The organism is Parazoarcus sp. PS-13 R2A (assembly GCF_057621855.1).
On the sequence record NZ_JBYEXN010000028.1, the window covers coordinates 1 to 53584 of the forward strand.

Sequence of the window (53584 nt, forward strand, 5' to 3'; positions counted from 1 at the left end):
GCAAACCCTCAGCGGGGTTTCTGCTGTCTACGGCACCCAGCGCTGCAACTCGAGAAACGAGTCCCTTGGATTGAGTAGACGGTCCTGCATTGCGACACCGTACCGCTGTTCAAACGCCACTGACGAGCATTGATCGGAAACCGTGTAGGCGCGGAGAATTGGAGAAAAGCGGGCTGTAATAGAAGGCATACCTCGTCCCCCGCATTCGCGCTGGGGCCTGCAGATCCGACGGTTGATGGCGCTCCCGCGTTAGCAACAGAAAGAAGCGCTCGGCGGCGACGTCGTGCAGCTGCGATGTCTGCTCGGTGCGTGAGCCGAAGTTCCTCCAGGCCTTGATTTGCGAAGAAGCGGCATTCCCGGTCCGACTGATACCTCTCTCTAAGATCGAACCAAAAAAATGGCGACCCGCAGGCCGCCATTCTCTGTTTCACCGTTACTTACTGTCCGACGCGGTCACTTCTTGCGCATCGGTGGCAGGTCGGTGCAGCTTCCGTGCGCCACTTCGGCTGCCATTCCCACCGTTTCCCCCAGGGTCGGGTGAGGGTGGATGGTCTTGCCGATGTCGACCGCGTCGGCGCCCATTTCGATTGCCAGACACACTTCGCCGATCATGTCGCCGGCGCTTGGGCCGACGATCGTGCCGCCGATCACGCGATGGGATTCAGCGTCGAAGATCAGCTTGGTGAAGCCGTAGTCGGCACCGTTGGCGATCGCGCGGCCGCTCGCTGCCCACGGGAACTTGGCGGTTTCGACCTTCTTGCCTTCGGCCTTGGCCTGGGCTTCGGTGTATCCGACCCATGCGACTTCAGGATGGGTGTACGCGACGCCGGGAATCACGGTGGCGTCAAAGGCTGACTTGTGACCTGCCGCGACTTCTGCGGCGACGTGAGCCTCATGTACTGCCTTGTGAGCAAGCATGGGCTGACCGACGATGTCGCCGATGGCGAAGATATGCGGCACGTTGGTCCGCATCTGTGCATCGACCGAAATGAATCCGCGTTCGCCAACGATCACGCCCGCCTTGTCAGCAGCAATCTTCTTGCCGTTGGGTGAGCGGCCGGCCGACTGCAGGATCATGTCGTACTTGACCGGCTCAGTCGGTGCGCCTTCACCTTCAAAGGTGACATACAGGCCGTCATCCTTCGCTTCTACGCCGACCGTCTTGGTCTTCAGCATGACCTTGTCGAAGCGATGGGCGTTCTGCTTTTCCCATACCTTGACTGCGTCGCGATCCGGCCCCTGCATCAGGCCGTCGAGCATCTCGACCACATCGATGCGACTACCGAGCGAGGAGTACACCGTGGCCATTTCAAGGCCAATGATGCCGCCCCCGATGACCAGCATCTTCTCGGGCACCTGACGGAGTTCCAGCGCGCCGGTAGAGTCGACGATGCGCGGGTCGCGCGGGATGAAGGGCAGATGCACTGCAGCCGAGCCTGCTGCAATGATGCACTGCTTGAAACGGATGACCTTCTTGTCGCCGGTCTTGTCCTGAGCCGTGCCGGAGGTGACTTCGACTTCGACGTGATTGGGGTCGAGGAAGCTGCCGTAGCCGCGCACGATCTCGACCTTGCGCGCCTTGGCCATGCCGGCGAGACCGCCGGTCAGCTTGCCGATCACGCCATCCTTGTGCTTGCGCAGCGCGTCGACGTCGACCGTGGGCTTGGCAAAGCTGATGCCAGCGGTGCTGACATGAGAGGCCTCATCCATGACTTCGGCAACATGCAGCAGTGCCTTGGAGGGGATGCAGCCGACGTTCAGGCACACTCCGCCCAGACTCGGGTAGCGCTCGACGATGACCGTCTTCAGACCGAGGTCCGCCGCGCGGAATGCGGCGGAGTAACCGCCGGGGCCGGCGCCGAGGACGAGCATGTCGCACTCGATGTCGGCCGTGCCGCCATGACTGGCGGCGGCCGGCGCGGCGGACGGTGCTGCCGCAGGTGCGGCGGCCGGGGCCGGTGCTGCAGGAGCCTGTGCTGCAGTCGGTGCAGCGGCGCTTGCGCCGGCCGTCTCGACTTTCAGCAGCACTGCGCCTTCGCCGACCTTGTCGCCGAGGGCGACGAGAACTTCCTTCACTACGCCAGCCACCTCGGACGGTACATCCATCGTGGCCTTGTCGGACTCAAGCGTGCAGATGGCCTCGTCGACCTGGATGCTGTCGCCGACCTTAACGAACAGTTCGATGATCGGAACGGTATCGAAGTCGCCAATGTCCGGGACCTTTACTTCAACGATTTGACTCATGACGTGGCCCCCTTACAGCATGACCCGACGGAAGTCGGCCAGCATTTGAGCAAGATAGACGTTGAAACGGGTTGCCAGTGCGCCGTCGATGACACGGTGGTCGGCCGTCAGCGACATCGGCAGCGTGAGGCGCGGCACGAACTGCTTGCCGTCCCACACCGGCTTCATCGCCGACTTGTTCACGCCGAGAATGGCGACTTCAGGCGCATTGACGATGGGTGCGAAGTAGGTGCCACCAATGCCGCCCAGCGACGAGATGGTGAAGCAGGCACCGGACATGTCTGCCGGGCCGAGCTTGCCATCACGTGCCTTCTTGGCCAGCGCGCCGGTTTCGGCAGCGATCTCGAACACGCTCTTCTTGTCGGCTTCCTTCACAACCGGCACGACCAGACCGTTCGGGGTATCTGCCGCGAAGGCGATGTTGAAGTACTTCTTGTACACCAGGTTGTCGCCGTCGAGACTGGTGTTGAACTCCGGGAACTCCTGCAGCGCACGCACCGAGGCCTTGATGATGAAGGCGAGCATGGTGAGCTTCTTGCCGGACTTCTCGTATTCCTTGTTCATCTGCACACGGAATGCTTCGAGGTCGGTGATGTCGGCATCTTCGTGATAGGTGACCGCAGGAATCATGGCCCAGTTGCGGGCGAGGTTCTGACCGGAGATCTTCTTGATGCGCGACATCGGCTTGACTTCAACTTCGCCGAACTTGGCGAAATCGACCTTCGGCCACGGCAGCAGGTCGAGGCCGCCACCCAGGCTGCCGCCGGCCGCTGCAGGCGGCGTCTTGCCCGGAACCACGCCGCTGCTCATCGCGCCCTTGATGAAGGCGGTGACGTCTTCTTTCAGGATGCGGTTCTTCGGGCCTGAACCCTTTACGGTCGACAGGTCTACGCCCAGTTCCCGGCTATATGCGCGTACCGAAGGGCTGGCGTGCACTTTTCCGCCAAGCTTGACTGCGCTTGGTGCGGAGGCCGCAGCAGCTGGTGCCGGCGCTGCTACCGGGGCGGGCGCAGCGGCGGGTGCAGGTGCGGCAGCGGGGGCGGGGGCGGGCGCACTGGCCGCCGGTGCCGGCGCGCTTGCGGCAGCGGCACCGGCCGCTTCCACCTTGATCAGCACGGAGCCTTCGGACACCTTGTCGCCGAGATTGACCAGAACCTCCTTGATCACGCCGGCAACCGACGAAGGCACGTCCATCGTTGCCTTGTCAGACTCGAGGGTGGCGATGGCGTCGTCGACCTTGATCGTGTCGCCAGCCTTCACGTAGAGCTCGATTACGGGCACTTCGTCGAAATCGCCGATGTCCGGCACCTTGACTTCGACAATGCCGCCACCGGCAGCAGGCGGCGCTGCCGGCGCTGCTGCTGCAGCTGGCGCCGGCGCGGCGGCCGGTGCGGGTGCAGCAGCAGGGGCTGCCGCTGCAGAATCACCTGCGGCTTCGACCTTGATCATCAGCGTGCCTTGGGAGACCTTGTCACCGAGGTTGATCAGCACTTCCTTGACCACGCCGGCCGCCGACGACGGCACATCCATCGTTGCCTTGTCGGATTCCAGCGTTGCGATCGAGTCGTCCACCTTGATGGTGTCGCCGACCTTCACAAACAGTTCAATCACCGGTACATCGGAGAAATCGCCGATATCCGGAACCTTGACTTCAATCAGTTGGCTCATCTTCTTGTCTCCTTCGGCGCTCAGACGGACATCGGGTTCGGCTTGGACGGGTCAAGGTTGTACTTGACCAGTGCGGCCGCAACCTTCTCGCGTTCGATGCTGCCTTCGTCTGCCAGTGCCTTCAATGCAGCCAGCGTGACCCAGCGACGATCCACTTCGAAGAAGTGACGCAGCTTCTCGCGGGTGTCGGAGCGGCCAAAGCCGTCGGTGCCCAGCGTGATGTAGCTGCTCTTCACGAAGGGACGGATCTGCTCGGCGAACAGTTTGATGTAGTCGGTTGCGGCAACGACCGGGCCCTTGGCGTCGGCAAGTTTCTGTTCGACGTGCGAGAGCTTCGGTGCCTCCAGTGGGTGGAGCAGGTTCCAGCGCGCAGCGGCCTGACCGTCGCGGGCCAGTTCGTTGAAGCTCGGGCAGCCCCAGATGTCCGCATCCACGCCCCAGTCGTTCTTGAGCAGATCGGCTGCGGCAATGACTTCGTTGAAGATGGTGCCGGAGCCCAGCAGTTGCACACGCGGGCCATTGCCTTCGGCGCCCTTCCTGAATGCGTACATCCCCTTGATGATGTCGGCTTCGGAGCCCGCCGGCAGTTCCGGGTGCTCGTAGTTCTCGTTCATCACCGTGATGTAGTAGTACACATCTTCCTGCTCGGCGAACATGCGGCGCATGCCGTCCTGCACGATGACTGCAAGCTCGTACTGGAAGGTCGGGTCGTAGCTGACGCAGTTGGGGATGACATTGGCAAGAATCTGGCTGTGGCCGTCTTCGTGCTGCAGGCCTTCGCCGTTCAGCGTGGTGCGACCGGCGGTGCCGCCGATCAGGAAGCCGCGCGAACGCTGGTCGGCAGCCGCCCAGCACATGTCCATGGTGCGCTGCAGGCCGAACATCGAGTAGCAGATGTAGAACGGAACCATCTGCACGCCATGCACCGAGTAGGCGGTGGCTGCGGCGATCCAGTCAGCCATCGAGCCGGCCTCGTTGATGCCTTCCTGCAGCACCTGGCCAGTGACCGATTCCTTGTAGAACATCAGCTGGTCATGGTCTTCCGGAACGTACTTCTGACCTTCCTGGTTCCAGATGCCGTACTGGCGGAACATGCCTTCCATACCGAAGGTGCGGCTCTCGTCGGGCACGATCGGCACGATGTTCTTGCCGATCTGCTTGTCCTTGAGCAGGGTGTTCATGATGCGCACCATGATCATGGTGGTCGACAGTTCGCGACCTTCACCGGATGGCTTGAGCAGCGCGGCAAAAGCGTCGAGGCTGGGGACCTGCAGGGCTTCGGCCTTGGTCCGGCGGCTGGGCAGGAAGCCGCCCAGTTCCATGCGGCGTTCGCGCATGTACTTGTACTCGGCCGAGTCCTCGTCGAACTTCAGATAGGGCAGGTCGGCAACCTTGTCGTCGGACACCGGCAGGCCGAAGCGGTCGCGGAAGCGCTTGATCGATTCTACGTCGAGCTTCTTGGTGTTGTGGGCGATGTTCATCGCCTCGCCGGACTGGCCCAGACCAAAGCCCTTGATGGTCTTCGCCAGGATCAGGGTCGGCTGGCCCTTGTGCTTTACGGCTGCATCGTAGGCGGCAAAGATCTTGAACAGGTCGTGACCGCCGCGATTCAGCTGCCACACGTCGTCGTCTGTCCAGTCGGCAACCAGTGCCTTCAGCTCAGGCGTGTTGAAGAAGTGCTCGCGCACATAGGCGCCGTCCTTGGCCTTGAAGGTCTGATATTCGCCGTCGCACAGCTCCATCATGCGCTTCTTGAGGATGCCGGTCTTGTCGCGCTCGAACAGGGTATCCCAGTGGGTGCCCCACACCAGCTTGATGACGTTCCAGCCAGCGCCGCGGAACTCGCCTTCGAGTTCCTGGATGATCTTGCCGTTGCCGCGCACCGGGCCGTCCAGACGCTGCAGGTTGCAGTTGATGACGAAGATCAGGTTGTCGAGCTTCTCGCGCGCGGCCATGCCGATGGCGCCGAGGGATTCGACTTCGTCAGTCTCACCGTCGCCGAGGAATGCCCACACCTTGCGCTCTTCGGCCTTCTTGGCGTCGATCAGGCCACGGCTGGCCATGTACTTCGTGAAGCGTGCGGCGTAGATGGCGCACAGGGGGCCGAGGCCCATCGAGACCGTCGGGAACTGCCAGAAATCCGGCATCAGCCACGGGTGCGGATAGGACGAAATGCCGGTGCCGTCGACTTCCTGACGATAGCCGTCGAGCTGGCTGTCGGTCAGGCGGCCGAGCATGTAGGCACGGGCGTAGACGCCGGGGACCGAGTGGCCCTGGAAGAAAATCATGTCGCCGCCGGATTCGTGGTCCGTCGCTTTCCAGAAATGCGAAAAGCCCACGTCGTAGAGGGCAGCGGATGAAGCGAATGAGGAGATGTGGCCACCGACGTTGGTGTGCTTGTTGGCACGCACCACCATCGCCATGGCGTTCCAGCGGATGTAGGAGTGAAGCTTGATCTCCATGTCCGGATCGCCCGGATACTTGGGCTGCTGATCGGCCGGAATCGTGTTGATGTACTGGGTGGTTGCGGAGTAGGGCAGGTTGATGCCTTCCTCACGTGCGCTGTCGATGAGCTTTTCGATCAGGTAATGGGCGCGTTCGGGGCCTTCGTTCTCAATGACTGCGGCAATTGCCTCGAGCCATTCCTGCGTTTCCTGAGTGTCCGGGTCGGGCTGCAGAAGGACGTTGTTTGTTCCCATGGCTTGTCTCCTCATGACTGCTGTTTGGCAGATTCCGCCCATTACGAGCGGTTGCGTTCGTAAATCGTGCGCGCACGAACCGTGGCTCGCTTGCTCAACGTTTCGAACTATAAAACGTTGTTTCGCATCGTGCAATATCTATCTTGAAAACCTCATACGCATTTTTCGCCGCTCAGATCAAAAGCTGGTCCCTCCATGCCAGGCGTCGGCCGCGCGAAACACTGCGTTTCGCGAACGCCGGCGCGCAAATGAAACAGGGCTCGCGCACTGCAGCGCGAGCCCTGTCGACTGGAACTTACGGAAAAAAATCGGCCGGGGGTGAGGGAGGGAGGGAGAGATCCCCCGGCCGATCGGGAAAGCGTTTGCCAACTGCGTCATCTGCGAACCGCTCGCAAACGGTCTTCTTCGTATGCAAAGACCACCTTGCCACCGCGCACTTCGCCCATGAAGATCTGACCGGTCGCGGCGATGGTTTCGTGGTTGTTCCTGGAGAACGGTCGTTCATAGTCCATGATCACGCCCTCCACCCGGGTCTGGAGGTTCTCCAGTGCGTCCCGGATACGGTCACCTTCGGTTGTGCCTGCCTGACGAATGGCGGCAGCGAGCAGCAGGGCGGAATCATAACCCTGTGCGGCCGCAGGTGGAACGGGAATTCGCTCGGTTCCGGTCAGTGCCTGCCACGCATCGAGAAAGCTCTTGCGCCGAGGTGAGTTCGGCTCCTGGATGAAGGTCTGCGGCATGCGTGCGCCTTCGGCGTTGGGGCCGGCGTTGTCTATGAAGTTGGACATGGCCAGCGTCCAGCTGCCGATCAGGGGCACTTTCCACTGCAGGCGCGCCATGCCGTTTGCAATCTGCGCCAGCTCGGGGCCGATGCCATAGGTGAGGATCGCATCCACGCCTGCCTGCCGGGCTCGCACCAGGGCCTGGGTCATGTCGGCCTGACGCAGCTGAAAGCGCTCGACCAGCTGTGGACGCATCCCGCGCCGGTCGAGTGCAGCCTCGAGGTCTTCGCGACCGAGCACACCGTAGTTCGTGGCGTCGTGAAAGATGGCCACGCGCCGGAAGCCGCGGCGATCGACGGCTTCTTCCACGATCATGGCGGCCTGCAGGGTGTCGTTGGCCGATACCCTGAAGACGTAGTTGTCGACGAACTCGGGTGGGTGAAACTGCTTCGTGACCAGGGAGCCGGTTGCCACCGAGGTGATAACCGGAACGCGCGCGAGCTGGTAGTAGCGCTGGCTCGCAAGGGCGACGCCAGTGTTGACGATGCCGAGGCCGGCGACCACGCCTTCCTTGTTGAGCAGTTCCTGCACGACATTCGCGCCGCGCTCGTTGCGTGCCTCGTCGTCGCGCTCGACCAGTTCAATCGGGCGGCCAAGCAGACCACCCGCTGCGTTGATCTCCGCGGCTGCGATCCGGATGCCTTCGCGCATCGAGATCCCCATCGGGGCCGACCCGCCAGTGAACGGGCCGGAGACACCAATCTTGATCGGGTTGTTCGAGACGGCAGACTGCTGTGCCCCGGCAGTGAGCGTCATGATCATGGCGGCGACTGCGACGAGCAGTGGTTTGAAAATCGTGCATAGGGGCATTCACGCATTGTGTGTCGATGCGCAATGACAAAAAATTGGCGGAAACCCCAAGCAGCAGTTATTTAATGCTTCGTTGCTAGGGGTAATACCCGATGCCACATGCCCGGGCCGCGCAGCAACAATGGGTCAGCCGGCAGTTTCCGGGTGCCATGCTATTCCTCCATCCTCAGCCAAGCGGTACCCTTCGCCCGCATCATGACCGAAACCGACGATCCCTCTCAGTTCGAACCAAGTCGTTGGTATTGGACCGCGCCCTATATCGCGATGGTCGTATTCGCCCTGTCGATGCTGGCGCTGGTTGGCCTGTTGCAGACGCGCGAACTCGAGACCCAGCGCAACGCAGTGGCGCGCGACGTGCAGTGGGCCGAGCAGACGATGCGCCTGCACATGCAGGGTACGGAAGAGTTTCTGGGGCAGCTTGCGCGAGACCTGTCGGCGGAGGCGCTCGACTCCGACGCGTTCCAGCTCAGGGCCAACCAGCACATTGCCAATAATGGCGAGCTGGTCAACATCGTCTGGGTGGGCGATGACAGCGTTGTGCGCTGGTCCGCCCCTTTTGATACGACTGACTGGCTGTCGGGCGAGTCGCTGTCGGTGCTTCAGTCCGGCGTATTCCATCGTGCCCGCGACGAAGGCCGCATCACCTACGGCGAGGCCTACATGACGCCGCGCGGGGTGACGGTGCTTGAGGTGTACGTGCCGATCCGGAGGGGGCGCGAGTTTCGTGGCGTCATCGTCGGTGTGTACTCGATCGAGCGCATCGTCCGCCACCTGGTGCCCGGCTGGTTTGCCGAGAAGTACCGCCTCGCGCTGCAGAACGTGCGCGGCGAAACCCTCGCGGTCAATTCCATGCTCAAGGATCTCGATGAAAGCGTCGCCTTCGAGATTCCGCTCGATCCGCCCGGGAACGGCCTGGTCCTGCGCGCAACGGCCTTTCGCACCACTGGCGAACTGCCCCAGTCGCTGCCGACAATCCTGATCGTCGGGCTGTCGATCACCGTGTTCTGGAGCCTGTGGATGCTGCGTACTCATGTGCAGCGTCGGGTTCAGGTCGAGAAGGAGCGCGACCGCCTGTTCAATCTGTCGCTCGACATGCTGTGCGTGGTCGGCCTTGACGGTACGTTCAAGCGCTGCAATCCGGCCTTCGAGCGCATTCTTGGTTATCCGCCGGCCGAGCTGCCCGGTACGCCGATGCTCGACATCGTCCACCGCGAGGAGGTTGCGGCCACCCTTGAGCAATTGCGCCTGCTTGCGTCCGGACAGACGGTGAAATACGAGAATCGCTGTCTGTGCGCCGATGGCAGTTACAAGTGGCTGGTGTGGAGCATCAACCCGGTCCGGACCGAGAAGCTGGTGTACGCGGTGGCGCACGACATTACCGGGCGCAAGGCCGCAGAAGAGGCGCTGCGCGCCGAGTCCGCCTTCCGCAAGGCGATGGAGGATTCGGTCATCACCGGCCTGCGGGCCATCGATCTCACCGGACGCATCATGTATGTGAACTCCGCCTTCTGTCGCATGGTGGGGTTCGAAGAGGGTGAGCTGATCGGGGCCAAGGCGCCGTTCCCGTACTGGCCGTCGGAGGAAATCGAAACCTGCTCACGCAACCTTGAGCTGACCCTTGCCGGGCGTGCGCCGGCAAGCGGCTTCGAGATGCGGATCAGGCGCAAGAATGGCGAGCGCCTCGATGCCCGCTTCTATCTGTCGCCGCTGATCGATCTGGCTGGACACCAGACCGGCTGGATGGCCTCGGTGACCGACATCACCGAGCCCAAGCGGGTGCGTGCCGCGCTGGAGGCGGCGCATGAACGTTTCGAGGCCGTGCTCGACGGTCTGGACGCTGCGGTGTTCGTGTCCGATGCACGCACCGACGAAATCCTTTTTGCCAATCGTGCCTTCAAGGCCATTCACGGCTTCGATGCGGTCGGGCGCACCGTGCGCGGTGTGGCGGTGCCGCAGCCGGAGCGCGGCGATTACCGTGTCGACCCGCGCAGCCTGACCGTTGGCGACCTGCCGCGCGAACTCTTCGATGGCGAGTTGCAGCACCCTCTGTCGGGGCGCTGGTATCACGTGCGCGAGCACGCTACGCGCTGGGTGGACGGTCGTGTGGTGCGCATGGGGATCGCCACCGACATCACCGACCGCAAACAGACGGCCGAGATCTCGCGGCAGCAGGAAGAGCGCCTCGAACGCACTGCGCGCCTCATCACCATGGGCGAAATGGCTTCAACCCTGGCGCACGAGCTCAATCAGCCGCTGGCCGCGATTGCCAACTACTGCGCGGGCTGCGTCACCCGCATGCAATCAGGCAGCAGCAAGCCCGAGGACCTGCTGGCGGCAATGCAGAAGGCGAGCTTCCAGGCCGAGCGCGCGGGCAAGATCATCCGCCGCATCCGCGAGTTCGTGCGCAAGAGCGAGCCGCGCCGCAGCGCGGTGCAGATCTCGGATGTGCTCGACGATGCGATCGGTTTTGCCGAAATCGACTCGCGTCGCCTCGGCATCCGGCTCGAGGTCGAGGTCGCCCCGGATCTGCCGGCGGTGTTCGCCGACCGCATCATGATCGAGCAGGTGGTGCTGAACCTGGTGCGCAACGGGCTCGAGGCCATGAAGGACGTGCTGCCCGAAGAGCGCACCCTGGTCGTCCGGGCGCGCGATTTCGGCCCGCATTCGGTCGAGGTCGCGGTCATTGATCGTGGCCACGGCATCAGCGAAGAGGACCGGGCGAAGCTGTTTACACCGTTCTATACAACCAAGGCCGAAGGCATGGGCATGGGGCTCAATATCTGTCGCTCCATCATCGAGTTTCATGATGGTCGCCTGATTGTCGACGTGAACCCGGAAGGAGGTACCATATTCTCCTTTACCCTGCCCACGGAGGCCGCAAGTGAGCGAGTCGCACGCCGCGCCTGATCAACAGATTTACATCGTCGACGACGACGACGCCTTGCGCGACTCCCTTGTCTGGATGCTTGAGTCCAGCGGTTACGCGGTATCGGCGTTCGAGTCGGCGGAAGAGTTTCTCTCCGCCTATGGCGAACAGATGTCGGGCTGTCTCGTGCTTGACGTGCGCATGCCGGGCATGAGTGGGCTGGAGCTGTTCGAAGAGCTCGGCCGCCGGCGCTGCACGCTGCCGGTCATCTTCATCACCGGTCATGGCGATGTGCCGATGGCGGTATCCGTGCTCAAGAAGGGCGCGGTCGATTTCATCGAGAAACCCTTCGGCGACCAGGACATGCTGCGACTCATCGAGCAGTGTCTGGAGCAGGAGCGGTCGAGCCGCTCGCAGCGCAGGCAGGAAGCGGATACCGCGCGGCGCCTTGAGCACCTCACCCAGCGTGAGCGCGAGGTCCTCGATCTCATCATCGTCGGCAAACTCAACAAGCAGATCGCCGATGTCCTCGGCATCAGCATCAAGACGGTGGAAGTGCACCGCGCCCGTGTCATGGAAAAAATGGGCGCGCATTCGCTGGCCGAACTGGTGCAGAACGTCGTGACCGTGGAGCCGGGCGGCACCTCGCGCTGAACCGTTTGGCACGGGAACGGACGAAGCAGTGTCAGGTGCATATACTGTGCACCGCCTGCCACCCGCATTTCGTCCATGACCGCCCTCAACGCACTCTTTCTTCTCGCAGGCGTCCTGCTATTCATTAGTGTGCTGGCCAGCACCGTGTCTGCACGTCTTGGCCTGCCGCTGCTGTTGCTGTTTCTTGTTGTCGGCATGCTTGCCGGGGAGGACGGGCCGGGCGGCATTCGCTTCGACGACTTCAGCATGGCCACGCTGGTCGGACACCTTGCCCTCGCCGTGATCCTGCTCGACGGCGGACTGCGCACCCGCATCTCGAGCTTTCGGGTCGCGCTGTGGCCGGCGGCGGTGCTTGCGACCTGGGGGGTTGTCGGCACAGCATTGCTGCTGGGCCTGTTTGCCACCTGGCTGCTCGATGTCGACTGGCGGCTCGGCATGTTGCTGGCCGCGATTGTGGGCTCCACCGACGCTGCAGCCGTGTTTGCGCTGTTGCGCAACAGTGGCGTGCGCCTCAACGAGCGGGTCAAGGCCACGCTCGAGATCGAGTCCGGCGCCAACGATCCGATGGCCATCCTGCTGGTGACTGCGCTGGTGGAAATGTTGCTGATGCCCGAGCAGGCCAGCGCCGGACGGTTTGCCCTCATGCTGGTGTCGCAGCTTGTCATCGGGGGCGTGCTCGGCCTCGTCGGCGGACTCGTGCTGGCGCGCCTGCTGGTCAAGCTGAAGCTGGCCGAAGGGCTCTATGCACTGCTGATCGTATCCGGCGGGCTGATGATCTTTGCCGCCTGCAATCTCATCGACGGCAGCGGCTTCCTCGCGGTGTACATTGCCGGCCTCGTCGTGGGCAACCGCCGCTGTCATGCCACCGAACACGTGCTGCGCGTCATGGACGGGCTGGCGTGGCTGGCTCAGGCCGGCATGTTCCTCGTGCTGGGGCTGCTGGTGACGCCGTCGCAGCTGCTCACGCACGGGCCGCAGGCGCTGCTGATGGCCGTGTTTCTGATGCTCGTTGCCCGTCCGCTGGCCGTGCTGACCGGGCTCTTGCCCTTTCGTTACCGGCCGCGCGAACTCGCGTACATCTCCTGGGTCGGGCTGCGGGGTGCGGTGCCGATCGTGCTGGCCATCGTGCCGGTGATGATGGGCATCCCCGACTCGCGCCTGCTGTTCGATGTGGCTTTCGCGGTGGTGCTGGTGTCCTTGCTGGTGCAGGGTGCGACCGTGCCGATCGCGGCGCGCTGGCTGAAGGTTGAGGTGCCGGCGCGCGACGAGCCTTTCGATCGGCGTGAGGTCTGGGTCGGCGACAAGGCCTCGCTCGATCTGCTGGAATACCGCGTTGCGGCGGGCTCCCGTGCGGAGGGCGTGCATCCGGACGATATCGCGGCAGCGCATGGCGAGCTGTCGGTACGCTGCGTGTCGCTGGTGCGCCGTGGCCGTTTGCAGGCCTTGCAGCGCGATACGCGCTTGCAGGCGGGCGATGCCGTCTGGTTCGCGGCGGCCGACGCCTACGCCGAGCCTCTTGCCAGCACGTTCAATGCGGGCGCATCCAACGAACTGTCTGCCAACGCGCGCTTTTTCGGAGAGTTCGTGGTCGATCCCGACTGCCCGGCGGTCGACCTTGCCCAGGCCTATGGTTTCGAGATCGAGGCGGGAGAAGCCTCGCTTGCGCTTCGCGACCTGATGCTGCATCGGCTCGGACGACGCGTCGTCGTTGGCGACCGTGTTCGTATCGGCAGTTTTCTGCTTACCGTGCGCGACATGGACGACGCCGGACGTGTCACCCGGATCGGTCTTAAGTGCCCGGATCTGTCTGAGCCCGACTGAGCACCGGCGGGGCGCTTCAGCGCGTCTGCGGGATCGGAATCGGAGCAGATTTCGCCTCGCGTCTCGCAGCACGCGTCGATGCTGCTAAAATTACGAGCTTTTTCGAGGCTCCAGCGATGACCGCTCGCATTATTGATGGCAACGCCCTTTCGGCCCGGGTACGCGGCGAAATTGCCGAACGCGCTGCTGCACTGACCGCGCGCGGTGTGCAACCCTGTCTGGCGGTCATCCTGGTGGGTGAGAACCCCGCTTCCGCAGTGTATGTGCGCAACAAGGTGTCGGCCTGCGAGAAAGCCGGCATCCGCTCGCTGCGGCTCGATTACGCGGCCGATGTCGCGCCGGCCGAGGTCATGGCCAAGCTTGCCGAGCTCAACGCCGACCCCGCTGTGCATGGCATCCTGGTGCAGCTGCCGCTGCCGCCGCAGTTCGACGAAGCCGCCGTGCTCGAAGCGATCAGCGTGACCAAGGACGTCGATGGCTTTCACGCCGAGAACGTCGGCCGCCTGTCGCAGAACCAGGAAGCCTTCCTGCCCTGTACGCCGCACGGCGTGATGAAGATGTTCGAAGCCGAGGGCGTGGCGCTTGCAGGCGCCGAGGCCGTGGTCATTGGTCGTTCCAATATCGTCGGCAAGCCGATGGCGATGCTGCTGACCAACGCCGGTGCAACGGTCACCGTGTGCCACTCGAAAACGCGCGATCTGCTCTTCCATACCCGCCGCGCCGACATCCTGGTGGCGGCCATCGGCAAGCCACGTTTCGTTACCGGCGACATGATCAAGCCGGGTGCAACGGTGATCGACGTCGGCATCAACCGTCTGCCGGACGGCAAGCTGTGCGGTGACGTCGACTTCGAATCGTCGAAGGATGTTGCCGGTCTCATCACCCCGGTGCCCGGCGGTGTGGGGCCGATGACCATCACCATGCTGCTCGAAAACACCGTGATTTCCGCGGACCGCGCCGCTCGCGCCGCGGGCAAGTAAGTTTCAAGGACAAGATAATGAGTGATATGCAGCCGGTCGTCGGCATCATCATGGGCTCCAACTCCGATTGGCCCACCATGCAGGCTGCTGCACGGATGCTGGAAGAGTTCGGTGTGCCCTACGAGGCACGGGTTGTCTCCGCCCACCGCACGCCCGATCTCATGTTCGAGTATGCCGAAAGCGCGCGCGGTCGTGGCCTGAAGGCGATCATCGCCGGGGCCGGCGGCGCAGCCCATCTGCCGGGCATGGTTGCTGCCAAGACCACGCTGCCGGTGCTCGGTGTGCCGGTGCAGTCGAAGGCGCTGTCAGGCAAGGACTCGCTGCTCTCCATCGTGCAGATGCCCAAGGGCATTCCGGTCGCGACCTTCGCCATTGGTGAAGCAGGCGCAGCCAACGCCGGCCTGTTCGCCATTGCGCTGCTGGCCAACAACGACGCCGCCCTGGCCGAAAAACTCGACGCCTTCCGCGCCCGTCAGACGCAGTCGGTGCTGGACATGAAGCTGGACTGAAAGGCGCACATCATGATTCTTCCGCCCGCCACCCTAGGCATGCTCGGCGGCGGCCAGCTTGGCCGCTTTTTCGTTTCGGCTGCCCATGAAATGGGCTACAAGGTCTGGGTGCTCGACCCGGATCCGCACAGCCCTGCGGGTTTGCTCGCCGATCATCACCTGGTGGCTGCCTACGACGACTATGTGGCACTCGATGCGATGGCCGCCGAATGCGCGGCCGTGACCACCGAGTTCGAGAACGTCCCTGCGGATACGCTGGATTACCTCGCAAAGTTCATCCCCGTACATCCGTCTGCAAGTGCAGTGGCGGTGTGTCAGAACCGTATCGCCGAGAAGTCGTTTCTGGCGGAGAATGAAGTGCCGCACGGCCCCTTCGCCATCATCCGCTGCGAGGACGATCTTCGCGGCGCCGCAGACGAGCTGTTTCCGGCGGTGCTCAAGATTGCCCGCTTCGGTTACGACGGCAAGGGCCAGGCGCGCGTTGCCAGCCGGGACGAGGCGCTTGCCGCATTTCAGCACTTCAAGGGCGAGCCCTGTGTGCTGGAGAAGATGCTCAAGCTCGATTACGAAGTGTCGGTGGTGCTCGCTCGCGACGAGGCCGGCACAGTGTGCTGTTTTGCAGCGGGCGAGAACCGCCATCGCAACGGCATCCTCGACATCACCGTTGCCCCGGCTCAGGCTTCGCCCTTTGTCACCGAGGCCGTACAGTTGCGCGCGCAGGACATCGCCGAGCGTCTGGCGGGCAAACTGGGCTATATCGGCACCCTCGGGGTCGAGTTCTTCGTCTGCGGCGGCGAACTGTTTGTAAACGAGATGGCGCCGCGCCCGCACAACAGCGGTCACCACACCATCGACGCCTGTGACGCCAGCCAGTACGAACAGCAGGTGAGGGCGCTGTGCGGTCTGCCGCTCGCCCGTCCGCGCCAGCATTCGATTGCGGTGATGGTCAATCTGCTTGGCGAACTCTGGTACGAGGACTTCAAAGGTCACGGCAGCTATCGCGAGCCCGACTGGTCTGTGCTGCATGCCGTGCCCGGCCTGCGCCTGCATCTGTACGGCAAGCACCACGCGCGTCCCGGTCGCAAGATGGGGCACTTCACCGTGACCGGCGACAATGGCGATCAGGTGCTCGAGCTCGCGTTGCAGGCCCGTGCAGCCATCGGCATCAGCGACGAATGAGCGCACCGAACGCCGCGCCTGCCCCGGCGCGTGGCCTCATCGAGCCGCCCACGCTCACTGCCATTCAGCGCGCGGCCGATTTGCTGCGTGCAGGCGACATCGTCGGCATGCCGACCGAAACCGTCTACGGGCTGGGGGCGGATGCGCTCAACCCTGAAGCGGTCGCAAGAATTTTTGCGGCAAAGGGGCGCCCGGCCGATCATCCGCTGATCGTTCATCTGCCCGATGCCAGCCACATGACGCGTTGGGCCTCGAGCATTCCGAAAGAAGCGATTGCGCTGGCCCGCGCCTTCTGGCCCGGCCCGCTCACCCTCATCCTGAAACGCGAAGCAGGCGTGCCGGACGAAGTGACGGGTGGTCAGGATACGGTCGGCCTGCGTGTGCCCTCGCATTCAATTGCGCTTGCGCTGCTGCAGGTGTTCGACTCCGGCATTGCGGCGCCAAGCGCCAACCGTTTCGGCCGCATCAGTCCGACCACGGCCGCCCATGTTCAGGAAGAGCTCGGCGACAAGGTGGCGATGGTGCTCGACGGCGGCGCCTGTGCAGTGGGCATTGAGTCCACCATTCTCGACTTCTCGCGCGACACACCCGAGATCCTGCGCCCCGGCGCAATCACCGCAGACGACATTGCGCGCATCATTGGCCGTCGGCCGCGCGTGCGTGGTGAGGCCGATGCAGGCAGTTCCGCTGCGCAGAAGGCCGGGCCCGATGTGAATACGCCGCGCGTGTCAGGTGCCCTCGCTGCACACTACGCACCCGCAACCCCGCTCAAAATGCTGGCCGCCGCGCAACTCGTTGAAGAGGCCGCAACCCTGGCGGGGGAGGGCAGTCGCGTAGCCGTGCTGGCCCGCACCGTCGCTGATCCGCATGATGCCCGTTTCATCTGGCATGCAGCGTCGGCTGATGCGGCCGCCTACGGGCACGATCTCTATGCCAGTCTGCGCGAACTCGACGCCAGCGGTGCAGACTTCATCCTGCTCGAAGCGCTGCCGGCGGACGACGCCTGGCGAGCCATCGCCGACCGCCTCGGCCGCGCCGTCGTCGGCTCGGGTGCTGACCAGGATGAAACCTGACGCCGAGGCTTCCATTCAAGCGGGTGAGTTCATATAATATTCGCTCGATGGGCCGATAGCTCAGCTGGGAGAGCGCCGCGTTCGCAATGCGGAGGTCGTGAGTTCGATCCTCATTCGGTCCACCACGAACAAGTCCGGAATGATCCGGAGAAAGCCGGGAAAGCTACTGAAAGCAGTGCTTCCCGGCTTTTTTCGTTCACGGCAGCCTGACTGTCGCTAGGTATTGCTGCGTTCTGCTCGCGCTGTCGCTGTGCTCCCGTGATACTTCGGTATGCAGCAGTCTTTCAGCAGGATCGGGCCTTAGTCCGCAGTCGCGCTGAGCAGCAGGGCGCGGACGCTTTCATACTCCTTCAGTCTTGCAAAGTCCTTTTCAGTCGGGTTCTCGATCCGGCTCAGATCCATGTTCTCTGCGTTGTCGGCGAGCTTGACTGTGCGAGCGACAGAATCAACCGCGACCCTCGACGCCGCCTCCAGACGAGTTTCTCCGGGTAGCTTGGTCAGTGCCGCAACGGCGGTCAGAATGGCTTGTGAAAAGCCTTCCTGCGCGAGTGCTCCAAGGGTGACGTGCGTGTCTTCGACAACGTCATGAAGCATTGCAGCGATCCGCTCTTCGTCGGTGCGGACCCTGAGCATGACCCGCAAGGGGTGGAGGATGTAAGGCTGTCCTGCCTTATCGACCTGTCCAGCGTGAGCTTCAGCAGCAAGGGTGATTGCGCGTTCAAGTGTTGCCATTATTTTACGGGTGCCTTGTTATCGAGTTTATTGAATATGAATAGGCGTATTGGCGGACATGTGTCGGCACGACTTGTGCAGGATCGTGATTTCATGACGTTCAATCACGCAGGTCCTGTGGCGCATGGTTTGGCTATGTTCCCATTGGTCGGTGCGAATCGGCAGACTCCATGATCATTTCCCGATAGCGGCGTTCAAGATCACCGTCGGCAAAGGCGTCATCGAAGAATGAGTCAATCATGACCGCCCGAAATGCCTCAAAGCTGAGGCTTGCCGCAGGAATGTCTGCTATTGCATCTGCGATCCTGTTGTATTCGTCCTCCATGTCCTCGCAAACATTGCATCCGGTATGCGCGGGATCGTGCCGGTACAGAATTTCGCTGATGAGTCTGGCGTTCATGTGGTTTCCGGGGCGGTGTCGTCAGATCCTGATGAATGGCGAATACATGGCCATTAACGAGGCTCACTGGTTGGTGTCAGGGTAGGGCGGGTGGTATCCCGGTAGAAGTAGATCGAATCCTCCATGGGGACCATGTGGGTTCTGTAGTTGCTCTCCTGAAGGCAGCAGGCCACCGGGTAGCCGTCGGGCGCAACCCAGATGTAATGCCAGCCATCAACATGGAAATCGACCCCCTTGCACATCATTTCCCCTTGCGAACAACGAAGGTATGCCAAAAATGTATGATTTCAGGGTGGTTCGACGGGCGTCGCGGGAAGCCGTTACGAGTGTCTGACGGAACGCAGTCCGTCGCTCATTCAAATCCCCGCCCTTCACCGGCTTCCTCGTGGGTGACGCCGTCGCGGATGTGGTAGATGCGCTTGAACGTGGGGATGATCTTTTCGTCATGGGTGACGACGATGATGGCTGTCTCGAACTTCCGGGCCATGTCGTTGAGGATGCGGATTACTGCCATCGCGCGCTCGGAGTCCAGCGGGGCGGTGGGTTCATCGGCGAGGATCACCGGGGGGCGGTTGACCAGGCCGCGCGCGATCGCAACCCGCTGTTGCTCGCCTCCGGAGAGTTGCGAGGGCATGGCGTGCGCCCGGTGTTGCACATCGAGCGCCGTCAGCAGTTCAAGGGCTTTCTCCCGCGACGCGCCGTTATTGACGCCGGCGAGCATCGGCAGCAGTGCGACGTTGTCCGTGACGTCGAGAAACGGAATCAGGTAGGGCGCCTGGAATACGAAACCGATCCTGTCGCGACGCAAGGCACGCAGATCGCGGACTTTCCAGCGTTCGTCGTAGATCACTTCATCACCCAGCGTCATGCGACCTGCAGTCGGGTCGATCACCGCACCGAGGCACTTGAGCAGGGTGCTCTTGCCGGAGCCCGAGGGGCCGATCAGCCCCACCACCTCACCCGGTGCCACCTGCATGTCCACACCCTTGAGGGCGTCGACTGCGGTGTCGCCTTGGCCATATCGTTTTCTCAAGCCTTCGATGCGGATACCTTTGCCGCTCATCTCATCCTCCAATGGCCTCGGCCGGATCGACCTTCAGCGCCGTGCGAATGGCGACGATGCTGGCCAGTACGCAGATTGCGAGTACGGCGAAGAAGCCTGCGATGGAGTCGAGCGGCATCAGCAGAACGTATTTGGGGAACAGGGGTGCAGAGAACGTGGCTGCGATCTTGCCGACCACGAAGCCAATCACGCCCAAGGCGAGCGCCTGCTGCATGATCATTGCGGCGATCGTTCTGTTGCGTGTACCGATGAGCTTCAACACCGCGATCTCGCGGATCTTGTCCATCGTCAGCGAGTAGATGATGAAGGCCACGATCGCAGCGCTGACAATGGCCAGAATCACCAGGAACATGCCGATCTGCTTGGCCGAGGTTGCGATCAGCTTGCCGACGAGGATGCCTTCCATCTGCGCCCGGGTATAGACCGTCAGACGCTTCCAGCGCCGGATGGATTCGGCGACCTCGTCTGGCGCATGGCCTGGCTTCAGCGTGACGAGCACCGCGTTGACGAATGCGTTGGTGCTCTGCGACGCGATGACCGCATCCAGCAAACCCGGAACGCCGGGCTGGTTGAAGGCCGGGTTGGCTTCGGTGCGACGCCGGCTCTGCCAGATGGCGTCGTTGTCCTTGAGGAACTGGGCTTCCTGCGCATCCTTGAGCGGAATGAATACCATGGGGTCGCCGGCGGAAGACACCATCCGCCGTGTCAGCCCCACGACCGTGTACTGGTTGCGGCGGATTTTCAGTACGTCGTCGAGCTGGAAGCCGGTGGCGATATCGGCTACTGCTTCGTAGTGACCCCGCGTGATCTGGCGCCCGGCGACGAGATAGGGCGGCCAGCCCGGCGTGCCCCCCACTGCACCGGGTGCAATGCCGACCACCATGGTACGGACATCGCGCCCACCCTTTCGTGCCTGCATGGTCAGGTAGGTGACGTTCGCAGCGCGGGCCACCCCTGGCATGGCAAGGAGGGTGCGATACACGTCGTCGTTGAGGCTGGACGACTCTGCGTAAGGGCCGAGCGTGTCCTTCTGCACCACCCAGAGGTCTGCGCCGCTGTTGTCGAGCAGGGCTCTGCCGTCATCGACCATGCCCCGGTACACCCCGGCCATGACGAGGGTCACGCCGATCAGCAGACCCAGGCCGATGCCGGTGAAAACGAACTTTCCCCAGGCGTGGAGAATGTCGCGGCCGGCAAGGCTGATCATTTCGGGACTCCCTGGATGCGGTCGACGACATGGAAGCGGCTGTTCTCCGTCAGCGCCTTTTCGCTATAGGTCACAACCTGGTCCCCATCCTTGAGCCCTTCACGTACCTGCACATCGCCATCAAGGTCTGCGGCACCGAGTTTCACGGGGGTGAAATGCAGATCGCCATCCGCGATTGTCCACACCCCCACGCTGTCGCCGTTACGGTGAATCGCCGCGTTCGAGACCACCGGGGCCGCAGCGAGCGTCGGCAACTCGACGGTGACTTCGGCCAGCTCACCCAGGGGCGGCAGTGGCTGGGGGATGCTGTTGAAAATCACTTTCGCGAGTATCTCCTCGGTCACGGCGTCAGCCCTGGGTTCCACCCGCAGCACACGCCCTTCCAGCATCGTGCCGCTGCGCGAACGCAGGACGATATGGGCGGGCAGTCCTCCAGCGAGTCCGGATGCACTCACCTGGTCGAAACGTACGCTGACCCAGAAGCTCGTGGGGTCGATCACCTCTACAACGGACTGCCCGGCAACGATGGTTGTCCCGGGGTCGGCGTCGCGCGTGGCGACGATGCCATCGACGGGCGCGATCAGGCGCAGATTGCTCCTTTGTGCGACGAGTCCTTCGCGGTTGGCGCGGGCACGGCCGAGCTCTTCCCGGGCAGCGGAGAGTGCAGCCTCGGCGATCTGCAGTTCCTGTCGCTTGGTGCTTGCGAGTTCCTCGCTGGCAGAGCGCAAGGTGCGCAATCGCTCATAGCGGCGAGCCTGGGTTTCCGCGTATGCCTGCCGTGCTTGTGCCTCGCGCACGACCGCCTGCGCACTTTTCAGCGCCGACTCCTGAGAGCGAACCCGGTCGTCGAGATCGACCGGATCCATTTCGCCGAGCAGCTGCCCGGCCTTGACCTGATCACCCACATGCACGTCGAGGTGCTTGATGCGTCCTGCAAACGTCGGTCCGATTTTGTACGTGTAGCGGGTCTCAACCGTGCCGATACCGAAAAGCGCAGGGGTGACCGCCCGCGGCTCCACGCTTGCAAGCGTTACTGCGACCGGTGCGAGTGGGCCCGAACGCAGGCCGACATAGATGAACAGCGCCAGCAGCGGAAGGATGACGGCAAGCAGCGCGAGGGTGCGGCCTTGCAAGGGAAATGTTTTCATTGCGCACTCCTGATGCCGCGGCAGTAGATCGCGAAGACCAGCGGTGCATCGCGGCGCATGCGTCCCACATCGCCTGCCAGCATTGACTGCATGACGAGCCCCTGAACCGTGCCGATGAACAGCGTCGCCGCCGCAGCGTTATCAAGCGAGGCGGGAATCTCGCCGCGGGCCTTGCCGGTGTCGATGAGACGATGCAGGCGTTCGCCATAGCGCTCGATCAGGGTCTGCACCATGCGCTTGGCGGGTGTCGATTCGGCGCGCTGAAGTTCGCCAAACATCATTCTGGGTACGCCAGGGTGCTCGATCACGAAATCGACATGCGACATGAACATTGCTTCCATGGCTGCCAGGGGGGATTCGATTCCCTGCGCAGCCCGGTCGATTCGGGCCAGCAGGCGCTCTGCGACCCACTCCATGACCGCCTGCCAGATGGCCTCCTTGTTCGGGAAGTGCCTGAACAGCGCGCCCTGCGTCAGGTTCATGTGTTTGGCGATCGCAGCAGTGGTGATTTCGCTCGGGTTCTGCGAACCGGCAAGTGCGACGACGGACTCGACCGTGAAGGCACGACGCTCGTCGGCAGGGAGGTGCTTCGGCGGAGTATCCACGACAGCCTCTTGTGTAAAGTAAGTAATTAATTACTATCTTAGTGCGAAAGGCCATTTGTGCAAGGAAGAATGCGTCCGCCGGCACGCCCGTCAATATCCGGTATCGGCAAGGGGCTGTTCGAACAACGCCACGAATTGCAGGGAAGGCCATCGTTCCGGGAGCGTGACTGACGGCATCGGATGAACTCATCGCGGTTGACGCGGCGGCGGGGAAAGACGGCGCCGCGTAGAATGACGCCGAATGCAGGGCGTGCCGCAAGGCTTGAAACAGTGCGGTCTTGTTCCGCTTTTTTCTCGGGCATTTCAGATCTGGAGAGCACATGAAGATATCGCGCCGGGCTGCAAGAATCGCAGTTGCGCTGCTCGTGAGCGGATGTTCCGGCAGCGTCGTTCTCGCCAGCGATGCTCCTGCGGCCGTTGGTCTCGAGCCGTGTCCGCCATCACCGAACTGCGTGTCGTCGCAGGCAGCAGACGAAGGCCGCCGAGTGGCGCCGCTGCGTTACGCGGGCGACGCGGCCGATGCGCGCAAGCGCCTGCTTGCGGTGCTTCGTGGCATGGACGGCGCGCAGGTCAAACAGGACGCGGGCAATGAGATTCACGCCGAATTTCGCTCGGCGGTGTTCGGATTCGTCGATGACGTGGTCTTCCGCTTCGGCCCGGCAGGCGAGATTCAGCTGCGGTCGGCGTCGCGTACCGGGTACTACGATTTTGGTGCGAACCGGCGCCGGGTCGAGGCCATCAGAAGCGGTTTTGACAGCCAGACCGAGGCGCCGCGCTGAACCCTTGCCAGCGGGCTGCCCGGATCACGTCGGGTGGCTTGGGATTTCGTCTGCGCGTTCGTCCAGCCACTCCAGTGTCTGCGTGGTAAGGGTGGAGATCCGGATCAGCGGGTCTGCGGCATCCCATCCCTGGTCCTTGAGCGGGCCGTTCATCTGGAAGCCGTCGTCGTTGAAGATGGTCAGTGGCGGCATGAGGTCTGCCAGAGCGACGCGCCGTTCGCCCCCCGAACTGCGGCCCGGGTGCATGACCCGTTGCAGATAGGCTTCGGGGTCGGTTTCCTGCTCCAGCACATCGAAGTAATCGCCGAGCAGGGCATGAATGGCATGATCGCGCACCGCGGGAATGCGTACCCGCATCGAACGTGCGAGTCCGGCCGGGGCTGCCCCGAAGGCATCGCAGATCTCGCACGCACTCATCTTCTCCAGGGGGCTCACGTCGGTGTCGCCGAGTGAGAGCAGGGCCTGGGTAAAGGACTTGCCCGGGTCGGGCGTGTGCAGCGCGAGCCAGCACAGCTTGGGAACGACGTTGAACGTGAAGCTGAAGCCGAAGCCGGCCAGCAGGCGGCCGATGGCTTCTGCATAGTCGGATTCAATTCCGTGCGCGATCTGTACGGTTTTTGCCAGGCCCAGCTCCGAGTATCGGGAAAAGGCGCCACGAAAGCCTTCGATCACGGCCTGGGTTTCGAGGACCTGAAGCGTCGAGAATCCAGGTCCGGACGCGGCAAAACGGCTTCGGGTTGCGCGGTAGTCCGTGAGCAGACCGGCCAGCCAGTCCTTTTCGGGCGTCCCGGCCTTCAGGTGCTGCTGGGTTCGGGCGCACAGGTTGGCATACTCGATCGCGATGTCGAGCACGAAGCGGGTCGACAGCAACTGCACCATATGGACGGCTTCGTGCGACACACCGTAAACACAGCGGATGAAGCGGTTATCGACCTCTGCCTCGAATCCACTGACCGTTTTCGCATAGGCGTAGCTTTCATTGATGACGACGACCCCGCAGGTCAGCACCAGCAGTGCTTCCCCGCTTTCCGGCAGGCGCGAAATCAGTTCGCGGCTGGAGCCCCGCAGGCGAGCGATCGCCTCACTGCGCTCATCGGGGCGTGGCATCTGCCCTGGCCTGGATACGGCTTGGCGTTCCGGTCGATTTCAGGCAGTCGCGCAGCAGGCTTTCGGGCACGATGCCTGCATTCTCGATGCGCAATTCCCGGGTGCCGTCAGGACCTTCGATGGTGCAGGTGATTGCGCTTTGCACCGCGGGCCTGTCGCCTGTCGCAATCGCGAGCTGGGCGCTGGCGACGGCCAGCGAAAGGGCCGACAGCACGATGCCAACAAGCTTGATCGTGCCATCGGCACCGTCGCTGCCAGCAGCGCCCCTCACCTTGATCGCGCTGCTGCGGCGGGCGCCCAGCGTGCCCGCGCTGCGGACGGGGGCGAGGGCGAGCGCCTTGGCGTCGGGCTCGGCCAGCAGGGTGGTGCGAAAGGCCTGCTCCCACTGCGGGAGCGCCAGCCCTGCAACAGAGATCGAGAGATTGAGTTCGCTCATCGCCATCCCCATACGCGAAACATCACTGCTGCTCGGCAAACGCTGCGGCGCTCAATCCTCCAGGCGGAAGCCCACTTTCACCTTCACCTGGAAGTGGGCGATCTGCCCGTCAGAAATATGGCCTCGAATCTCGGTGGCCTCAAACCAGTCCATGTGGCGAATGCTCTGGCCCGCCTTGGCGATGGCGTTGCGGATGGCTTCGTCGCTGCTGACTGGCGATGAACCGACGAGCTCGACAATTTTGTATACGTGATCCGACATGGTGGTCTCCTCCGCTGAGTCTGGTGTTGTTCCTGCAGTATAGAGGACCGTTTCCACGGCGGTCGGGCGACCCCGGTGCGGCGGGGTCAGCCCTTCTTGCCTGTCATCCTGGCCTTCAGGTCTGCAAACGGTGAATGTGTGGCCACGGTTCCGTTGTCGGTCATGGTGCTGCCACCGGCCTGAGCTTCGAGCTGGCGCTGGTGTTCGTTGTCGTGGCAGTAGATGCACAACAGCTCCCAGTTGCTGCCATCGGACGGGTTGTTGTCGTGGTTGTGGTCGCGGTGATGGACGGTGAGTTCGCGCAGGTTGGCGTGGGTGAAGGTGCGTGCGCACCGACCGCAGATCCATGGGTAGATTTTCAGGGCGCGCTCACGGTAGCCGTCGCTGCGGGCATCGGCGTTGCGGCGGGCATCAGCGACGATCTGGTCGAGTTTGCTGTGATCGATTTTCTTCATGGCTCTGGTCCGGTTGGCGTCGTGCATGGTAGCGCAAGCCCGTTCAGACTGCTTCTGCCCGGTTCACTGGCGTACGGCCTCCAGCTCGAAGCGCATCTCGACCTGGTCCGACACTATGTCGTCCTTCACCGCGTAGGTCATGCCCCATTCGCTTCTGAGCAGTGTGGTCCGGGCCGAGATGCCGAGCGTGTGCTTGCGATGCCCGAAGGGATAGCTGGCAGCCTTGTTCAGGGTCACGTCGAGGACCACTGGCCGCGTTTCGCCGCGCAGCGTCAACATGCCTTCGAGCTTGCCGGTATTGTTCTCGCCCGGCGTGAATTTGCCGGCTTCGAAGACGATCTCGGGATAGCGCTTGGCCTGCAGAAAATCGCGGTCGCGCAGGTGACCGTCGCGCTTCTTGTGATTGGTGAAGACGCTGTCGGCGGCAACCACGACGCGGCCCGAACTGAGCTGGCGGGTGTCCTCGTCGTACACGAACTGCCCGCCGGCCTCGAGGAAGAGGCCGATCACACTGGCGTAGCCGACATGCTGCACCTGGAAGCCGATAGAGAAATGCTCCGGGTCGATCTCGTAGGTTTGCGGTGCGGCCAGTGCAGCGGGCATACCGGCTGCGGACAGCAGCAGTGCGAACATAAGCTTGGAGGAGAAACGCAGGGTATTCATGACCGGACTCCTTTTCAGGACTGGGGACTGGCACCCGACCTGCGGGTGTGCTGAAAAAGCCAGCCGATGTCGAGTGCAAACGATATGCTCAGTGTAGTCAGTGAAACGAGCAGTATTGCAGTGGCGGCGGTCGCGGAGACTGCAGGCAGCAGGCACACGAGCAGGCTGCCCACCTGCCACACGCACACCACCTTGCGCCGGAAGCTGTCAGGCAAAGCCGCGCCGAGCCAGGGCAAGAGGTGCATGGCGAGCACGAAGACATAGCGCATTGCGCCGATTGCCAGCACCCACGCACCGGCCTTGTCGAGTTGCCACACTGAGAAAGACAGCGCGAGGATGAAGAAGGCGTCGAGCTCCATGTCGAAGCGGGCGCCGAATGCACTTGTGCTGTTGCTGCGCCGCGCAACCCAGCCATCGAGCCCGTCGAGCGCGAGCGCCGCGGTGCTGAGGATCGCAAGCGGGAGCGCATTCGCCGCCAGTGCGTCGGGGAACCACGCCGCTCCGGCGATGATGGCAACCAGACAGGCGCGCAGCAGTGTGACCCGGTTCGCTGCACCCAGCGACTGCCGCAGGCGCGGCCAGGCGCGCAGGATGAGGCCGGCCATTCCGAGATAGACCAGTACTGCTGCGAACTGCACGCCAGCAGGCAGGCCGAGCACTGCTGCGGCGCCCGCGGCACAGGCCCAGGTCAGCAGCAGGCCGGCCGCGAGTTCGTAAGCGGCGAGCGGTGCGTGTGAAGGCGGGGCGGGACGACTCTGCATTGTGTTTCCATTCCGGGGTGATGCCGGGCCATGATGACAGTTGCTTCGGCGCTGCGTGCACCGCGTCGTGGCGGGAACCTCGCACCTGCAAGCCGACTCGGATGCTGACAGCGTACAGACGCGCACACGACCTTGATTCGCTTCGGCATACTCTAGGCCCTGTGTCGGTTTAGTCCCTCTTTGTCGAGATGGAGTTCATGGCCTTATGCGTACCCATGCTTTCTGGACTGTTGCGCCGGGTCGTGGCGAGATTCGCGATACCGAGCTGGAGCCGCCGGCAACAGGGGCGCTGAGGGTTCGTGCCCTCTACAGCGGCATCAGCCGTGGCACCGAGCGTCTGGTGTTCGATGGTGAGGTGCCGGAGAGCGAGTACGCGCGCATGCGGGCGCCGTTCCAGGAGGGCGAGTTTCCTGCGCCGGTCAAGTATGGCTACGCCAGTGTCGGTGTCGTCGAGGCAGCCGGCAGTGATGAGGCGGCCCGGGCCCTGCTCGGCAAGACCGTGTTCTGCCTCTACCCCCATCAGTGTGATTACGTGGTGCCGCTGTCTGCGGTGACCGTGCTGCCCGAGGGCCTGCCGGCGGCGCGCGCAGTGCTTGCCGCCAACATGGAGACGGCGGTCAATGCACTGTGGGATGCGGCGCCTGCGGTGGGCGACCGGATCGCAGTCATCGGTGCCGGCGTGGTCGGCTGTCTGGTGGCCTGGCTGTGCAGCCGGCTGCCCGGCTGCCGGGTGGAACTGATCGATATCGACGCGTCGCGCGCCCAGCTTGCCTCCGCGCTCGGGCTCACGTTCCGGTCGCCGTCAGCGGCGGCGCCGGAATGCGATCTGGTGATTCACGCCAGCGGGCAGGCTGCGGGCTTGCGCGATGCGCTCCGCCTTGCCGGGCAGGAGGCGATGGTGCTGGAGATGAGCTGGTTCGGGCGGCAGGCCGTGTCTCTGCCGCTGGGCGAGGCATTTCACGTGCGCCGGCTGACGCTGCGTTCGAGCCAGGTAGGCAGCATTCCGCCCGGCAGGCTGCCGCGCTGGGACTACCGGCGTCGGCTGGAACTCGCGCTGTCCTTGCTCACCGACCCGGTGCTCGATGCACTGATCAGCGGCGAGAGCAGCTTCTTCGATCTGCCGACCGTCATGGCAAGCGTGCTCGACCGCGATGCAAACACCTTGTGCCATCGCATTCGCTACCCGTCGCCCGCCGGATGAGCGCTTGATCCGGCCATGGCCCGTGCGCGACTCCTTTTCTTCTTGATGCTTGCAACAGGACCCTTCCATGTACAGCCTGAATGTTCGTGACCACATCATGATTGCCCACAGTTTTCGGGGTGAGATCTTCGGCCCGGCGCAACGCATGCACGGCGCGACCTATGTGATCGATGCCTGCTTTCAGCGCGAGGAACTCGACGCCGATGGCCTTGTGGTCGACATCGGTCTTGCCAGCACCGTGCTGCATGCCAAGCTGGCCGAGCTGAATTTCCGCAACCTGGACGAGGAGGCCGCGTTCAAGGGGCGCAACACCACGACCGAGTTCATGGCGCGGGTGATCTTCGAGCGCATGGCGGTGGCGATTCGTGATGGCGAACTGGGCGAGGGCGGCCGCGGGCTGACCGGGCTCAAGGTCACGCTGCACGAGTCGCACATTGCCTGGGCGAGCTACGAGGGGCGTTTGTGAGCGATCAGGCTTCGCCACGCTGCAGCTTCATCGTCGCCGGCGACCCGGGTCAGCGTACCGGGGGCTATCGCTATGACGCGTTTATCGTCGATGGCCTGCGTGAGCGTGGCTGGCAGGTCGAGGTCATGGGGCTGGCCGGGCGTTTTCCGGTGCCTGACGAGCTGGCCTGGGAGGCGCTCGACCGGGCGCTGACCGATTTGCCGGACGACTCCCGTGTGGTGATCGACGGGCTGGCCATGGGCGGCTTGCCGGATGTCATCCAGACCCACGCCGGGCGGCTGCGCATCATTGCGCTGGTTCATCATCCGCTTGCCGACGAATCCGACATCGGTTCGGTGCAGCGGATGCTGTTTCTGCGCAGCGAGGCCGAGGCTCTTGCGGCGGTTGCAGCGGTCGTTACCACCAGTGCGTTCACCGCGCGGCGTTTGCAGGATTTCGGGGTGGCGTCTTCACGCATCAGCGTGGTGGTGCCGGGCGTGCAGGCCGCGCCGGTGGCCGTGGGCGGACATCATCCTTTGCGCATGTTGTGCGTGGCGACGATCACGCCGCGCAAAGGGCACGACGTGCTGGTCGCGGCCTTGCAGCGTCTCGAGAACCTCGACTGGGAGTGCGTCTGCGTCGGCAGCCTGCTGCGCGACCCGCTCCATGCGCAGCGGATTGCGCGCCAGATTCAAGACGCCGGTCTGGCTGACCGGATGCGCTTGTATGGCGAGATGGCCGACGTCGAGCTCGCAGGGGCTTATGCGGCGGCGGATTGCTTCGTGCTCGCATCGCATTACGAAGGCTATGGCATGGTGATTACCGAGGCGCTCGCGCGCGGCTTGCCGGTGGTGTGCACGCGTGGCGGTGCGCTGGCCGAGACCCTGCCGCCGGAGGCGGGCTTGCTGGTGGCGGTCGATGATGTCGATGCACTGGCCGATGCGCTGCGGCGCATGATCGAGGAGCCTGCTCTGCGCAGGCGTCTGCGTGACGGGGCACGCAAGGCACGGGACGGACTCAGGGACTGGGCGGATGCCGCCGCGGAGTTTGCGCGCGTGCTGGATTCGGTGTGAGCGTCAGGGTGGCCGAGATGCATTCATCCCTCTCCGACACCGACGATCGGGCACCGAGTGTGCCGGTCGGCCCGCATCCGGACGCGGTGTTCAGCGCCGACTGGCTGGCCCTGCGCGCCTTGCCCGATGCACGGGCACGCAACGCCGGGCTGGGCACGCGCGCACGGCAGTGGCTGCTCGACCGCGCCCGAAGTCGTGCGCACGGTGCCGCCCTGCATCTGCTCGACCTTGGTTGCGGCAGCGGTGCCAACACCGCTTTTCTCGCCGGGCGCCTGCCGGGGCCGCAATCCTGGCGTCTGCTCGATCACGACGCAGCCTTGCTCACGGCCGCGGCGGCGCGCACGACGCAACTGCGCGATGCGGATGGGGCTGCGCTGGCAGTGCGCACGCAGTGCTGCGATCTGCGCACCTTGCAGCCTGCACATCTGGCGGGCGCCGATCTGGTCACGGCATCGGCGCTGATCGACCTGGTCGATGCAGGCTGGCTCGAGCAGCTTGCGCTGGCGTGTGCGCAGGCAGGGTGCGCGGTCCTGATCACGCTGAGCGTCGATGGTGGCTGGCGCCTCCTCAGCGGCGAGGATGGCGCGCCGGCGCAGGAAGCCGTGGATGTCGACGATGCCTTCGTGCGTGCGGCGTTCAACGATCACCAGCGTCGGGACAAGGGCGTGGGCGGCGCGCTCGGCCCCGATGCAGTGGACGCGTTTGCCACGGCCTTGCGCGCGCAGGGGTTCGAGGTGGCCTTGGCCTCCAGCCCGTGGCGGCTGCGACTTGCCGACCCGGACGAACTGGCGCTGGCGCTCGCACTGGTCCAGGGTTGGTGCGATGCTGCGCAGGCCCAGTGTCCGGCCGAAACACCACGGATTACGGGCTGGCATCGGCGCAGGGTCGAACGCCTGCAAGGTGCGTGCGGGGTACTCGAGGTCGGACATGTGGACCTGTTCGCCCAGCCCGGTGCCGAGGCGCGACCTGATGCGTCGTCCCAGACACGCGAGCGATGAGCGCAGCCAGGTCGAGCCTCGCGGCCACAGGCCGGCGCCGACGGCTGTTCATCCTGTTGCGGGCCCTCATCAGCATTGCTGCGCTCGGTGCATTGTTATGGTGGCTCGAGCCCGCAGCAATGCTGGACGCGGTTGGCCCGCTGGCGCCGGGATGGGTGCTGGCAGGGCTTGCAATCAGCGTGCCGCAGGTGTTTGTTTCAGCGTGGCGCTGGCGCCTGACCGCGCACCGGCTGGGACTCGATCTGAGCCTTGGGCGGGCGTTTCGCGAGTATTACCTCGCCACCTTTCTCAATCAGGTGCTCCCCGGCGGCGTCGGCGGTGACCTGAGTCGCGCCTGGCGTCATGCGTCTGAGGCCGAGGATGTGCGCGGGGCCTGGCATGCGGTGCTGATCGAGCGGGTCTCCGGGCAGGTGGCGCTGATGGTGGTTGCGGTCGCGGCGCTGCTGTCGTCGCCGGTTCTGCTGCGCAGCGTGAGCACGTTCCCGGCTGCGCCGAAACTGCAGCTTGCGGGTGTGATCGCAGCCTTCTGTGCCGCAGTCTTGTGGTTTTCGCGGCGGGCGTTGACGCGCCTGTGGCGTGATCTGCGGCACTCGATGCTGGCGCGAACGGTGTTGCCGCAGCAGTTGCTGGCCTCGTTTGCGGTGGTGGCAAGCTATATCGCCGTCTATTTCTGCAGCGCACGAGCAATCGGTGTGCCCCTGCCGGCCACAAGCTTGCTGCCGCTGGTGCCGATGGTCTTGCTGGCGATGGCACTGCCACTGTCGGTGGCCGGCTGGGGGGTGCGCGAGGGCGCGGCGGCCGGCATCTGGCTGCTGGTGGGCCTAGCGCCCGCGCAGGGCGTGACCATTTCGATCGCATACGGGGCCCTGGTATTCGTCTCCAGTCTGCCCGGTGCCGTACTGCTGATGCTCGGCGGACCTCGGGCCGGGCCGCGCGAGGGTGTTGCCAGCCAAGGGCCTCAATAGCCGGGGCTTAACGCAAGGCGAGGTCGAACAGGGTATCCCTGCCGCAGGCAAAGCTGCGCGAGCGCGGGCGCAGCGCGTCGTCCAGGGTGTCGATCGCTGGCAGGCTGACGCCAGGGCGGCCGGAACCGATCAGCATTGGTGCGACCAGCAGATGCAGACGGTCGAGCGCGCCAGCGTGGAGAAAGCGCGACACGGTGTAGCCGCCGCCTTCGATGAGGACGCGGCGCAAGCCGTGGCGGGCTAGGATGGCAAGAATGGCTGCGGGCTCGATGTCGCCCTCCGCTTCGTCGCCGATGCGGTCGATGGCGATGCGGGTGCTGTGCGAACCGGGGCTGGCATTGCAGTGGCGCGAGCCCACCAGGTGCAGCGTGGTGGCAGTGGCGTCATGAAACAGGCGGGCATCGGCGTTGGCGCGATTGCGACGGTCGATGACGACCCTGACCGGATGCGGGCCATCAACATGACGCACCGTGAGTTGCGGATTGTCGGCATTGACCGTGCCGACACCGACCAGCACCGCATCCACGACGGCCCGCAAGCGATGAAGATGGGTGAGGGCTGCGCTGCAGTTGATGTATTGCGAGGCGCCGCTGACGGTGGCGATGCGCCCATCCAGGCTCTGACCGAGCTGACCGACGACATGGCTGCCCGACCCCGAAACCAGCGGCAGAAAGAGGTCGAGCATCTCCCGGGCCTCTGGACTGGGCTCGGCGCTGCACTGCCAGCCGCCGTTGTCCGTGACTTCAAGGTCGTATTCGTCCCCGGCGAGCACGGCGCGCGACTGCCCCTGCCAGTCGTGCTGGCGGGTGCGGAGAATCAGTTGCCAGGCTTGATCGGCACAGAGCGAAAGCGGCATGGGCGGAACTCGTCAGGGTAGTGGGGCCGAAGCCGGAAGGGTGAGCCGACGCACTGACAAACCTAGCCGACTCCCGCGCCTGCGAGGAACGAAGGCCAGCCCGCCGCCGTCAATCGGCGTCTGTTGCGAGCTGATCGAGCCTGAAGCGGTGTGCGTCGCAGATCACCTGCGCCAGCGTGTCAGCAAACTGACCCACCAGACGCTCACCGAGTTCCGCTGTGGCGAGGCGCGCGTTCCCGGCGACCCCCGCCGGATTGAGGTCGCCCGCCATCCACGCGAAACCGGCTTCGCCCTCGGGGCCGAGCGTGTGCCCGGATGTGGCCATGTGCTCGCCGCAGGATGTCCAGTGGTCGATTGCGTCCCGACGCACCTTGTGCGGCGCGATATGCAGCATCATCGCGGTTTCCAGGGCGCCCCCGTGCAGACCGTGGCGCATCTCGCTGGCGGGCAGGGCCTGCGGCGGCGGGGCGAAGCGGAAGTAATTGGCGCGTACGACCAGCATGCGATGCGCTGCGCGCAGTTTGAGCGCGGCGAGATCGACGACTGCCTTGTTTCCGCCGTGGCTGTTGAACAGCACCAGCCGGTGAAATCCGGCACGGGCAACGCTGTCGCCGAGTTCGGTCAGGCTTGCGAGCGCAGTCTCCGGCGACAGGCTCAGGGTGCCGGGGTAGTCGCGGTGCTCCAGACTGAGGCCGACGTTCATCGCTGGCAGCAGGCAGGCGGGCAGGTCGTGCGGCAGGCGCTCAAAGGCGGCAGTGGCCAGCGCCAGGCCGATGTCGAGATCGGTTGATAGCGGCAGATGGGGTCCGTGCTGCTCGATGGCGGCCAGCGGCAGCACCGCCACGGCGTCCCGCGCGGCAAGCGCACGGATCTCGTCGGGGGTGAGGTCTTGCCATAAATAACGGGGCGCTGGCTGCATGAGGGGATCCATTGGGGCGATTGCAGGTCTTTGATCATGATTGAAACACTGAATTCCGTCCCGGGGGCATGAATCGCGTGATGAACTTGAAAGCGTCGGGTACGAACGCATTGCTGCGCCTGGTCCTGCCGCTGCTGGTCCTGAACGCCGTGCTGACCTTCGGCAACGACTGGCCGGGAATTGGCGTGGTGTTCGAGCCCCGGCTCTCGGTCGAACTGCTCGCCGGCGCCGTGCTGCTGTTGCTGTGGACGCGGTGGCGCGGGGCGGTTTCATTGCGTGTGTTGTCGATGCTGGCGGGGCTTGTGCTGTTGCTGGTGCTGCTGCGTTACGTCGAGGTCACCGTGCCCGCGCTCCTCGGTCGTCCGGTCAATCTGTACTGGGACGGGCGTCACGGCTGGCAGGTGCTGCGCATGGCGACGATGGACATGCCCGTGTGGCAGCTCACGGGGTCTGGCCTGCTCGTGCTGGCGGGCGGCGCGCTGCTGTTCGTGCTGTTGCGGCTGCAGATCGTGGCGCTGTCCGAGGGTTTCCGCCGCTGTGCGACCTCGCGTGGGCTGGTGCTGGCCCTGATTGCACCCGTGCTGTTCTGGTTCGCTCAGCCCTGGGTGGGGCGCGACACCCGCAGCCTGTTTGCCGAACCGGTGAGCGTGGCGGTCTATCGAGCCGGCACGCAGTTGCGGGATGCGCTGGCGCCCGGGCGCAGCGCAGCGCTGCTCGGGCCCAGCCCGGTGTTCTCGGGCAATCTGAATGCGCTCGGTGGTGTCGATGTGATCCTCATCTTCTCCGAGGCCTATGGCGCCGTGACGTTTGACGACGCCGAGATCGCGGTCTCGCTCAAGCCCTCGCGGCAGCAGCTGGCGCAGGCGCTGAGCGACAGTGGTCGTGGTGTGGTGTCGGCCCGTGTGCTTTCTCCCACGTTCGGCGGCGCCTCCTGGCTGGCGCATTCGGCCCTGCTCAGTGGCATCGATACCCGCGACCCGGGCAGCTACGATGTCCTGCTGACGACGGATCGCCCGACCCTGGTGAGTCACTTTGCCGGGCACGGTTATCGCACCGTGGCACTGATGCCCGGCCTGCAGCGGCCGTGGCCGGAAGGCGCTTACTACGGATTCTCGCGCTATGCCGACGCGGATGCGATCGGCTACCCGGGGCCGGCTTTTGGCTACTGGCGGATTCCGGACCAGGCCGCGCTCGCGCTCCTGCATGCGCAGGAGCTGGCGCAGCCGGTGAGCGGGCGCAGTCCGCGCTTCGTGGTGTTTCCCACCGTCAGTTCGCATGCGCCGTTCCGGCCCGTGCCGCCGTATTTGGGCGACTGGGATGCGGTGCAGGGGGTATCCGCCTACTCGCCGGAGATGCTCGACAAGGCGCTTGCCGAGCCGGTGTCGTGGTCGGACCCGCTTCCCGCCTATCTGCAGTCGATGCGCTACAGTTTCGAGTGGCTGTCGGGCTACATGCGCGAGCGGGCGGCCTCCGGGAGTCTGATCATCGTGATCGGTGACCATCAGCCCATTGCCGCGGTAAGCGGGCGGGGCGCCTCATGGGAGGTGCCGGTGCATGTGTTCAGTGCCGATGCGGCGCTGCTGGCGCGTTTCGAGCGCGCCGGCTTTCGCGCGGGGCTGGGCGAGGATGCGGCCTTGCTTGGCAGCATGCCCGATCTGACCCGGATCCTGCTGAGCGTATTTGATGACAGCAGCGATGGCCGTGGCGACTACAGCGGCGGCGCGCCGTTCCCGATTCAGCGCTGACAGCGCATTCGTCGGGGCGGCGCCTGGCACCGCGTGAGCGCGCTTACTGCGCCTGTGCGAACTGTTCGCTCAGGTGCTGCACGGCATCGCGCTCGCCGCGGATGCGCAGGAAGGCGCCGTTGTCGTCGGCGCGTTCGCCCAGCAGTTCGCAGTTTGCGTAGATCTTTCCGCGCAGCTGCTGCGCCGACCACGGCAGGAACAGCTCTGCCTCGATCAGACCCTGCTGAAAAAAGGCGACGATCTGCGCGCGCAGGCTGGCGACCTCGTGCGGGCGGCGCGCGCTCATCACCACACATGACGGGTACTTTGCCCGCAACGCCGCTTCGCATTCGGCCTGCGCGGCTTCGTCGCCGACGTGGTCGATCTTGTTGAATACGCGCAGCTTTGGCACGTCCTCTGCGCCGATCTCGGCCAGTACCTTGTCGGTGACCTCGAGCTGGCGCTCGAAGCCGGGGTCGCTGGCGTCGATGACGTGCAGCAGCAGCGCGGCGTCGAGCGCTTCATCGAGGGTGGATTTGAACGATGCGACAAGCCCGTGCGGCAGGTTCTTGATGAACCCCACCGTGTCGCTGACGAGTACGCGGGGCGTGCTGTCCGGGTAGAGCGTGCGTACCGTGGTGTCCAGCGTGGCAAAGAGTTTGTTCGCGACCAGCACCTCGCTGCCGGTCAGTGCGCGCATCAGCGTGGATTTGCCGGCGTTGGTGTAACCGACGAGCGCCACGCCCGCGAGCCCCCGCCGACCCTGGCGCCGCGCGCGCTGGGTCTTGCGCTCGGCTTCCATGGCAACGATCTCGAGTTGCAACTCGGCAATGCGGTCACGGATCTTGCGTCGGTCCAGTTCGGTGTGCGACTCGCCCGCGCCACGACCGCCCGAGCCGCTGCGCTGGCGCCCCTGCGGGCCGGCCAGCTTGGCCGCTTCGCGAAGACGCGGCGCCATGTAGCCAAGGCGCGCGATCTCGACCTGCGCGCGGGCCGCGCGCGAGCGCGCATTGCGATGGAAAATCTCAAGGATGACCATGGTGCGGTCCATCACTTCGCAGCCCACTTCCTTTTCGAGGTTGCGAGCCTGCGACGGCGAGATCTCATGGTCGACCAGGATGGCATCGATGAAGTCACCATCGGCATCGGCGCTGTCGTCAGCGGGCAGCCTGCTGCTCACGAACACGCTGATTTCCTGACGCTTTCCGGCGCCCAGATAGGCTGTGGTGTCGAAGCCGGTGCGCTTCTGCACAAAGCTGTGCACCACCTTGAACCCCAGCGTTTTTGCCAGTTCGCGGAGTTCGGCCAGCGAAGCCTCAAACTCGGCATCGCTCACGTTCGGCAACTGGACCGCTGCCACGACGGCGCACCTGAGCTTCTCTTTAACAACAGTTTGCATTCGGGGGGTACTTCTTTTGGAGGGCAAAGCAGGATGGTACCCGTCAATGCAAAATGGTCGTGCGTAACAGGTGTATCAAATCAGCGACTGCGAGCCGGTCGCCGTGTTCACTCGGTCCTGGCAGGAGGAGTCGTATCGTCCTGTGCGCCGGTGTCACCACTCGCGTAGCGCCGGGTCATGGTGCGCAACTGCCGCATCTGTTCGTCGAAATTGGTGCAGCCCTTGCACATCATGATGTGCATGCGCAGCGACAGTCGCTCACGCAGGCTGAGGCCGCGGTCGAGTGCTTCCGAACTGAGCCGGGTGGCTTCCTTGCAGGTCAGCATGAGGGACAGTCTCCGGGGTTGAACCAGTTACCCTCGAGGCAGGCCCGCAAGCTGACGCGGGCGCGATACAGGATGACATGGCAGTTGTTGGAGGTGATCTCGAGTTCGGCGCAGATCTCCGGGGTTTCGAAACCCAGCATCTCGCGCATCATGAACACGCGGGCGATGTTCTCTGGCAGGCGGTCGAGGCAGGCTTCGAAAACCGCCCAGAACTGCTTGTTGTCGAGCGCCTCGTCGGGCGTGTTCCATTGCGCCGGGCGGGCCTGTTTCTGCCAGTGGCCGTTGTCGCGGAACAGGCCGTCGAGCTTTTCGTCGTCGGAGATGTCGTCGCTGCCGATCGATGAGATCGACACCGTGCGCGCGCCACGGCGCAGGATGTCGACGATCTTGTTGCGCAGGATGCTGAAGACCCATGTCTTCAGTGCGGCGCGGCCTTCGTGGCGGGCCGCGTTGATCAGGGCGGCCTCGATCGCTTCCTGCACGGCGTCTTCGGCCAGTGCGGCGTCACGCAGTTGCACCTGCGCAAAACGCAGCATGTCGCGCCGAAGCTCGGTCAGCAGGACCGGGTCGGCGAGCGCGTCTGCCGGCGATGTCGGGTGGGTGTTCGTTTGGGCACGCACCATGCGTGGTCTCCGGGGGCGGTTGTTCGGGCAATGCATGAAGCACGGCAGGCTTCAGTGTTGTCGGCGGCAATCGCGCACGGGGGGCCCGCACATGCGCCGCCGGTCATGAGTCGGTCCTGGCCGCCGATTCTTACACCCGGCCGCGATCAGGCCTCGATATGACGCAGCGACAGGTCGAGGGCGCGCACGTCCTTGGTCAGGCTGCCGATCGAGATGCGGTCTACGCCGGTCTCGGCGATTTCACGCACACGCTGCAGGTTCACCCCGCCGGATGCTTCGAGTTCGGCGCGTCCAGCGTTGATGGCCACCGCTTCACGCATGTCCTCCAGGCTCATGTTGTCGAGCAGGATCATGCCGACGCCGGCGTCGAGCGCGTCGCGCAGTTCGTCCAGGCTCTCGACTTCCACTTCGATGAATACATTCGACGGGGCGATGATGCGCGCCTGTTCAACGACTTCGCGAATTCCGCCGGCGGCGATGATGTGGTTTTCCTTGATCAGGATGCCGTCGTACAGGCCGATGCGGTGATTGACGCCGCCACCGACCGCGACCGCGTATTTCTGCGCCAGACGCAGGCCGGGCAGGGTCTTGCGGGTATCGACGATGCTGGCGTTGGTGCCGGCGACGGCATCGACAAAGCTGCGGGTGACTGTTGCCGTGCCCGAGAGCAGCTGCAGAAAGTTCAGCGCGGTGCGTTCGGCGGTCAGCAGCACCCGTGCGCGGGCCACCACTTCGCACAGCTCCTGGCCGGCTTCCACCCGGTCGCCATCCTTGACGTGCCATTTGACGGTGGCCGCCGGGCTCAGTGCGGCGAAGGCTGCATCGAACCATGCCGTGCCACAGATCACGGCGTCCTCGCGGGTGATCACGCGGCCGCGAGCCTCGGTCTGAGCGGGGACAAGACGGGCGGTAAGGTCGCCGGTGCCGATGTCTTCTGCCAGCGAGGCGGCAACACAGCGCTGGATTTCGACGCGAAGCTGTTCGGAGAGCATGATGAGAACCGGATTGAGTAGGCAGGGGCGAGATTCTAACATTGCGCACCGATGCACCTGCTGCGTCATTCAAGCTCTGGATGCTCCATGAAGCCACGCGACCTCGTCGAACTCTTTCTCCTTGCCGCAATCTGGGGCGGCTCATTCCTGTTGATGCGGGTTGCTGCGCCGGCCTTCGGGCCTTTCGCGCTCATCGAGCTGAGGGTGGGGCTGGCCGCGCTGGTGCTGATTCCGGTGCTGGCCATGCAGGGCGGTTTGCGCCAGTTGCGCTCGCGCTGGGCTGTGCTGCTGGTGGTTGGCCTGTGTGCGTCGGCTTTGCCATTTGTCTTGTACGCATGGGCAACGCTGTCGGTGACGGCCGGTTTCGCATCCATCGTGAACGCGACCACGCCCATGTTTACCGCGCTGGTGGCGTGGGTCTGGCTCAAGGACAGGCTAAGTGCGCCTGCGCTCCTTGGCATGCTGGTCGGCGTGCTGGGCGTGGTGATCCTGGTCTGGGGCAAGGTTTCGTTCAAGGACGGCGGCTCGGGCTGGGCGGTGCTTGCCTGCCTCGGGGCGACGCTGTCCTACGGGGTCGCGGGAAACATGACCAAGCGCTATCTCTCCGGTGTGCCACCGATGGTGACGGCAACCGGGAGCCAGCTGTATGCCAGCCTGATTCTGCTGCCAATGGCGATCGCCTCGTGGCCGCAGGAGACGCCATCGGCATCGGTGTGGAGCGCCGCGGTGGTGCTTGCCGTGGTCTGCAGCGGGCTGGCCTACGTGCTGTTCTTTCGCCTGATGGAGCGCCTCGGCCCGACCCGCACCGTGAGCGTGACCTTCCTCATTCCACTCTTCGGCATGCTGTGGGGTGCCGCATTCCTCGACGAGACGATTTCACTGCGAATGCTGACCGGTTGTGCCGTGATTCTGCTCGGTACCGGGCTTGCGACCGGCGTGTTGAGCCGGCTGCGCATGCCCTGGCAGCGGATGAACTGAATCGGAGGGCTCGCAGCGGCGCGCCGATGTTCAGGTCTTGAGGCGGCCGGATGCGCGTCCGCGGCGGCTGTCGATGGCGATCATCACGCCTGCCGAGCCAATGGTGAGAATGCCCAGCAAGGCGATTTCATCGGGGATGTGGCCGAAGAAGAGCCAGCCGATCAGCATTGCCCAGATCAGCTGTACATACAGTATTGGCGACAGTACCGAGGCAGGGGCATCGCGAAACGCCCGGATGAGGAGGAAGTGTCCGCTGCCGCCATAGATGCCGAGCGAAGCGATCAGCAAAGCGTCTTTCAGGCCCGGGATTGGCCCGCCCCAGATCCAGGGCAGGGCGAGCGTCATTGCCACGGTGCCGATCAGCGCCGTATAGAACAGCATCGTGACCGGGTTCTCGGTCGGTGTGAGCTGCCGGGTGAGGATCTGGTACAGGGCGTACGACATCGCGCCACCGAGTGCGAGTGCGATGCCTTCCGCGACCAGGCCACTTCCCGGTCGCGCGATCAGCAGCACACCAACGAAGCCGACGATCACCGCGACCCAGCGCATGACCCCGATCTGCTCACCCAGCAGCGGGCGGGCGAGCAGGGTGACGATCAGCGGCGCGGCGAAGACGATGGCGGTGGTCTCTGCCAGCGGCATGCGCGACAGCGCGGCCATCCCGAAGAAGGTGGTGCCGAGCAGGCAAAGTGCGCGGGCGACCTGTCGCGTCGGGCGGGTGGTGCTGATCAGGCGCAGTCGCATCGACGGCGCGAGAAAGATCACCATCAGCAGGAAATGCACGCTGTAGCGCGACCACACCAGCATCGGCACCGGATAGGTCTGCGCGAGATGCTTGGCGGTGGAGTCGAGCAGCACAAAGAGCAGCAGGGCGCCGAGCAGCAACAGGACACTGCGGGCCAGTGCGGGCGTGGGAGTCGTCATCCGGGGCGGTCGCTCAGTGGCGTTCGCGTGCGGCTTCGACCATCCATCCGTTGAAGACGCCTCGTGCAGCGTCGATGACCTCGCTTGCGGTCAGTCCGACCGGGCCGACACCTTCACGTGCCAGGCGGTCGGCGGCTGCGCCGTGGAGGTGTACCGACGCAATCAGCGCGGGTTCGGCTGGCCAGCCCTGGGCCAGCAGACTCAGGGCAAGCCCGCTGAGGACGTCGCCCATGCCCGCCGTGGCCATGCCGGGATGCCCGGTGTTGTTGATGAACCAGCGCCCGTCCGGGGTGGCAATGATGCTGCCGGCGCCCTTGAGCACGACCAGCGACCTGTACTTGCGCGCCAGTGCAAGCGCGGCCGCGAGTCGATCGTGCTGGACCTCCTGGGTCGTGATGCCGAGCAGGCGGGCACCTTCTGCCGGGTGTGGCGTGAGCAGGGTGATGCCGTCGCGCTCGCTCAGGGTCTTGCCCAGCGTCTCGTCACCGGACACGATATTGAGCGCATCGGCGTCGAGCAGCAGGGGGCAGTCGGATTCGATCGCTGCGCTCAGCAGTTTGCGCGCATCGGTGTCCGTGCCCAGACCGGGGCCGGCGGCGAGCGCAGTGAGATGGTCGGGCAGGGCGGCTGCACCGCGCAGCATCAGTTCGGGATGGCTGGTATCTACCGTGGGTGCGCCCGGGTCGAGCAGACCGACGAAGACCCGCCCGGCACCGAGCATCAGCGCAGCACGCCCGGCAAGCAGCGCCGCGCCCGCCATGCCATTGGCGCCACCCAGCACGCCGGCGTCGCCATACAGGCCCTTGTGGGTGTTGCGCGGACGCGGGGTCAGGCGGTCGCGGAACAGGCTGGTGCGGATATGGAAACCCATGGTCGGCACCCAGGCCGGCGCGTCGATCTCGATGCGCTGAACCGAGATTTCGCCGCAGTGGTCGGGCCCGTCCAGGGTCAGCAGGCCGGGCTTGAGCGCGATGAAGGTCGTGGTGTGGGTTGCACGAAAGCAGGGGCCGAGCGGACGGCCGGTGTCGGCATCGAGCCCGCTGGGGACGTCGAGCGCCATGCGCGGCACACGTTGTGCGTTGAGGGTGTTGATCCATGTCGCGAAGCGGCCTTCGGGCGGACGCTTGAGGCCGATGCCGAAAATTGCATCGACCACCAGTGCCCAGCCGTTGGCCGGTGCCGAGGGCAGGTCGGAGACCGTGCTGCCGCCCGCCAGCATGAAATCGGCATGCGCCTTGGCGGCTTCGGGCGGCAGGGAGCCCGGCTGGTTGGCGAAAGCGACGATCACTTCGCGTCCGGCCTGCCGCAACTGGCGCGCCATCACGAAGCCGTCGCCGCCGTTGTTGCCCGGGCCGCAGGCAATCAGGATGGCGCCGGGGCGGTCCATGATCAGGCGCACGGCATCTTCCGCTGCGGCGCGGCCAGCCCGCTCCATGAGCGGCGGACGAGCGCTCGGGATCAGCTTGCGCTCGATCTCCCGGATGGCGGAGACAGGGTAGATGGGTTGTGCGGAAGTGAACATGTTCGGGCTTTCTGCAAAGTGACCCCCGATTCTAAGGGCGGCAGCTTCGGTGTGCGCTCATTTTGTTGCGTCACGCCGGTCGCCGGGCGTCCTGTCTGCCCCGGATCAGGCACGAACGCCCGCTGCGGCGCGCAAGGAAAGGCGCTCGTTGCAACGACATGGGGCGGACGCTGGTGCTCCGCGAGGGCGGGTCTAGTTGCCGGCCTTGCGCTTTTCCAGCCGGGTTTCGTGCAGGAGTTCGACTTCGCCTGCGTCGTTGGCAGACTCGAGCCGCACGGTGAAGCCCCACAGGCGGGCGATATGCTTCACGACCTCCTCCGCGTTCTCGGCCAGCGGCCGGCCCTGCCAGCGCTGGTGGCGCAGGGTGAGCGAGCGGTCGCCACGCAGGTCGACATTCCAGACCTGGATGTTGGGCTCGCGGCTGCCAAGGTTGTAGTGCTCTGACAGGATTTCGCGCACGTGGCGGAAGCCCGCGTCGTCGTGGATGGCAGAAACCTTGAGCTTGTCCTCCCGTTCGTCGTCGAAGATCGCAAACATGCGGAAGTCGCGCATGACCTTTGGCGACAGATATTGCGCAACGAAACTTTCGTCCTTGAAGTTGCGCATCGCGAAGTCGAAGGTCTCCCGCCAGTCGCTTCCCGCAATGTCGGGAAACCACTGGCGGTCCTCGTCGGTGGGGTGTTCGCAGATGCGACGGATGTCGGTCCACATGGCGAAGCCGAGCGCGTAGGGGTTGATGCCGTTGTACCAGCGGACGTTATACGGTGGCTGATAGACGACATTGGTGTGCGACTGCAGGAACTCGAGCATAAAGCTGTCGGCAAGCAGGCCTTCGTCGTACAGCGTGTTGAGCAGGGTGTAGTGCCAGTAGGTTGCCCAGCCCTCGTTCATGACCTGCGTCTGGCGCTGGGGGAAGAAGTACTGCGCAATCTTGCGCACGATGCGCACGACCTCGCGCTGCCAGGGTTCGAGCAGGGGCGCGTTCTTCTCGATGAAGTAGAGCAGGTTCTCTTCGGGCTCTTCCGGGAAGCGGCGTTCCTTGCGGCCGTCGCTGCGCACGTCGTGGGCCGGCAGCGTGCGCCACAGGTCGTTGACCTGGGTCTGCAGGTATTCCTCGCGCTCGTCCTGACGCAGCTTTTCCTTTGCCATCGAAAGCTTGGGCGGGCGCTTGTAGCGGTCGACCCCCAGATTCATGAGCGCGTGGCAGGAGTCGAGCAACAGTTCCACGTCTTCCACGCCGTGGCGCTCTTCACACTGGGCGATGTAGTTCCGCGCAAAGATCAGGTAGTCGATGATCGCGTCCGCATTGGTCCAGGTGCGGAACAGGTAGTTGCCCTTGAAGAAGCTGTTGTGCCCGTACGCGGCGTGGGCAATCACCAGCCCCTGCATCGGCAGGGTGTTCTCCTCCATCAGGTAGGCGATGCAGGGGTTGGAGTTGATGACGATTTCGTAGGCCAGGCCCATCTGGCCGCGACGGTACCCTTTCTCGGTGCTCAGGAACTGCTTGCCGAACGACCAGTGGTGATAATTGACCGGCATGCCGACCGAGGCGTAGGCGTCCATCATCTGCTCGGCGGTGATGACTTCGATCTGCACCGGATAGGTATCCAGGCCATAGTCCTTTGCGACGCGGGCGATTTCGGTGTGGTAGCGCTCGATGCTCTCGAAGCTCCATTCCGAACCTGCGGGCAGGGGGATGCGTTTCTTGAGGGCAGGTTTCATGCGAGGCTCTTCTTGAAAAGTTCGCGGAAAACCGGATAGATGTCCGCCGGCGACTCGATGCGCTGCATGGCGAAGTTCTTGCTGCTGGCGTGCAGCTTTTCGTACTCGCGCCACAGGTTCTGGGGCTCGCCCGGGGTGATCTCGATGTAGGCGAAGTACTGACACCACGGCAGGATCTCGTCGTCGAGAATCTTGCGGCAGATGGGCGAATCGTTGTCCCAGTTGTCGCCGTCCGATGCCTGGGCGCCATAGATGTTCCACTGACCGCCGGCGTAGCGCTCGCGAATGATGTCGCGCATCAGTTCGAGCGCGCTCGACACCACCGTGCCGCCGGATTCACGTGAGTGGAAGAACTCGTCCTCGTCGGTTTCCTTGGCAATGGTGTGGTGCCGGATGAAGACCACCTCGATGTGCTCGTACGTTCGATTGAGGAAGAGGTAGAGCAGCATGAAGAAGCGCTTTGCCGTGGCTTTCTTTTCCTCGTCCATCGACCCCGACACGTCCATCACGCAGAACATGACCGCCTGGGTCGTGGGTTGCGGAATCCTGATGCGGTTGTTGTATCGCAGATCGAAGCTGTCGATGAAGGGAATCGCATCGATGCGCGCCCGCAGTTTGCCGAGCTCCTCGCGCAATTCGCGCACGCGATCGCTGTCCTCTCCCTGCTCGGCGATGGTCTCGTCGAGCTCCTGCTGCAGTTCGCGATAACGCGCCCGATAGGGCGAGCTCAGCGCCAGGCGACGTCCCAGCGCGCCGCGCATGGAGCGCACGATGTTGATGTTGGCCGGCACCCCGCTCGATGTAAAACCGGCGCGCTGTGACTTGAAGTCGGTGACCCGGGCGAGCTGGGTGCGAACCAGGTTGGGGAGCGCGAGGTCGTCGAAGAAAATGTCGAGAAATTCGTCGCGCGAGAGCTGGAAGACGAAATCGTCTTCGCTCTCACCGTCGTTCCCGGCCTTGCCGCCACCGCCCGAGCCGCCAGCGCCGCCCTGTGGGCGCCTGATCTGGTCTCCGCTGGAAAACTGGTCGTTACCGGGGAATACCTGCTCCCAGATCCCGCCCTTTCCATTCTGGAAATGAGGTTCGGACAGATCCTTGGTCGGGATGGAAACGCTTTCGCCGTTATCCAGGTCGCGAATGGAGCGGCCATCTATTGCGTCGGATACTGCGCGCCGAATCTGCTGCTTGAAGCGGCGGACGAAACGCTGGCGATTAACCGCACTCTTTTTCTTGCTGTCGAAGCGCCGATCGATGATGCGGACCATGCCTTCCTCCGTGGTGGCCCATGACAAACCCGCTGCCGGTGAGTGCCGGCGGCGTGGTTCGCAATGGTGCGTTCAGGCGTTCAGGACGACTTCCGTACGCGCAGATACCACTCGCATAGCAGGCGCACCTGTTTCTCGGTATAGCCCTTTTCGATCATGCGATTGACGAAGTTCTGGTGCTTCTTCTGCTCATCGGCACTGGCCTTGGCGTTGAAGCTGATGACCGGCAGCAGGTCCTCGGTGTTGGAGAACATCTTCTTCTCGATGACTGCGCGCAGTTTCTCGTAGGAGGTCCAGCTCGGGTTGGCGCCTTCGTTCTTCGCACGGGCGCGGAGCACGAAGTTGACCACCTCGTTGCGGAAGTCCTTCGGGTTGCTGATGCCCGCCGGCTTCTCGATCTTTTCGAGTTCCTCGTTGAGCGCCGAGCGGTCAAGGATCTCGCCGGTGTTCGGATCGCGGAATTCCTGATCCTGGATCCAGAAGTCGGCGTAGATCACATAGCGATCGAAAATGTTCTGCCCGTACTCGGAGTAGCTTTCGAGGTAGGCGGTCTGGATCTCCTTGCCGATGAACTCGGCGTAGCGCGGTGCAAGAAACTCCTTGATGAAGCCGAGGTAACGGGACTCGTTTTCCGGGGGGTACTGCTCCTGCTCGATCTGCTGCTCGAGGACATACATCAGGTGCACCGGGTTCGCCGCCACCTCGCGGTGGTCGAAGTTGAACACCCGGGACAGCACCTTGAACGCGAAGCGTGTGGACAGCCCGGTCATGCCTTCGTCGACGCCGGCGTAGTCGCGGTACTCCTGGAAGCTCTTGGCCTTGGGGTCGGTGTCCTTGAGGTTTTCGCCGTCATAGACCCGCATCTTGGAATAGATGCTGGAGTTTTCCGGCTCCTTGAGGCGGGACAGCACGGAGAACTGGGCGAGCATCTTCAGGGTGTCGGGGGCGCAGGGCGCTTCCCACAGGGAGCTGTTCGCCAGCAGCTTCTCGTAAATGCGGATCTCGTCCGACAGGCGCAGGCAGTAGGGCACCTTGACGGTATAGATACGGTCGAGGAAGGCCTCGTTGTTCTTGTTGTTCTTGAACGCTGTCCATTCGGACTCGTTCGAGTGCGCCATCACGATGCCGTCGAAGGGAATCGCACCGAAGCCCTCCGTACCCTTGTAGTTGCCTTCCTGCGTAGCGGTGAGGAGGGGGTGGAGCACCTTGATCGGCGCCTTGAACATCTCGACGAACTCGAGCATGCCGCGGTTGGCGAGACACAGACCGCCGGAGTAGCTGTACGCATCCGGGTCGTCCTGCGAATACTGCTCCAGTTTGCGGATATCGATCTTGCCGACCAGCGAGGAGATGTCCTGGTTGTTCTCGTCGCCAGGTTCGGTCTTGGCGACTGCGACCTGGCGCAGCACCGAGGGCGTGAGCTTGACCACCCGGAACCTGGTGATGTCGCCGCCGTATTCATGCAGGCGCTTGACCGCCCACGGGCTCATGATGGTGCCGAGGTAGCGCCGGGGGATGCTGTAGTCGTCCTCAAGGATGTGACCGTCTTCCTCAACGTTGAACAGCCCGAGAGGGGATTCATTTACCGGCGACCCCTTGATCGCATAGAAGGGAACGTGTTCGATCAGGGTCTTGAGCTTTTCAGCAAGAGAGGACTTGCCGCCGCCGACCGGGCCGAGCAGATAGAGGATCTGTTTCTTCTCCTCCAGCCCCTGGGCCGCATGTCGGAAATACGACACGATATGTTCGATGACCTCTTCCATGCCGTAGAAGTCGCGGAACGCAGGGTAGAGCTTCAGGACCTTGTTCGAAAAGATGCGCGACAGGCGCGGATCCAGCCGGGTGTCCACCAACTCCGGCTCCCCGATTGCCATCAGCATGCGTTCTGCTGCGGTAGCGTATGCGGCACGGTCCTTACCGCATAACTCCAGATACTCCTGGATCGACATTTCGTCTTCGCGGGCCGCTTCGAATCGGGCTTGGTAAGCGTTGAAGATGCTCATCGGGACGTCTCCTTGTCGATTGGGTCGCGTTGACCCGACTCAATTCCGTCGATTGCTTCTTGGCACTGATCCTGCTTTCGCAGACATGTTGCTGCACCATGCTCATAACCTGAGAGGTTACGGTAGCCTGCGAGTTCCGCCTGTGAGCGTGCATTTTTTCACTGTTCCAAGTGCATTCTGACCCTTTAGAGGCGCTGGAAGGAAGGCCCGGGCCGTGTGCTAGAATCGCCGATTGTTTGGAACAAGTCGGCCACATCGTGCACCTGATTGTGGGAAAACACTCAGGGCGGAATGCTTGGCCGGCGGTATTTTTGACTTCTCAGGATTGATTGAATGCAGACCAACCAGGAAACCCCGAGCTCGCTGGAGCGCCGTATCGATATGTCCGTCGCCATGGCGGAGATCAATAAGGAAGTCGAAGCGCGCCTGAAGAAGATGGCTCGCACCGTAAAAATGCCTGGTTTCCGCCCGGGCAAGGTGCCGATGAAGATTGTTGCCCAGACTTACGAGCCGCAAGCGCGCTCCGAAGCCATTGGTGCTGCCGTTGAAAAAGCGTTCGGCAACGCCGTGCGTGAGCAGAATCTGCGTGTGGCCGGTTACCCCCGTATCGAGCCCAAGGAAGCGTCGAGCGCTGAAGTGCTCGAGTTCAGCGCCGTGTTCGAGGTTTATCCGGAAGTGGTTTCGGGCGACCTGAGCACGCAGACGATCGAGCGTCCCGCTCTGGAAGTAGGCGACGCCGAAGTCGACAAGACCATCGACGTGCTGCGCAAGCAGCGCACTTCCTTCGAGCTGGCCGATCGCGCCGCTGCCGAAGGTGATCGCGTGGTGATCGATTTTGCCGGTCGCAAGGATGGTGAGCTGTTCGACGGCGGCCAGGCTGAGGACTTCCCCTTCGTCATCGGCGCAGGTTCGATGCTGAAGGATTTCGAAACGGCTGTTACCGGTCTGAAGTCGGGTGAAGCCAAGACTTTCGACATGACCTTCCCTGAGGACTACCACGCCAAGCATCTGGCCGGTCAGACCGTTCAGTTCGAAGTTACGGTGAAGAAGGTTGAAGCACCGGTGCTGCCGGCGGTCGACAGCGACTTCGCCAAGGCGCTGGGTGTTGCCGATGGCGATGTCAGCAAGCTGCGTGACGAAGTCCGTACCAACCTGACCCGCGAAGTGAAGCGTCGCATCCAGGCCAAGGTCAAGGAACAGGTCATGAACGCCCTGATCGAAGTGACCCCGATTGACGTGCCCAAGGCACTGGTCGAGGCCGAGTCGAGCCAGCTGGCCGAGAACGCCAAGCGTGACCTCGAAGCGCGTGGCATGCAGACCAAGGACATTCCGGTCGAGCCCGCATGGTTCGCAGACCAGGCCGTGCGTCGCGTCAAGCTCGGGCTGATCATGGCCGAGCTGGTCAAGGCCAAGGAACTGCACGCCAAGCCTGAGCAGGTGCGCGCGCTGGTTGAAGAGATGGCCGAGAGTTACGAAGATCCGTCTGAGCTGGTACGCTGGTATTACGCACAGCCGGATCGTCTGGCACAAGCTGAAGCCGTGGTGATCGAGGACAACGTCGTGGCTTGGGTGGCTTCGCAGGCCCAGACCACCGACAAGCCGGTCGCTTTTGATGAATTGATGGGCAACGCGGCCTGAGGTCGCGAGAGAGCGAGTAATGATGAACGGAACACCCCAGCACAGCAGTGAATGGAACCCGATGGGTCTTGGCCTGGTTCCAATGGTTGTCGAGCAGAGTGGGCGCGGCGAACGCGCCTATGACATCTATTCGCGCCTTCTGAAGGAGCGGGTGGTGTTCCTCGTCGGTCCGGTCAATGACACGACGGCCAACGTGATCGTTGCTCAGCTGCTTTTCCTTGAGTCGGAAAATCCGGACAAGGACATCTATTTTTATATCAACTCCCCCGGCGGTTCGGTGACGGCCGGCATGGCGATTTACGACACCATGCAGTTCATCAAGCCGAACGTCAGCACGCTGTGCATCGGGCAGGCCGCCAGCATGGGCGCGTTCCTGCTTGCTGCAGGCGAAAAGGGCAAGCGCTTCACGCTGCCCAATTCGCGCGTGATGATCCATCAGCCGCTGGGTGGATTTCAGGGCCAGGCCTCGGATATCGAGATCCATGCACGCGAGATCCTGTTCCTGCGGGCGCGTCTAAACGAGATGCTCTCCAAGCACACGGGGCAGCCGCTTGAGCAGATCGAGAAGGACACGGATCGCGACAATTTCATGTCGGCGACGAAAGCCGTCGAATATGGCCTCGTAGACAAGGTGCTCACCAGCCGCGCCGATACCTGAACCAGGAGAACAGATCATGTCGGAAAAGAAGACGGGCGGCGAAAAGCTGCTGTACTGCTCGTTTTGTGGCAAAAGTCAGCACGAAGTGCGCAAGCTGATCGCCGGTCCATCCGTCTTCATTTGCGACGAATGCATCGAGTTGTGCAACGACATCATCCGCGAAGAGATCGCGGGCGATGCCGGCGGCGAGAACGTCAAGGGCTCATTGCCCACGCCGCAGGAAATCTGCGACATCCTTGATCAGTACGTGATTGGCCAGTCCAAGGCCAAGCGCAACCTGTCGGTGGCGGTGTACAACCACTACAAGCGCCTGCGTCACCTGAGCGACAGCAAGGACGAGGTTGAGCTCTCCAAGAGCAACATCCTGCTCATCGGCCCCACGGGTTCAGGCAAGACGCTGCTCGCGCAGACCCTCGCGCGGCTGCTCAACGTCCCCTTCGTGATGGCTGATGCCACCACCCTGACGGAAGCCGGCTATGTCGGCGAGGACGTCGAGAACATCATTCAGAAGCTGCTGCAGAAGTGTGACTACGACGTCGACAAGGCGCAGCAGGGTATCGTCTATATCGACGAGATCGACAAGATTTCGCGCAAGTCGGACAACCCGTCCATCACCCGTGACGTCTCGGGCGAGGGCGTGCAGCAGGCGCTGCTGAAGCTGGTGGAAGGGACGGTCGCATCGATTCCCCCCCAGGGCGGGCGCAAGCATCCGAACCAGGACTTCGTCCAGGTCGATACGACCAACGTGCTGTTCATCTGTGGCGGCGCGTTCGATGGGCTGGACAAGGTCATCCGCAATCGTACCGAGAAGGTCGGGATTGGCTTCGGTGCAGAGGTCAAGAGCAACGAATCCAGAAGCGTCACCGAGACTTTCCGCCAGGTCGAACCCGAGGATCTGATCAAGTTTGGTCTGATCCCCGAGCTCATCGGTCGTCTGCCGGTGGTTGCGACCTTGCAGGAACTTGACGAAGAAGCGCTGATCAAAATCCTAGTCGAACCGAAGAATGCGCTGGTCAAGCAATACCAGAAGCTGTTTTCGATGGAAGGCGTCGAGCTCGAGATTCGTTCTGCAGCCTTGCATGCCGTGGCGCGCAAGGCAATCCGGCGCAAGACGGGTGCTCGTGGTCTTCGCTCCATTCTCGAGGCGGCGTTGCTCGACATCATGTACGACCTGCCCACGCTTGAGGGTGTCAGCAAGGTCGTCATCGACGAGGGCACGATCGAGGAGGGCGCCAAGCCACTGCTGATCTATGCTGATCAGCAAAAGGTTTCCGGCTCGAACTGACGCCCAACAACCCGCCACTTGAATTCCCGGGTCGCGCCCACATATGGGTGTGACCCTTTTCGGAAGGAATATATAAATGTCGGGTCCTGCTGACCTCCCCAACGAGCAAATGGAACTGCCGCTACTGCCGCTGCGCGACGTAGTGGTGTTTCCGCACATGGTCATCCCGCTCTTCGTGGGGCGTCCGAAATCGATCAAGGCGCTCGAGAACGCGATGGAGGCGGGCAAGAGCATTCTGCTCGTCGCCCAGAAATCGGCCGCGAAGGACGAGCCCTCGATCGAAGACCTCTACGATATCGGCTGCGTCGCCAATATCCTTCAAATGCTCAAGCTGCCCGACGGCACTATCAAGGTGCTGGTGGAAGGGCTGCAGCGCGCGCGCATCGACTCTGTGGACGATCTGCGTCATTTGTTCGTGGCCAAGGCCACCCCGGTGCCGCTGTCCGAGGTCGACAATACTGAAGTCGAGGCCATGCGCCGGGCAATCATTGCCCAGTTCGACCAGTACGTGAAACTGAACAAGAAGATTCCGCCCGAGATTCTTACGTCTCTGGCCGGTATCGACGAGCCGGGCCGCCTGGCTGACACCATTGCCGCACACCTGCCGCTCAAGCTCGAGCAGAAGCAGGAAGTGCTGGAGATGTTCGACGTCAACGAGCGGCTCGACAAGCTGCTGTCACAGCTCGAAACCGAGCTCGATATCCTCCAGGTGGAAAAGCGCATCCGCGGTCGCGTCAAGCGCCAGATGGAGAAGAGTCAGCGCGAGTATTACCTGAACGAGCAGGTCAAGGCGATTCAGAAGGAACTCGGGGAAGGCGAGGAAGGTGCCGATCTCGAGGAGATGGACAAGAAGATCAAGGCCGCCGGCATGCCCAAGGAGGCGCTTGCAAAGGCCCAGGCAGAGTTCAAGAAGCTGCGCCTGATGTCGCCGATGTCTGCAGAAGCCACCGTGGTGCGCAACTACATCGACATCATGATTGGCCTGCCATGGAAGAAGAAGTCGCGTGTCAGCAAGGACCTCGGAGAAGCCGAAAAGGTGCTCGACCGTGATCACTATGGTCTTGAGCGCGTGAAGGAACGCATCCTTGAGTATCTTGCCGTGCAACAGCGCGTGGACAAGGTCAAGGCGCCGATCCTGTGCCTGGTCGGTCCTCCGGGTGTGGGCAAGACCTCGCTCGGGCAGTCGATCGCGAAAGCGACCAATCGCAAGTTCGTGCGCATGGCGCTCGGCGGCGTGCGCGATGAGGCCGAGATCCGTGGTCACCGTCGCACCTACATCGGTTCGATGCCGGGCAAGATCCTGCAGAACATGAACAAGGTCGGGGTAAAGAACCCGCTGTTCCTGCTCGATGAAGTCGATAAGCTGGGCATGGACTTTCGTGGCGACCCGTCGTCGGCGTTGCTTGAGGTGCTGGATCCGGAACAGAACCACACCTTCCAGGATCACTACGTCGAGGTCGATTTCGATCTGTCGGACGTGATGTTCGTGGCGACTGCCAATACGCTCAACATTCCCGCGCCGTTGCTCGACCGCATGGAAGTGATTCGCCTCTCCGGTTACACCGAAGACGAAAAGGTGAACATTGCCCTGCGCTATCTGCTGCCGAAGCAGATGAAGAACAACGGTCTCAAGGCTGAAGAGCTGTCGGTGACCGAAGAGGCGCTGCGCGACGTGTGCCGCTATTACACCCGCGAAGCCGGCGTGCGCAGCATGGAGCGCGAGATCTCCAAGATCTGCCGCAAGGTCGTTAAGGCACTGGTGCTGCGCTCGCGCAGCAGCAAGATCGTGGTGAATGCAAAGAACCTCGACAAGTACCTTGGCGTGCGCAAGTACAGCTTCGGGATCGCCGAGAAGCAGAATCAGGTGGGTCAGGTGACGGGCCTCGCATGGACTGAAGTCGGCGGCGAGTTGCTGACCGTCGAAGCGGTCGTGCTGCCTGGCAAGGGCAAGGTGATGACGACCGGCAAGCTCGGCGAAGTCATGCAGGAGTCCATTCAGGCTGCGCTGTCGGTCGTGCGTAAGCGCGCCCGTTCGCTGGGTATTGAAGACGACTTCTATCAGAAGAGCGACATCCATATCCACCTGCCGGAAGGCGCCATCCCCAAGGATGGGCCATCGGCTGGCAGTGCGATCACCACGGCGCTGGTCTCGGTGCTCACGGGAATTCCGGTCTGTTGTGACGTTGCCATGACGGGCGAGATCACCCTGCGGGGCGAAGTGCTTCCGATTGGCGGTCTGAAGGAAAAGCTCCTTGCAGCCGTCCGCGGCGGTATCGGCCGGGCGCTGATTCCTGAAGAGAACGTCAAGGATCTGGTCGAGATTCCGGACAACATCAAGAATGCGATCGAGATCATTCCGGTGAAATGGATTGATCAGGTTCTTGAACTTGCCCTCGAGCGCAATCCGACGCCGCTTCCGGACACGCCCCCGACTGCCGTAAAGCCGGCAGACGAGACGCCGGCATCGACGAAGGGTCTGCGAGCACACTGATCTTCTGTTCTGCTGCACCCCCTCAAGGCGCACTGATAGCTGCGAAAGCACGCTGCAGTGCGCCTTGACACTGTGGAATCGCACACGCTATAAAGACCTCAGATTATGCAGGACGACAGAGAGGGCGCCGGAAGACACGGCTTCTCTGGGTTTGGCCAGGTTATTTCTATCGCGTTCCACACCAGAAGGGGGCTAGAAGTGAACAAATCCGAACTGATCGACGCAATTGCCAAGAATGCCGATATTTCCAAGGCTGCGGCAGGCAAGGCGCTCGACGCAACAATCGATTCCGTAAAGCAGGCACTCAAGCAGGAAGATACCGTTACCCTCGTCGGTTTCGGAACCTTCTATGTGGGAGATCGTGCTGCACGGACTGGCCGAAATCCTCGCACCGGTAAGAACATCAAGATCAAGGCAGCAAAAGTTCCTAAATTTAGGGCTGGAAAAGGTTTGAAAGATTCGGTAAACTAGCGGACTTCACTGAGCAGACAGCACCTTCGCTGTCTCCAGTGCGGGTGCTTAGCTCAGTTGGTAGAGCGTCGCCCTTACAAGGCGAATGTCGGCGGTTCGACCCCGTCAGCACCCACCAGAAGATTTCAGGGAAAGTCAGCTGCTTGCAGCTGACTTTTTCTTTTCTGGAATGTTCGGCCAGGTCTGGATGGATGGCTTGTTTCA

At 63.4% G+C, this 53584-nt stretch carries 48 protein-coding genes and 2 tRNA genes; 22 read left to right on the top strand and 28 right to left on the bottom strand.

The genetic code is table 11. The annotated features are described in order from the left end of the window. Positions 1 to 453 precede the first annotated feature (453 nt). The 4 genes from lpdA to AC22G6_RS19590 all read right to left on the bottom strand — a co-directional run bounded on the left by lpdA (position 454) and on the right by AC22G6_RS19590 (position 8155). A complete protein-coding gene (gene lpdA, locus AC22G6_RS19575; RefSeq protein ID WP_487368152.1) occupies positions 454 to 2244 on the bottom strand; it encodes a dihydrolipoyl dehydrogenase in 1791 nt (596 codons plus the stop codon). 12 nt (positions 2245 to 2256) lie between these two features. After that, on the bottom strand, positions 2257 to 3912 hold the full coding sequence (aceF, locus tag AC22G6_RS19580) for a dihydrolipoyllysine-residue acetyltransferase (protein WP_487368153.1): 1656 nt from the start codon (positions 3910 to 3912) through the stop codon (positions 2257 to 2259). 20 nt (positions 3913 to 3932) lie between these two features. Then, positions 3933 to 6611, bottom strand: a complete 2679-nt coding sequence (gene aceE / locus AC22G6_RS19585) for a pyruvate dehydrogenase (acetyl-transferring), homodimeric type (protein ID WP_487368154.1) — start codon at positions 6609 to 6611, stop codon at positions 3933 to 3935. Between the two features lie 374 nt (positions 6612 to 6985). Next, a complete protein-coding gene (locus tag AC22G6_RS19590) occupies positions 6986 to 8155 on the bottom strand; it encodes an ABC transporter substrate-binding protein (protein WP_487368155.1) in 1170 nt (389 codons plus the stop codon). Positions 8156 to 8398: 243 nt separating this feature from the next. On the opposite strand from AC22G6_RS19590, the gene AC22G6_RS19595 reads away from it, so the two are divergent. From AC22G6_RS19595 to AC22G6_RS19630, 8 genes are all read left to right on the top strand, one after another. Next, entirely contained in the window at positions 8399 to 11110 is a 2712-nt protein-coding gene (locus AC22G6_RS19595) for a PAS domain S-box protein (RefSeq protein WP_487368156.1), read from the top strand. After that, on the top strand, positions 11085 to 11723 hold the full coding sequence (locus AC22G6_RS19600) for a response regulator transcription factor (protein WP_108975980.1): 639 nt from the start codon (positions 11085 to 11087) through the stop codon (positions 11721 to 11723). The genes AC22G6_RS19595 and AC22G6_RS19600 overlap by 26 nt, the downstream gene beginning before the upstream one ends. Before the next feature lie 75 nt (positions 11724 to 11798). Then, entirely contained in the window at positions 11799 to 13544 is a 1746-nt protein-coding gene (locus AC22G6_RS19605) for a potassium/proton antiporter (RefSeq protein WP_487368157.1), read from the top strand. Positions 13545 to 13660: 116 nt separating this feature from the next. Further along, the gene (gene folD, locus AC22G6_RS19610) at positions 13661 to 14524 is read left to right on the top strand and encodes a bifunctional methylenetetrahydrofolate dehydrogenase/methenyltetrahydrofolate cyclohydrolase FolD (protein WP_108975976.1); all 864 of its coding nucleotides are present in this window, start codon (positions 13661 to 13663) and stop codon (positions 14522 to 14524) included. A gap of 17 nt (positions 14525 to 14541) precedes the next feature. Further along, positions 14542 to 15033, top strand: coding sequence for a 5-(carboxyamino)imidazole ribonucleotide mutase (gene purE / locus AC22G6_RS19615; RefSeq protein WP_487368158.1), 492 nt, complete (start codon positions 14542 to 14544; stop codon positions 15031 to 15033). Between the two features lie 12 nt (positions 15034 to 15045). Then, positions 15046 to 16212, top strand: a complete 1167-nt coding sequence (locus AC22G6_RS19620) for a 5-(carboxyamino)imidazole ribonucleotide synthase (RefSeq protein WP_487368159.1) — start codon at positions 15046 to 15048, stop codon at positions 16210 to 16212. After that, positions 16209 to 17285, top strand: a complete 1077-nt coding sequence (locus tag AC22G6_RS19625) for an L-threonylcarbamoyladenylate synthase (RefSeq protein ID WP_487368160.1) — start codon at positions 16209 to 16211, stop codon at positions 17283 to 17285. The genes AC22G6_RS19620 and AC22G6_RS19625 overlap by 4 nt, the downstream gene beginning before the upstream one ends. Before the next feature lie 49 nt (positions 17286 to 17334). Further along, a tRNA-Ala gene (locus AC22G6_RS19630) sits at positions 17335 to 17410 on the top strand. A 175-nt stretch (positions 17411 to 17585) separates the two neighbouring features. Here the strand turns inward: AC22G6_RS19630 and AC22G6_RS19635 are convergent. From AC22G6_RS19635 to AC22G6_RS19665, 7 genes are all read right to left on the bottom strand, one after another. After that, positions 17586 to 18017 (bottom strand): HD domain-containing protein, encoded by a 432-nt coding sequence (locus AC22G6_RS19635; protein ID WP_487368161.1) that lies wholly within the window; start codon positions 18015 to 18017, stop codon positions 17586 to 17588. 133 nt (positions 18018 to 18150) lie between these two features. Next, positions 18151 to 18417 (bottom strand): hypothetical protein, encoded by a 267-nt coding sequence (locus AC22G6_RS19640; protein WP_487368162.1) that lies wholly within the window; start codon positions 18415 to 18417, stop codon positions 18151 to 18153. Positions 18418 to 18470: 53 nt separating this feature from the next. Then, positions 18471 to 18662 carry a hypothetical protein gene (locus tag AC22G6_RS19645; protein WP_487368163.1) on the bottom strand — a complete coding sequence of 64 codons (192 nt, stop codon included), beginning with the start codon at positions 18660 to 18662 and terminating at the stop codon, positions 18471 to 18473. Positions 18663 to 18769: 107 nt separating this feature from the next. After that, the gene (locus AC22G6_RS19650; protein WP_487368164.1) at positions 18770 to 19480 is read right to left on the bottom strand and encodes an ABC transporter ATP-binding protein; all 711 of its coding nucleotides are present in this window, start codon (positions 19478 to 19480) and stop codon (positions 18770 to 18772) included. 1 nt (position 19481) lies between these two features. After that, on the bottom strand, positions 19482 to 20687 hold the full coding sequence (locus AC22G6_RS19655) for an ABC transporter permease (RefSeq protein WP_487368165.1): 1206 nt from the start codon (positions 20685 to 20687) through the stop codon (positions 19482 to 19484). Then, positions 20684 to 21835 carry an efflux RND transporter periplasmic adaptor subunit gene (locus tag AC22G6_RS19660; RefSeq protein WP_487368166.1) on the bottom strand — a complete coding sequence of 384 codons (1152 nt, stop codon included), beginning with the start codon at positions 21833 to 21835 and terminating at the stop codon, positions 20684 to 20686. The genes AC22G6_RS19655 and AC22G6_RS19660 overlap by 4 nt, the downstream gene beginning before the upstream one ends. Beyond that, the gene (locus tag AC22G6_RS19665) at positions 21832 to 22440 is read right to left on the bottom strand and encodes a TetR/AcrR family transcriptional regulator (RefSeq protein ID WP_487368167.1); all 609 of its coding nucleotides are present in this window, start codon (positions 22438 to 22440) and stop codon (positions 21832 to 21834) included. Before AC22G6_RS19665 ends, AC22G6_RS19660 begins: the two co-directional genes overlap by 4 nt. 320 nt (positions 22441 to 22760) lie before the next feature. Between AC22G6_RS19665 and AC22G6_RS19670 the strand changes: the two genes are divergently transcribed. Further along, positions 22761 to 23219 (top strand): DUF1499 domain-containing protein, encoded by a 459-nt coding sequence (locus AC22G6_RS19670; RefSeq protein ID WP_487368168.1) that lies wholly within the window; start codon positions 22761 to 22763, stop codon positions 23217 to 23219. Positions 23220 to 23243: 24 nt separating this feature from the next. Here the strand turns inward: AC22G6_RS19670 and AC22G6_RS19675 are convergent, their stop codons facing one another. The 6 genes from AC22G6_RS19675 to AC22G6_RS19700 form a co-directional block, all read right to left on the bottom strand. Further along, a complete protein-coding gene (locus AC22G6_RS19675) occupies positions 23244 to 24326 on the bottom strand; it encodes a hypothetical protein (protein WP_487368169.1) in 1083 nt (360 codons plus the stop codon). Beyond that, on the bottom strand, positions 24310 to 24762 hold the full coding sequence (locus tag AC22G6_RS19680; protein ID WP_487368170.1) for a hypothetical protein: 453 nt from the start codon (positions 24760 to 24762) through the stop codon (positions 24310 to 24312). Before AC22G6_RS19680 ends, AC22G6_RS19675 begins: the two co-directional genes overlap by 17 nt. A 51-nt stretch (positions 24763 to 24813) precedes the next feature. Beyond that, positions 24814 to 25023, bottom strand: a complete 210-nt coding sequence (locus AC22G6_RS19685) for a dodecin (protein ID WP_108975953.1) — start codon at positions 25021 to 25023, stop codon at positions 24814 to 24816. Between the two features lie 86 nt (positions 25024 to 25109). After that, positions 25110 to 25478 (bottom strand): YajD family HNH nuclease, encoded by a 369-nt coding sequence (locus AC22G6_RS19690; RefSeq protein WP_487368171.1) that lies wholly within the window; start codon positions 25476 to 25478, stop codon positions 25110 to 25112. 63 nt (positions 25479 to 25541) lie between these two features. Continuing rightward, entirely contained in the window at positions 25542 to 26141 is a 600-nt protein-coding gene (locus AC22G6_RS19695) for a YceI family protein (protein ID WP_487368172.1), read from the bottom strand. A 14-nt stretch (positions 26142 to 26155) separates the two neighbouring features. Beyond that, complete coding sequence (locus AC22G6_RS19700; RefSeq protein ID WP_487368173.1) at positions 26156 to 26902, bottom strand: CDP-alcohol phosphatidyltransferase family protein; 747 nt, start codon at positions 26900 to 26902, stop codon at positions 26156 to 26158. 205 nt (positions 26903 to 27107) lie between these two features. Here AC22G6_RS19700 and AC22G6_RS19705 point away from each other — a divergent pair, with 205 nt between their 5' ends. The 5 genes from AC22G6_RS19705 to AC22G6_RS19725 all read left to right on the top strand — a co-directional run bounded on the left by AC22G6_RS19705 (position 27108) and on the right by AC22G6_RS19725 (position 31584). Beyond that, a complete protein-coding gene (locus AC22G6_RS19705) occupies positions 27108 to 28103 on the top strand; it encodes a zinc-dependent alcohol dehydrogenase (protein ID WP_487368174.1) in 996 nt (331 codons plus the stop codon). A gap of 67 nt (positions 28104 to 28170) precedes the next feature. After that, complete coding sequence (locus AC22G6_RS19710) at positions 28171 to 28569, top strand: 6-pyruvoyl trahydropterin synthase family protein (RefSeq protein ID WP_487368175.1); 399 nt, start codon at positions 28171 to 28173, stop codon at positions 28567 to 28569. Continuing rightward, on the top strand, positions 28566 to 29621 hold the full coding sequence (locus AC22G6_RS19715) for a glycosyltransferase family 4 protein (RefSeq protein WP_487368176.1): 1056 nt from the start codon (positions 28566 to 28568) through the stop codon (positions 29619 to 29621). The genes AC22G6_RS19710 and AC22G6_RS19715 overlap by 4 nt, the downstream gene beginning before the upstream one ends. Before the next feature lie 17 nt (positions 29622 to 29638). After that, positions 29639 to 30619: a methyltransferase domain-containing protein gene (locus AC22G6_RS19720; protein WP_487368177.1), complete on the top strand. Its 981-nt coding sequence runs from the start codon at positions 29639 to 29641 to the stop codon at positions 30617 to 30619. Continuing rightward, entirely contained in the window at positions 30616 to 31584 is a 969-nt protein-coding gene (locus tag AC22G6_RS19725) for a lysylphosphatidylglycerol synthase transmembrane domain-containing protein (RefSeq protein ID WP_487368178.1), read from the top strand. The genes AC22G6_RS19720 and AC22G6_RS19725 overlap by 4 nt, the downstream gene beginning before the upstream one ends. A 7-nt stretch (positions 31585 to 31591) precedes the next feature. Here the strand turns inward: AC22G6_RS19725 and AC22G6_RS19730 are convergent, their stop codons facing one another. Next, a complete protein-coding gene (locus tag AC22G6_RS19730) occupies positions 31592 to 32440 on the bottom strand; it encodes a RibD family protein (RefSeq protein ID WP_487368179.1) in 849 nt (282 codons plus the stop codon). Between the two features lie 109 nt (positions 32441 to 32549). Next, the gene (locus tag AC22G6_RS19735; protein ID WP_487368180.1) at positions 32550 to 33359 is read right to left on the bottom strand and encodes a creatininase family protein; all 810 of its coding nucleotides are present in this window, start codon (positions 33357 to 33359) and stop codon (positions 32550 to 32552) included. An 80-nt stretch (positions 33360 to 33439) separates the two neighbouring features. On the opposite strand from AC22G6_RS19735, the gene AC22G6_RS19740 reads away from it, so the two are divergent. After that, positions 33440 to 35104, top strand: a complete 1665-nt coding sequence (locus AC22G6_RS19740) for an alkaline phosphatase family protein (protein ID WP_487368181.1) — start codon at positions 33440 to 33442, stop codon at positions 35102 to 35104. A 43-nt stretch (positions 35105 to 35147) separates the two neighbouring features. Here AC22G6_RS19740 and hflX read toward each other — a convergent pair whose 3' ends face one another. The 4 genes from hflX to nadC form a co-directional block, all read right to left on the bottom strand. Further along, positions 35148 to 36482, bottom strand: a complete 1335-nt coding sequence (gene hflX / locus AC22G6_RS19745) for a GTPase HflX (RefSeq protein WP_487368182.1) — start codon at positions 36480 to 36482, stop codon at positions 35148 to 35150. 107 nt (positions 36483 to 36589) lie between these two features. Further along, positions 36590 to 36808 carry a zf-HC2 domain-containing protein gene (locus AC22G6_RS19750; RefSeq protein WP_487368183.1) on the bottom strand — a complete coding sequence of 73 codons (219 nt, stop codon included), beginning with the start codon at positions 36806 to 36808 and terminating at the stop codon, positions 36590 to 36592. Beyond that, the gene (locus tag AC22G6_RS19755; protein WP_487368184.1) at positions 36802 to 37431 is read right to left on the bottom strand and encodes a sigma-70 family RNA polymerase sigma factor; all 630 of its coding nucleotides are present in this window, start codon (positions 37429 to 37431) and stop codon (positions 36802 to 36804) included. Before AC22G6_RS19755 ends, AC22G6_RS19750 begins: the two co-directional genes overlap by 7 nt. A gap of 146 nt (positions 37432 to 37577) precedes the next feature. Further along, on the bottom strand, positions 37578 to 38423 hold the full coding sequence (nadC, locus tag AC22G6_RS19760) for a carboxylating nicotinate-nucleotide diphosphorylase (protein WP_108975933.1): 846 nt from the start codon (positions 38421 to 38423) through the stop codon (positions 37578 to 37580). Between the two features lie 87 nt (positions 38424 to 38510). Here nadC and AC22G6_RS19765 point away from each other — a divergent pair, with 87 nt between their 5' ends. Beyond that, complete coding sequence (locus AC22G6_RS19765; RefSeq protein WP_487368185.1) at positions 38511 to 39401, top strand: DMT family transporter; 891 nt, start codon at positions 38511 to 38513, stop codon at positions 39399 to 39401. Positions 39402 to 39431: 30 nt separating this feature from the next. Here AC22G6_RS19765 and AC22G6_RS19770 read toward each other — a convergent pair whose 3' ends face one another. The 5 genes from AC22G6_RS19770 to AC22G6_RS19790 form a co-directional block, all read right to left on the bottom strand. Then, the gene (locus tag AC22G6_RS19770; RefSeq protein WP_108975929.1) at positions 39432 to 40325 is read right to left on the bottom strand and encodes a DMT family transporter; all 894 of its coding nucleotides are present in this window, start codon (positions 40323 to 40325) and stop codon (positions 39432 to 39434) included. Positions 40326 to 40338: 13 nt separating this feature from the next. Then, positions 40339 to 41847 (bottom strand): NAD(P)H-hydrate dehydratase, encoded by a 1509-nt coding sequence (locus AC22G6_RS19775; RefSeq protein ID WP_487368186.1) that lies wholly within the window; start codon positions 41845 to 41847, stop codon positions 40339 to 40341. A gap of 192 nt (positions 41848 to 42039) precedes the next feature. Continuing rightward, entirely contained in the window at positions 42040 to 43569 is a 1530-nt protein-coding gene (locus AC22G6_RS19780; RefSeq protein ID WP_487368187.1) for a SpoVR family protein, read from the bottom strand. Beyond that, positions 43566 to 44834, bottom strand: a complete 1269-nt coding sequence (locus tag AC22G6_RS19785) for a YeaH/YhbH family protein (protein ID WP_487368188.1) — start codon at positions 44832 to 44834, stop codon at positions 43566 to 43568. The genes AC22G6_RS19780 and AC22G6_RS19785 overlap by 4 nt, the downstream gene beginning before the upstream one ends. Positions 44835 to 44914: 80 nt before the next feature. Further along, a complete protein-coding gene (locus AC22G6_RS19790; protein ID WP_487368189.1) occupies positions 44915 to 46837 on the bottom strand; it encodes a PrkA family serine protein kinase in 1923 nt (640 codons plus the stop codon). Between the two features lie 333 nt (positions 46838 to 47170). On the opposite strand from AC22G6_RS19790, the gene tig reads away from it, so the two are divergent. The 6 genes from tig (at position 47171) to AC22G6_RS19820 (ending at position 53498) form a co-directional block, all read left to right on the top strand. Beyond that, a complete protein-coding gene (gene tig / locus AC22G6_RS19795) occupies positions 47171 to 48475 on the top strand; it encodes a trigger factor (RefSeq protein ID WP_487368190.1) in 1305 nt (434 codons plus the stop codon). 19 nt (positions 48476 to 48494) lie between these two features. Further along, complete coding sequence (gene clpP, locus AC22G6_RS19800) at positions 48495 to 49133, top strand: ATP-dependent Clp endopeptidase proteolytic subunit ClpP (RefSeq protein WP_108948780.1); 639 nt, start codon at positions 48495 to 48497, stop codon at positions 49131 to 49133. Between the two features lie 16 nt (positions 49134 to 49149). Further along, complete coding sequence (gene clpX / locus AC22G6_RS19805) at positions 49150 to 50418, top strand: ATP-dependent Clp protease ATP-binding subunit ClpX (RefSeq protein WP_487368191.1); 1269 nt, start codon at positions 49150 to 49152, stop codon at positions 50416 to 50418. Positions 50419 to 50494: 76 nt separating this feature from the next. Next, positions 50495 to 52909, top strand: coding sequence for an endopeptidase La (gene lon, locus AC22G6_RS19810; protein ID WP_108948778.1), 2415 nt, complete (start codon positions 50495 to 50497; stop codon positions 52907 to 52909). Positions 52910 to 53107: 198 nt separating this feature from the next. Continuing rightward, entirely contained in the window at positions 53108 to 53380 is a 273-nt protein-coding gene (locus tag AC22G6_RS19815) for an HU family DNA-binding protein (protein ID WP_108977412.1), read from the top strand. Positions 53381 to 53422: 42 nt separating this feature from the next. Then, positions 53423 to 53498: transfer RNA gene (locus tag AC22G6_RS19820), tRNA-Val, on the top strand. Positions 53499 to 53584 lie beyond the last annotated feature (86 nt).

Bases quoted from the DNA above. Each gene is read 5' to 3' on its own strand.
- lpdA (WP_487368152.1), bottom strand. From the start codon at position 2,244: ATGAGTCAAATCGTTGAAGTAAAGGTCCCGGACATTGGCGACTTCGAT.
- aceF (WP_487368153.1), bottom strand. From the start codon at position 3,912: ATGAGCCAACTGATTGAAGTCAAGGTTCCGGATATCGGCGATTTCTCC.
- aceE (WP_487368154.1), bottom strand. From the start codon at position 6,611: ATGGGAACAAACAACGTCCTTCTGCAGCCCGACCCGGACACTCAGGAA.
- AC22G6_RS19590 (WP_487368155.1), bottom strand. From the start codon at position 8,155: ATGATCATGACGCTCACTGCCGGGGCACAGCAGTCTGCCGTCTCGAAC.
- AC22G6_RS19595 (WP_487368156.1), top strand. From the start codon at position 8,399: ATGACCGAAACCGACGATCCCTCTCAGTTCGAACCAAGTCGTTGGTAT.
- AC22G6_RS19605 (WP_487368157.1), top strand. From the start codon at position 11,799: ATGACCGCCCTCAACGCACTCTTTCTTCTCGCAGGCGTCCTGCTATTC.
- folD (WP_108975976.1), top strand. From the start codon at position 13,661: ATGACCGCTCGCATTATTGATGGCAACGCCCTTTCGGCCCGGGTACGC.
- purE (WP_487368158.1), top strand. From the start codon at position 14,542: ATGAGTGATATGCAGCCGGTCGTCGGCATCATCATGGGCTCCAACTCC.
- AC22G6_RS19620 (WP_487368159.1), top strand. From the start codon at position 15,046: ATGATTCTTCCGCCCGCCACCCTAGGCATGCTCGGCGGCGGCCAGCTT.
- AC22G6_RS19625 (WP_487368160.1), top strand. From the start codon at position 16,209: ATGAGCGCACCGAACGCCGCGCCTGCCCCGGCGCGTGGCCTCATCGAG.
- AC22G6_RS19635 (WP_487368161.1), bottom strand. From the start codon at position 18,017: ATGGCAACACTTGAACGCGCAATCACCCTTGCTGCTGAAGCTCACGCT.
- AC22G6_RS19640 (WP_487368162.1), bottom strand. From the start codon at position 18,417: ATGAACGCCAGACTCATCAGCGAAATTCTGTACCGGCACGATCCCGCG.
- AC22G6_RS19645 (WP_487368163.1), bottom strand. From the start codon at position 18,662: ATGATGTGCAAGGGGGTCGATTTCCATGTTGATGGCTGGCATTACATC.
- AC22G6_RS19650 (WP_487368164.1), bottom strand. From the start codon at position 19,480: ATGAGCGGCAAAGGTATCCGCATCGAAGGCTTGAGAAAACGATATGGC.
- AC22G6_RS19655 (WP_487368165.1), bottom strand. From the start codon at position 20,687: ATGATCAGCCTTGCCGGCCGCGACATTCTCCACGCCTGGGGAAAGTTC.
- AC22G6_RS19660 (WP_487368166.1), bottom strand. From the start codon at position 21,835: ATGAAAACATTTCCCTTGCAAGGCCGCACCCTCGCGCTGCTTGCCGTC.
- AC22G6_RS19670 (WP_487368168.1), top strand. From the start codon at position 22,761: ATGAAGATATCGCGCCGGGCTGCAAGAATCGCAGTTGCGCTGCTCGTG.
- AC22G6_RS19675 (WP_487368169.1), bottom strand. From the start codon at position 24,326: ATGCCACGCCCCGATGAGCGCAGTGAGGCGATCGCTCGCCTGCGGGGC.
- AC22G6_RS19680 (WP_487368170.1), bottom strand. From the start codon at position 24,762: ATGAGCGAACTCAATCTCTCGATCTCTGTTGCAGGGCTGGCGCTCCCG.
- AC22G6_RS19685 (WP_108975953.1), bottom strand. From the start codon at position 25,023: ATGTCGGATCACGTATACAAAATTGTCGAGCTCGTCGGTTCATCGCCA.
- AC22G6_RS19690 (WP_487368171.1), bottom strand. From the start codon at position 25,478: ATGAAGAAAATCGATCACAGCAAACTCGACCAGATCGTCGCTGATGCC.
- AC22G6_RS19695 (WP_487368172.1), bottom strand. From the start codon at position 26,141: ATGAATACCCTGCGTTTCTCCTCCAAGCTTATGTTCGCACTGCTGCTG.
- AC22G6_RS19700 (WP_487368173.1), bottom strand. From the start codon at position 26,902: ATGCAGAGTCGTCCCGCCCCGCCTTCACACGCACCGCTCGCCGCTTAC.
- AC22G6_RS19705 (WP_487368174.1), top strand. From the start codon at position 27,108: ATGCGTACCCATGCTTTCTGGACTGTTGCGCCGGGTCGTGGCGAGATT.
- AC22G6_RS19710 (WP_487368175.1), top strand. From the start codon at position 28,171: ATGTACAGCCTGAATGTTCGTGACCACATCATGATTGCCCACAGTTTT.
- AC22G6_RS19720 (WP_487368177.1), top strand. From the start codon at position 29,639: ATGCATTCATCCCTCTCCGACACCGACGATCGGGCACCGAGTGTGCCG.
- AC22G6_RS19725 (WP_487368178.1), top strand. From the start codon at position 30,616: ATGAGCGCAGCCAGGTCGAGCCTCGCGGCCACAGGCCGGCGCCGACGG.
- AC22G6_RS19730 (WP_487368179.1), bottom strand. From the start codon at position 32,440: ATGCCGCTTTCGCTCTGTGCCGATCAAGCCTGGCAACTGATTCTCCGC.
- AC22G6_RS19735 (WP_487368180.1), bottom strand. From the start codon at position 33,359: ATGCAGCCAGCGCCCCGTTATTTATGGCAAGACCTCACCCCCGACGAG.
- AC22G6_RS19740 (WP_487368181.1), top strand. From the start codon at position 33,440: ATGAACTTGAAAGCGTCGGGTACGAACGCATTGCTGCGCCTGGTCCTG.
- hflX (WP_487368182.1), bottom strand. From the start codon at position 36,482: ATGCAAACTGTTGTTAAAGAGAAGCTCAGGTGCGCCGTCGTGGCAGCG.
- AC22G6_RS19750 (WP_487368183.1), bottom strand. From the start codon at position 36,808: ATGCTGACCTGCAAGGAAGCCACCCGGCTCAGTTCGGAAGCACTCGAC.
- AC22G6_RS19755 (WP_487368184.1), bottom strand. From the start codon at position 37,431: ATGGTGCGTGCCCAAACGAACACCCACCCGACATCGCCGGCAGACGCG.
- nadC (WP_108975933.1), bottom strand. From the start codon at position 38,423: ATGCTCTCCGAACAGCTTCGCGTCGAAATCCAGCGCTGTGTTGCCGCC.
- AC22G6_RS19765 (WP_487368185.1), top strand. From the start codon at position 38,511: ATGAAGCCACGCGACCTCGTCGAACTCTTTCTCCTTGCCGCAATCTGG.
- AC22G6_RS19770 (WP_108975929.1), bottom strand. From the start codon at position 40,325: ATGACGACTCCCACGCCCGCACTGGCCCGCAGTGTCCTGTTGCTGCTC.
- AC22G6_RS19775 (WP_487368186.1), bottom strand. From the start codon at position 41,847: ATGTTCACTTCCGCACAACCCATCTACCCTGTCTCCGCCATCCGGGAG.
- AC22G6_RS19780 (WP_487368187.1), bottom strand. From the start codon at position 43,569: ATGAAACCTGCCCTCAAGAAACGCATCCCCCTGCCCGCAGGTTCGGAA.
- AC22G6_RS19785 (WP_487368188.1), bottom strand. From the start codon at position 44,834: ATGGTCCGCATCATCGATCGGCGCTTCGACAGCAAGAAAAAGAGTGCG.
- AC22G6_RS19790 (WP_487368189.1), bottom strand. From the start codon at position 46,837: ATGAGCATCTTCAACGCTTACCAAGCCCGATTCGAAGCGGCCCGCGAA.
- tig (WP_487368190.1), top strand. From the start codon at position 47,171: ATGCAGACCAACCAGGAAACCCCGAGCTCGCTGGAGCGCCGTATCGAT.
- clpP (WP_108948780.1), top strand. From the start codon at position 48,495: ATGATGAACGGAACACCCCAGCACAGCAGTGAATGGAACCCGATGGGT.
- clpX (WP_487368191.1), top strand. From the start codon at position 49,150: ATGTCGGAAAAGAAGACGGGCGGCGAAAAGCTGCTGTACTGCTCGTTT.
- lon (WP_108948778.1), top strand. From the start codon at position 50,495: ATGTCGGGTCCTGCTGACCTCCCCAACGAGCAAATGGAACTGCCGCTA.